This is a genomic window from Microbacterium paludicola (assembly GCF_039529675.1).
In the GTDB taxonomy this organism is placed as follows: Bacteria; Actinomycetota; Actinomycetes; order Actinomycetales; family Microbacteriaceae; genus Microbacterium; species Microbacterium paludicola.
Genome location: NZ_BAAANG010000022.1, coordinates 1 through 56,079 on the forward strand (window position 1 = coordinate 1; position 56,079 = coordinate 56,079).

The window sequence follows — 56,079 nt, forward strand, 5'->3', positions numbered from 1 at the left end:
CTCACCCCGGTTATCGAGCGAGCTTGCGAGTCGAGATGACCGGCTCCACGGCTGCGCGGCTTAGGGCCGGTCGCTTCGGCTCGCTGGCGCTCGCTCAGCAACCGCCGATTCAGGCGGGGTAGCCGAGCGGGCGGTGCGAGACGGGCTCGATGCCCGTGAGCGTCACGTAGCCCTCCGCGAGGAGCGCGGCATCCGTCCCGGGCTCCGGCACGTTCGGCAGGTCCTCCACCGCAAGGCGGATGTACTTCTCGCCGCGTTCGCTCAGCGTCGTCTGGACGATGCCGAAGGGCGCCAGCGGCGCCTCGCGCACGCCGCGATGCTCGCGCGCATTGGGCACGTTGAGGTTGACGACGGATCCGCGCTCCAGCGACATCAGGAAGGGCAGCGTCTCGACGGCGACGGCGGATGCCGCGTCCCACTCGAACGCCTCGGGCCGCATCCCGACGTCCAGCGACACGGCGAGCCCCCACGCGCCGTTGAGGCCGCCGGTCAGCGCCGCCCCAACCGTGCCGGAGTGGAGGATCGCGCGCCCCACGTTCGCGCCGTGGTTCACGCCCGACAGGACGAGGTCGAACGGATCGCCGAATGCACCGTGCGCGGCGATCAGCGCGATGAGACCCGGGCCGCCGCGCACCGCGTACGCCCGCAGATCCTCGAGGCCCTCGATCGTGCGGGACTCCATCGCGATCCGGCCCTCCTCCTCGCCGGCGATGATCGACGCGCTCGCGCCGCTCGATTGGCGTTCCGGAGCCGCGATCGTCACCTCGAGGCCCTTCGCCGCGGCCGCCCGCGCGAGGGAGTGCAGTCCCGGCGCCTCGATCCCGTCGTCGTTCGTCACCAGCACGCGCGTCATGCGTCCCCCTCCCGCTCGTCCGTCCGGTGATCGCCCGTGTCCGCGAGCGCGGCGAGGCCGTCGGGGCTGATCCTGCCGTGGCTGTCGTCCGGGTCGGCGCCGTGCTCGCGCACCTTGACGCTCCTGCGCAGCCGCTCGATGGTCTCCATGTCGCCGGTGCCGAGGCCGTGCCGGGTGACGTTCAAGGCGCCGGCGGCAGCCCCGGTGACGACCGCCTCGCGCAGCGACTGGCCGGTGGCGAGCCCTGCGCAGACGCCCGCGGTCAGCGAGTCTCCCGCGCCACGGTGGTCCGCGATCTCGAGCTGCGGGGGAGTGACGTCGAGGATCGTGTCGCCCGCGCGCACCACGAAGGCGCCTCCGCCGCGCGTCACGATCACGTCGCGCGCCCCGCGTCGTCGCAGCTCCTCGATGGCGCCGACGACGGCGGCGGTGTCGGCGTCCTCGGCGAGCAGGCCGTCGGCGACGAGCTCCTCATCGCTGACCTTGAGCACGTCGATTCCTCCCTCGAGCGCGGCGATCATCCGGTCGCCGGCGAGATCGGCCACCACGCGCACATCATTCGTGCGCAGGTCGGCCGCCAGGCGCCGGTACGTGTCGGCGGGCAGCACACCGTCGCCGTCCGGCCCGCTCAGGATGGCGAGGCCCGCGTCGATCCCCTCGCGCAGCATCGCGCCGTACAGCTCGTCGAGGTCGTGGCGCCCGAGGGGCTGGCCCTGCGTCTCGGCGACCGCGGTGCGCTCGCCGTCCCGGCGGTCGTGCACGTACGCGGCGCCGCGGCCCTCGCGCTCGACCCCGACGACGCGGAAGCCCTCGTCCTCGAGCAGGCGGCGGACGACCCGGCCGAGCTCGCCCGTGAGCGCGCAGCACAGGGTGGCCGAGACGCCGAGCCGGCGCAGCATGCGCGCCTGCCAGACTCCCTGGCCACCCGCGTGGACGTGGATCTCCGGGTCGCCGCCGTCGCCGTCCAACCCGTGATCCTCGATGGTCACGGTGAGGGTCGGCGACGGGGCGAAGATGGCGATGTCCGGCATGGTCCCCACGGTAGGCCGGGTGCCGCCCGACTTCAGCCCCCTTGCCTGGCGCCCGGGGCCGCGCTACCCGTGGCCAACCGCGCCCGCCGGCTGCCGGAGCGCGACAGCCAGCACCGCACCGGCGACACCCGCGATGACCGCAGAGCCCGCGATCGCGTACTGCAGCGCGGGGAGCAGCCCTTCGGCGAGTCTGCTCGCCACAAGCGCGGCCATCACGGGGGTGCCGAGCGCGATGCCGACCTGCTGGCTCAGCGTCACGAGACCGGTGGCGAGCCCCTGCCTGTCGGCGGGAAGCGAACCGGTCGCCGTCACGACGTACCCGACGATCGCGACGAGGTTCGCGATGCCGCCCACGAAGGTGAGCGAGAGCAGCGCGGGAAGCGAGCCTGCCGCCATACCGAGGAGAGCAAGCGGGGCGGTGACCGCGGCCTGGACAAGCAGGCCGAGCACGATCGCGCCCCGCGACCCGATCCGCGCGATGACGCGCGGGGCGATGAGCCCGCCGATCACGGTGCCGACGCCGAGGACGCCGAGGGTGAGCCCCGCATCGAGCGCGGAGTGCCCGAGGATCTCCTGCAGGTACAGCGTCAGCAGGAAGACCAGCGACGTCTCGGTGGCGAAGGCGATGAGGCCGGCGATGTTGCCCCAGGCGACGTTCCGGCGGCGCAGCAGCTCAAGCGGAACGAGCGGCTCGCGTGCGCGGGACTCCACGACGCCGAAGACGACCACCAGGATGGCCGCGCCGGCGAGCGGCAGCCACGTCGAGGGATCCGCCCAGCCCGACTCGCCGGCGTTGCTGATGCCGAACACCAGCGCGACGAGGGCGAGGGTCACCAGGATCGCGCCGGCGACATCGAGCCGAGGACGCTCGTCCGACCTCCTCTCGCGCACCGCGGTCGGGGCGATCACGAGGACCAGGATCGCGACGATGACGTTGACGAAGAACGCCCATCGCCAGCTGACGGTTCCCGCGAGCACCCCGCCGAGAACCGCCCCGGCGGTGAAGCCCGCGGCCATGAGCGCGCCGTTCAATCCGAGCACGCGGCTGCGCTGCGGCCCCTCCGCGAAGGTCGTTGTCAGCAGCGACAGGGCCGCCGGAGTGACCATCGCGGTTGCGATGCCCTGGGCGATCCGGGCGGCGATCAGCAGCGCCGGCTCCTGCGCGAGGCCGCCGGCGAGCGACGACGTGCCGAGCAGCGCGATGCCCGCGAGGAACAGCCGCTTCCGGCCGAACAGGTCGGCGACGCGCCCGAAGAACAGCGTGAACCCCGCAGCGCACAGGGCGAACGACGTGACGATCCACTGCAGGTGCTCGGTGGCGAAGCCCACCTCCGCTCCGATGCGCGGCAGGACGACGTTCAGGATCGAGAAGTCGACGGCGAGGGTGAAGTTCGCGGTGAGCAGCACCGCCGTCGCGAGGCGCTGGCGGAAGTCGGGCGGTGCGGGACGGGAGAGGGACGTCGTGGAGGTCATGGTGCGACCCTCCGGCAGCGGATGGCCCGCAGCCAGATCCGTGGAGAGCCTGGCACCCACAGGGACAGGCACACCGGGGCGAGAGGGGAGGAGACTTGGCGCATGACCGTCCCCGCCGTGAACCAGGACCTCGCCACCGACGAGGGGCTCCGCGCTCGCCGCGGCGGAGCGTCGCGCCCGAGCGACGTGCGGCTGCAGTCGCGCTCGAGCGAGCTCGGTGACTTCCTGCGCTCGCGCCGGGATCGGCTGACGCCGGAAGCGGCCGGCGTCATCTCCTACGGTCGCCGCCGCGTCCCCGGGCTGCGCCGCGAGGAGCTGGCTCAGCTGGCCGGGGTGTCGATCACCTACCTGACGCGGCTCGAGCAGGGGCAGTCGCGCAACGCCTCCGACGCCGTGTTGGCGGGCCTCGCGCGGGCCCTGCGCCTCGACGACGACGAGCGCGCGCATCTCCATGCGCTCGCTCACGCCGAGCCCACGCTGCGCTCCCGTCCCGTCCGGCCCGAGACGCCCCGGCCCGGGGCTGTGCAGCTGGTGCGCGCCATCGCCGAGGTGCCGACGCTGCTGCTCGGCCGCTTCAATGACGTCCTCGCCTGGAACCCTCTCGCGCATGGCCTCGTCGCGGGTCATCTCGACCCCGATGCGCCCGCCGACCGCGGCGCGCGACCGAACCTGATCCGCATGCTGTTCCTCGACCCGCACACGCGCGCGCTGTACCGGGACTGGGAGTCCGAGGCGGCGCTCGCCGTCGCGTCACTGCGCTACGTCGCGGCCGAGTTCCCCGACGACGTGCGCATCGCCCACCTCGTGGGCGAGATCAGCATGGACAGCCCCGATTTCGCGCGCATGTGGGCGCGTCACTCCGTGCGCCTCTGCACGAGCGGCACCAAGCTGCTCCACCACCCCTCGGTGGGGACCTCGACCTCGACTACGAGGTGCTTCACCTGCCCGAGGGCGACGGGCAGCGTCTGCTGACCTTCACCGCGCCGCGGGGAAGCGCCTCGGAGGCCGGGCTGCGCCTCCTTCACGCCGCTTGACCGCGCCGCGTCCGAACGGGCCCCGCCTCAGGATCGGGCAGCGAGAAGGTCGGCGTGCCAGCGCTCGGCCACATCGGGGTGGGCGCGCAGGCGCGATTTGAGCGCGTTCTCGCCGTACAGCGAGTGGATCGGGTTCGACGGATCCTGCTCCACGCCGCGGGCACGCGCCGCCAGCTCGGCGGGAAGCTCGAGGATCGGCAGTCGCGCGTCGAGCGCGGGGCTGAAGAAGAACGGGATGGAGATGCGGTCCTGCGGGGCACGCGGCGAGAACACGCGGTGGTTCGTCGCGCGCAGGTAGCCCTGCGTCGCGTACTCGAGCATTTCGCCGATGTTGACGATGAAGGATCCGGGCACCGGGGGCGCATCCACCCACTGTCCGTCCCGCTCGACCTGCGGGCCGCCGCGCTCGGGCTGCACCCAGAGCAGGGTCAGCACGCCGGAGTCCTTGTGGATGCCGACGCCCTGCTGCGGCTCGTCCGTGTCGACCCCCGGATAGCGGACGATCTTGATCAGCGTCGCGGGGTCACCGAAGTGCTTGTCGAAGTAGTCCTCCTCGGCGTGGAGCGCGAGCGCCCAGGCGCGCAGCAGCTTCCTCGCGACCTGGGTCAGGCGGTCGTGCCACTCGGTGATGACCTCGCGCAGCTCGGGGAGTGCCTCCGGCCAGAGGTTCGGACCCTGCAGGCGGAAGAAGTCGGCGGCCTCGGGGTCGGTCACGGGCTCGCGCTCCGGACCGATGTCGATCTGCTCGCGCCAGTCGACCTTTCCCTGGGTGCGCTCGCCGCCGATCCGGGTGTACCCGCGGAAGTGCGGGCTGGTGACGTTCTCGATCGCGAGCTTGTCGGCCTCGGGGAGGTCGAAGAACGCGCGGGAAACGCGGTGAACGCGCTCCTCGAGCTCGGCGGAGACGCCGGTGCCGACGAGGTAGAAGAAGCCGACGTCCCGCGTCGCGGCCGCGAGGTCGTCGCGGAAACGGGCGGCGGCCTCGTCGCCCTCGTCGAGCTGAGAGAGGTCGAGGATCGGCAGGTTCAGAGCGGTCATGGATCGACGGTACGAATCGGGCCGCGATCTCGCGACAGTGTGACGCCGGAGCGGGCGAATATGACGAGAGGGCGCGATCAGCCCCGCGGAGGGAAGCGATCCGTAACCTGCGACCCCGCGGTCGGCCGCGTCGATCGCGGTGTCGTCGTGCGTGACGCAGGCGACCGCCGCGCCGCGGGCTGCCTCCTCGGCGAGGATCTGGCGCGCGCGCTCGCGGCTGTCCGCGTCCAGGCCCGAGGCCGGCTCGTCCAGCAGCAGGATGGCCGGTCGCAGCGCGATCGCCTGGGCGATGAGCGCCCGCTGCCGCTGCCCGCCCGAGAGCTCGGCGAAGGGGCGCCGCTCGAGTCCGGTGAGGCCCACGCGCGCGATGGCCTCGGCGATCGCCGGGCGCGGGTCCGTGCGGTGCCCGCTGCGCCCTCTTCTCCGCCACGTGCCCATGGCGACGGTGTCGCGCAGGGTGAGCGGCAGGCTGCCGCGAGGCCCGCGACCGTGGGACGCCCCTTGCGGCGACGGCCGGCACGTGGTCGTCACCACCTCGCAGGGCTTCGAGGTGCTCGACACCGCCGCTCCGGCGATGACCGACGTCGTGTTCGAGGCGAGCGCCGCCGGGCACGTGGTCGTGCACCACGGCAAGACGGTCCTGTTCGACGACGGCACGGGCACGACGACGATCCTCGAGACGGATGCGCTGGCGGATGGCGCCGGCGCGCAGCCCGAGACGGAGACGTACGAGGCGGACGCCGCGCACCACGGCGTGTCCATCGTGCTCGAGGACGGCACGCTGCTCACCACGGTCGGCGATGAGACCTCGCGCTCCGGCGCCGTGGCGCTTCACCCGCACGAGGACCACTGGGACGAGGCGGCGTCGAGCGACGAGTGCCCCGGCATCCACGGAGAGGGCACGGCCGCGGACGAGGCGGTCGTCTTCGGATGCGAGGACGGCGCGCTGCTGTTCAAGGACGGGGAGTTCACGAAGCTGACCGCCCCCGACGAGTACGGCCGCATGGGCAACGCGTACGTCTCGGAGACGAGCCCCATCGTCGTCGGCGACTACAAGAACGACCCCGACGCGGAGGGCTACCTGCTCAACGCGCTCACGCTGATCGACACGGCCGCCGAGACCTACGAGGTCGTCGACCTTCCGGATGAGGTGCAGTTCACGTTCCGTGACGTCGCGCGCGGCACCGGCGACCTCGCGTACATCCTGGCGACGGACGGTGCGATCCACGTGCTCGACCCCGAGACGGGCGACATCGTCGACAGCCACGCGGTCATCGAGCCGTGGGAGGGGCCGGCCGAGTGGCAGGATGCCCACCCGTCGATCAAGGTGAACGGCGACGTCGCGTACGTGACCGAGCCCGCCTCGAACGAGGTGCATGCCGTGGATCTCACCACGGGCGAGGTCACCGCGACGGTCGAGCTCACGAACGCGCCGAACGAGATCGCGGTCGCGATCGGCTGAGCGAGCGACGGTGCGAGGGGCTCGGGGCGATGCGTCCCGGGCCCCTTCGCGTCATCCCCGCGACGGCGGGCGATCCGTCGCGGCAGGGCGACGCGATCCGGTCGGATCCGCCCGGCCCGCGTGCGGCAGGAGGGCGGCGTCGGCGAAGAGCCAGCGCGAGCGCGGCTCGACGAGCGGGCGGAACAGCCAGCGCACCGGCTTGGAGGCGAGCAGCACCGTGATGACGACGGAGAGCAGGCACACCAGGGGCAGCCAGATCCAGGTCGGCTCGAGGTCGCGCAGCGCGCCCGACTCGCGGAACGGGTAGAGCACGAACGAGTGAAGCAGGTAGATGTACATCGTGTACGTGCCGAGCCTCGTGAAGGGGAACTCCCCGCGCGGCACGAGCAGGAAGAACGCCGCACACAGCACGACCGCCACGGTCATCAGCACCAGCCGCACGCCGCCGGCCCACCACGGTGTCTCGCCGAGGAAGTGCGAGTAGTCCTGGTCGTAGAAGAGCCAGTTGCGCATGTCCATCGCGTGCCAGGTCTCGAGACCCGCCCAGGCGACCCAGCCGGCCAGCAGGAACACCGCCACGGCGCTCGCCCGCGCCCACCAGGCCTTACGCTCCAGCAGTCGCAGCCGGCCGACCACGTCGTGCGCGCGCAGCCACCAGCCGAGGGCGAAGAACGGCAGGAATCCCAGCGTGCGTGCGAGCGAGAACGTGCTGTCGACGTTCGGCAGGTAGCCGACGCCGATCGAGATCACGACTGTCCACAGCAGCGGCCACCGCAGCAGTGCCAGGTACGGCAGGATCAGCCGGAATATGCCGAGCGCGAGCAGGAACCACAGCGTCCAGGACGGCTGGGTCAGGTTTGGGTCGGGATCACCCTCGAACAGTCCCTTGGTCAGCCACCAGAGGGCCTCGAAGATCACGTAGGGCACAAGGATGTCCGTGATCACGCGCGCCATCTGGCGCCGTGAGGGCGGGTCGGCCTTCGAGAAGTACCCGGAGATGATCGCGAACGCCGGCATGTGGAACGCGTAGATCATCAGGTACATCGCGTAGGCGATGTCCGAATCGTAGGTGAGGCGCTGGATCGCGTGGCCGAGCACCACGAGCACGATGCACGCGAAGCGCGCGTTGTCCCAGTAGGGGACCCGTCGACGGTGACGGGCGACCGATCCGGTCGCCGGGGAAGGCGCGCTCATCCCCCCAACGCTACCGTCGCCGCGTGCGCGACCATGGGAATAGATCTGGCACGATCACGTTGGACCAGGTATATTCACACGCATATAAATGCGCGAGACCACCAACACCCCCGCCGGGACGACGGGACGGATCGGAGAAGCAGGGATGAGCGAGACCACCACGCCGCAGCGGGGAACCTCGAGGATGCAGTTCGGCATCTTCTCGGTGAGCGACATCACGACCGACCCCACGACGGGACGCACGCCCAGCGAGGCGGAGCGCATCCGCGACATCGTCACCATCGCGAAGCACGCCGAGGAGGTCGGGCTCGACGTCTTCGCGCTCGGCGAGCACCACAACCCGCCGTTCTTCTCGTCGTCGCCGACGACAACGCTCGCGTACATCGGCGCGCAGACCGAGAACCTCATCCTCTCGACCGCCACGACGCTCATCACGACGAACGACCCCGCGAAGATCGCCGAGGACTACTCGATGCTGCAGCACCTGACGGGCGGCCGCGTCGACCTGGTGATGGGCCGCGGCAACACTGGCCCCGTGTACCCCTGGTTCGGCCAGGACATCCGCCAGGGGCTGCCGCTCGCGATCGAGAACTACGCGCTGCTGCGTCAGCTGTGGGATCAGGATGTCGTCGACTGGGAGGGCAAGTTCCGCTCGCCCCTGCAGGGCTTCACCGCCACGCCGCGTCCGCTCGACGGCGTCGCGCCCTTCGTCTGGCACGGCTCCATCCGCACGCCCGAGATCGCCGAGCAGGCCGCGTACTACGGTGACGGCTTCTTCGCGAACAACATCTTCTGGCCCAAGGAGCACTACCAGCGCCTCATCGCGCTGTACCGCCAGCGCTACGCCCACTACGGCCACGGCACGCCCGAGCAGGCGATCGTGGGGCTCGGCGGCCAGGCGTTCATGGCGAAGAACTCGCAGGATGCGGTCAACGCGTTCCGCCCGTACTTCGACAACGCCCCCGTCTACGGCCACGGCCCGGCGATGGAGGACTTCACCGAGATGACGCCGCTGACGGTCGGCTCGCCGCAGCAGGTCATCGACCGCTACGCCGCCATGCGCGACTACTACGGCGACTACCAGCGCCAGCTGTTCCTGATGGATCACGCCGGCCTGCCGCTGAAGACCGTGCTCGAGCAGCTCGACCTGCTCGGCGGCGAGGTCGTGCCGGTGCTGCGCCGGGAGCTCGCGCAGAACCGTCCGGCGAACGTGCCGGACGCGCCCACGCACGCCGCGCGGGTCAAGGCAGCGTACGGCGACGCCGAGCCGCGCCAGGCGCGTCCCACCGCCGCCGGCGGCAACAACCTGACCGTGGGTGGCCCATACCAGGACACGCCCGCGGCCGCTCCGAAGGCCGGCTCGGCCTTCGGGTCCGCCGCCACTCGCTGACGCACAACTGAACAAGGAGAGGGAACATGACCGACACACGCCGCATCGCCGTGGTCTCCGCGGGACTTTCCACGCCGTCGTCCACGCGCATGCTCGCCGACCGGCTCGCCGCCGCCGCGGTGGCGCAGCTCGATGCGCGGGGCATCGACGCGACCGTCGAGGCGTTCGAGCTGCGCGACTACGCGCACGACATCACGAACAACCTGCTGGCGGGCTTCGCGCCGCCGGCGCTCGAGAAGATGCTGACCCAGGTCACGACGGCCGACGCGCTGATCGTCGTCACGCCGATCTTCTCGACGAGCTACTCGGGGCTGTTCAAGTCGTTCATCGACATCCTCGACCGCGAATCGCTCACCGGCACTCCCGTCCTGATCGGTGCGAACGCCGGGACGGCCCGCCACTCGCTGGCGATCGACTACGCGATCCGGCCGCTGTTCGCCTACCTCCACGCCGAGCCGGTGTCGACGGGCGTGTTCGCCGCGTCGAGCGACTGGGGCGGCAAGGAGGACGGGGTCGCCCCGCTCAGCGCCCGCATCGAGCGCGGGGCGCGCGAGCTCGCCGAGGCGATCGCCGCCAAGCCGCACGTCGAGGACGCCGACCCGTTCGACCCCGACACGTACCTCGGTGCGGGTCGTGGGTTCGGTCACCTCCTGGGTGGTCTCGCGGGGGAGTGATCCCGTCACACCGCGCTGGGTGCCGCGTCCTCGTGATGCGGCACCCAGCGCGCGTATGACAGCACGAGCCCGATCAGGAGCAGGCCCGCGGTCAGCCAGAACGGCCAGGTGCGGTCCATCCCCGACAGCCATCCGGAGATCCAGCCGAACGGGGCCGCGGCGAGCATGATCACCGTGCGCTGCACGGCCATCACGCGCGACCGCTCGGCCTCGTCGACGTGCAGCGCGACGAGCGACTCCGAGAGCATGAACACCGCTCCCGCGCCGAAGCTGTCGAGCAGGAGGCAGACGCCGAGCAGCGTGTAGGTCTCGAACGTCGCCTGACCTTCCGGGGCGGGGATCGCGACGAGCACAACCTGACCCGCGAGGTAGACGCCGAAGCCCCACATCGCCGCGGCCTTCAGGTCGACGCCCGAGCTCAGACGCGGGATCACCGTGAACAGGAAGACGATGGACAGCAGCGAGCGCACCATCGGGAAGAACGGAAGCAGCGCGTCGGGCACGTTCAGGTGCTGGCTGGCGACGACCTGCCAGAAGGTGCCGTTCACGAGGGTGACGGCCGCGACGAGGGCGGCGATGATGAGCGCGAGGATGGATCCGCGAGACCGCAGCAGCAGGCCCACCGCGCCGCGGTAGCCCGCGAGCAGACGCCACACGCTCACGTCGCGGGTCTCGGCCATCCGGATCTCGCCGCGCCGGGTCTCGTGCGACCAGCGGTAGAGCCAGATCACCTTCGCGAGCATGACGACCGCCGCGTTGACGAACAGCACCCGCACCGCGATGTCCAGGCCGAGCTGCGAGACCAGCACCGCCGCGATGGGCGCGAACAGGGCCGAGCAGTCGGCGGCGACGCGGACGAGGGAGTAGATGCGGGTGAGCTGGCTGCGCTCGGCGTCCTCGACCATGAGGCAGTCCCACGAGTTCGAGGTCACCTGCAGTGCGCCGTTGACGATGGCCGCGGCGAGGAAGAACCAGAAGTTCTGCGCGAAGGCCCAGACCACGCACGGGATCACCCACGCGATCACGTCGAACCACGCCGTCGTGGCCCGCCGGCCGAGGCGGTCGGTGATGATGCCGCCGGCGAGGCCGAACGCCACCTGCGACACCATGCCGACGCTGGCGATGAGGCCGATCTGCGCATCGTGAACGCCCTGGGTAAGCATGAACACCGACAGGTACGGGAGCACCAGCGCCATCGACAGACCCCAGAGCGGCTCGGTCCAGACACAGGCGCGCGGGTTGCCGCGCAGCGTGATCAGGGTCTGCCAGAGGTCGTTGGAGGTGCGTGCCACCGTGGAAGTCAACCAGCACGACGCGCCGCGCGGCGCACGCGGCGCGCACCCGTGTCGCGCGACCGCGAGGTCAGTCGAGGTGGCGGAGGAATCTTCCCGGCGCGTCGAGGAACAGCCGCCACGTGCGCACCAGGTCGAGATCGTCGTACGAGGAGCGCCGGATTCCCCACTCGCCGAGCTCCCGCAGATCCGCCCCGGGGAACGCCGCCAGCACCGGGGAGTGCGTGGACAGGATGACCTGCGAGCCCTGCGCGACGAGTTCGCGCAGCAGCCCCAGGAGAGCCAGGCACCCAGACAGTGACAGGGCCGACTCCGGTTCGTCCAGGATCCAGAGACCGCGGATGTGCGTGCGCTCGCTGACGAGGTCGAGGAACGATTCGCCGTGGCTGCGCTCGTGGAGGGGTGCGCCGATGCCGACGTCCTCGAGGTACGTGTAGAAGCCGTGCATCGTCTCGGCGCGCAGGAAGAAGCCGCGCTTCGGCGCACCCGCGCCGCGCACCAGCTGCAGGTGCTCGCCGAGCGGCGACTCCGACGCCCGGGTCGCGTGCATGGCGCCGGTCGATCCGCCCTCGGCGTTCATCCCGTAGGCGACGGCGATCGCCTCCCCGAGGGTCGACTTGCCCACGCCGTTCTCACCCGTGAGCACGGTCACCGGGCCGAGGTCGAGTCCCTCGGAGAGCAGCTGTCGCACGGGCGGCAGGGTCGCGGGCCACGCGTCCCTGTCCGCCGGCGCGAGCGGATGCTCCTCGATCCGCCGCAAAGGAAGCGCCCTCCGCCCGATCGCGCTCGTATCCACACCGCGACTCTAAGCGCGGCGGGCTCGAGCGCGGCTCACTCGATCGGGCGCACGCGGGCGAGGACGAAGTCGACCGTCCACCCGACGGCGAGCGCGATCACGATCGAGACGATCACCGCGACGACCGTGCCGCCCGGGATGATCGACGCGATCGCGGCGCCGATGAGCGCCTGGAACGCCGCCCACGCCATCGCCGCGACGGCCGCGATCGGCAGATACCGGAGCGCGGGGACCATCGCGGCGCCCGCGGAGAGGTTCACGGCGAGACGTCCGAACGGGATGAACCGGGCGGTGAACACGGCGGTCGCGGCATGAGTGCGCAGCCGCCGGGCCGCCCAGTCGAGCGCGCGCTGCAGGCTCGCCCGCTGCATCACGCGCCAGGAGCGCGGATGAAGCAGGCGCCCGATCAGATAGCAGCAGACGTCGCCCGCGAAGGCCGCGGCCCCGCCGATCAGGATGACCGCCCACAGCGGAGGCAGCCCGTGCGCCACCGCCACCGAGCCGAGCGCCGTGACCGCGACCTCACCGGGAACGACGACGAGGAACGCGTCGGCGAACACGACACCGGCGAGCACCACCAGCGCCCAGGGGTTCGCCGCGAGTCCGGCGATCAGCTCATCCACGACACATGTGTACGCGCCGACGGTGAACGGCCGACGAACGACGGCCGTTCAGCGGCTGCGAAGGGCCTCGCCCATGGCGGCGACGATCCGCTCGAGGACGGGCCGCGGCGTCGCGAAGTTCAGGCGTGCCGCGGTCGTCCCCACGTCGCCGCACATCCCGCCGTCGGTGAGCGTGACTCCCGCGCGCTCGCCGAAGAAGTCGGCCGGGGATGCCGGGAGGTCGAGCGCGGCGAACTCCAGCCATGCCAGATACGTGCCCTCGGGTGCGGCGTAGCGCACGCCGGGGAGGTGCTCCGCCACGAGCTCGGCAAGGCGCCGCCGGTTGCCGTCGAGGTACTGCAGCACGTCGTCGAGCCAGTCGACGCCGGCGGCGTACGCCGCGGTGTTCGCGACGACGCCGAGGTTCGACGCGCCGTGACCCCACATCCGCCCGTCGGTTGCCCACCGCTCGCGGTCGGCCGCGTTCGACACGATCACCTGCGCGGCCTTGAGACCCGGCAGGTTCCACGCCTTCGACGCCGACGTCGCGGTCAGCGTGTGCCCGGCCGTGGTCTCGTTCACCGATGCGTAGGGAACGTGGCGGCGCTCGCCGTACACGAGGGGAGCGTGGATCTCGTCCGAGAACACGCGCGCCCCATGCCGCTCGACGACCTCGCCGATCGCCGCCATCTCGTCGCGCGTCAGCACCTTGCCGATGGGGTTGTGCGGGTTGCACAGCACGAGCAGGCCGCCGCCGTCCGCGAACGCGCGCTCGAGCGCATCCAGGTCGTAGACCCAGTCCTCGCCGTCTCGCGCGAGCGGCACCTGGATGACGCGACGGCCCTGCGTGGCGGGCCAGGTGAGGAACGGCATGTACGCCGGCGTCGGGACGATGATCGCCGATCCGGGGGCGCTGAAGTGCTCGATCGCGACGTCCAGCGCCGTGATGACATCGGGGAACGCGTGGACGTCCGCGGGGTCGACCTCCCAGCCGTACCGGTCGGCGGAGAAGGCCGCGTAGGCCTCGGACATCGCGCGCGCGTCGGCCTCGGGCAGGTACCCGAACGCCCCGCGGTCGACCGCGGCGTGCAGCGCCTCGGCGATCGGCGGAGCGACGCCGAAGTCCATCTCGGCCACCCACGCCGCGAGGCGGTCCGGGAACGCCGTCCACTTCAGGCTGCCGACCTCCTTCAGCGACTCGACCGTGATTTCGTCGAACGGGTGGTGGCTCTGGAACACGCGGCGGCTCGCTTTCCTCGGGGGTGACTCATCCATCCTGCCCCGCTCCGGGCGGCAGGGGCTCGATCGGGGCGTCACGGCCGTCCCGCGTGACGCCCCGTGACGCGCCGGGGTGTGCAGGGTGAAAGGTTCGGTCCTCCCGGGTGAACGGTCGGCGAAGCGGCCCGTGCGGTGCGGCTCCGTGTCATCCGGGCGCGTCACCCTGGAGGCATGAGGGTCGCACTGGTCGCAGAGTCCTTCCTCCCGCACATGAACGGCGTGACGCACTCCGTGCTGCAGATGGTGCGGCACCTCGAGCGCCGAGGCCACGAGACGCTGGTGGTCGCGCCCGACGCTGGAGGCAAGGGAGAGCACGCCCCCACGGGCCTCACCCAGCTGCTGCCGTCGATGCCGATGCCGTCGTATCCGGATGTGCGCGTCGCGTATCCGACGACGGCCCGCATCGCCCGCGTGCTGCGCGAGTTCCACCCCGACGTCGTGCACCTCGCCTCCCCGTTCGCGCTGGGCTGGAAGGGTCAGGTGGCCGCCGACGCGCTCCGGCTGCCGAGCGTCGCCGTCTACCAGACCGACATCATCGCCTACACCGAGCGCTACGGCGTTCCCGGCGCCGTTCCCCTCGCCTCCGCGCACGTCGCCCGCCTGCACAAGCGCGCCACGCTCACGCTCGCGCCGTCCTCCGCGTCCGAGGCGCAGCTCGCCGGCCTCGGGGTCGATCGACTGCGCCGCTGGGGGCGCGGGGTCGACGCCGAGCGGTTCCGCCCCGACCGTCGCAGCGACGGATGGCGCGCGAAGATCGCGCGCGGCGAGCTGCTCGTCGGCTACGTCGGCCGGCTCGCTGCCGAGAAGCAGGTCGAGGATCTGCGGGTGCTGTGCGGTATCCCGGGCGTGCGGCTCGTGATCATCGGCGACGGCCCCGAGCGCGAGCGCCTGGAGAAGAAGCTCCCCGGCGCAGTGTTCACGGGGTTCCTCGGCGGTGACCAGCTCGCCAAGGCGCTCGCGAGCCTCGACGTGTTCGTGCACCCCGGCGAGAGCGAGACGTTCTGCCAGACCGTGCAGGAGGCCCTCGCGAGCGGCGTTCCCGTGGTCGCCACCGGACGCGGCGGCCCCGTCGACCTCGTCCGCTCGAGCGTCGACGGCTGGCTCTACGCACCCGGCGACCTCGACGACCTGCGCGAGCGGGTGCTCGACCTCACGGGCGATGACGCCAAGCGCCGCTCCTTCGGGGCCGCCGCGCGCGAGAGCGTGACGTCCCGCACGTGGGAGTCGCTCGGCGACCAGCTCATCGAGTACTACCGCGAGGCCCAGCGGCTGCGTCCCCTCGACGACGCGACCCGGGGGAGGGGCACCGTCAGGGCCGACACCGTCGCGCCGCCGCAGCGCAAGCAGTGGACCCGGTACGTCGCCCTCGGCGACTCGCTCACCGAGGGGCTGTGCGACACCTCCCGCATGGCGAACGGCGAGTACCGAGGCTGGGCCGACCGCCTCGCCACGCTGCTGGCGCAGGGGCGCGGACGCTTCCAGTACGCGAACCTCGCGGTCCGCAGCCGCAGGGTCCGCGATCTCGTGAACGAGCAGGCGCCGCGCGCCCTCGAGATGGAACCCGATCTCGTGTCGATCTTCATGGGGGCCAACGACCTCGTGAGCCACGGGGCCGACCCGGTGCGCCTCGCCGCGCACGTCGAGAAGGCGGTGCGTGACCTGCGCGCGATCGGGGCCGACGTGCTCCTCGTCACGCCGTTCCTTCCCGACCGGTCGGCAGCCCGGATCTTCGCCCGCCGCTTCGCGCTGTACGCGGCCGAGCTGCGCCGCGTCGCCGCCGCCACCGACTCGTACCTGCTCGACGCCGCGGCGCTGCCGTCACTGGGCGATCGCACCATGTACGCGGACGACATCGTGCACCTGAGCTCGCGCGGCCACCGCTACCTCGCCTATCGCGCGGCCGAGGCGCTGGGCATCCCCGACGCCGAGGCGGTCGGTCAGCTCGACGACGCGCTGCACGGGTTCGACCCGAGCGAGGACGCCCCGCCGCAGGGCGACTGGCTGCGCACGCATGCGCTGCCGTGGGTGTGGCGCCGGATGCGCGGCCGCACTGCCGGCGACGGGATGGTGTCCAAGCACGCCGACTACATCGTGATCCCGGGACGCAACGCTCCGAAGCGCTCGAAGCTCAGCTGACGCGCCGGCTCTGCGGCCGACGCGCACGGGAGGGGCGGATCGAGAAGGTCCGCCCCTCCGTCGCGTCAGTCGTCCAGGCCGCCGAGCCCGCGCGCCTCGTCGCGGGTCTCGTCCTCGATGGGATCCGGCGCGTCCTCGACCCGCTCATCCGGATCCAGCGTCGGCGGAGGAAGCTCGAGCTCGGTCTCGTCGTCGAGATCGACCGGGCGCTCTTCGTCGGGGGTGCTCTGCTCGGGGAAGTCGGTCATACCGCCACGGTAGAAGCGCGCCGCGCCTCGCGACAGCCCCTGACCGGATCGGGATGTCGCTGATAGGCTGAGCGAGGCCCTCGTTCTGCGGAGGCCACCTCCCGGGCCCGCTTCGGCGGATCCCGGGTCGAAAATTCCATATGCACACGGAGCAGGCTGGCAGGAAGCTGGTCCCCTGAAGTGGTCTCCCAGGCGCACGATCCGATGGATCCGGTCTGGTGGATTTCTCCTGGTGGCCAGCGCAGGCGAGCGTGATCGATGCGCCATGCGTCTATATCTGCCTGTTCCCCTGCTCCTGACGTGAGCCCCCGCTACGCGGGGCATACAGAAGGAGACAGACCTCTTGGAAGGTCCTGAAATCACCGCCGCCGAGGCCGTTCTCGACAACGGCCGCTACGGCACCCGCACGGTCCGGTTCGAGACCGGTCGCCTCGCGCAGCAGGCGCAGGGCGCCGTCGCCGCGTACCTCGACGAGGAGACGATGCTCCTCTCGGCGACCAGCGCCAGCAAGCACCCCCGCGAGGGCTTCGACTTCTTCCCCCTGACGGTGGACGTCGAGGAGCGCTCGTACGCCGCGGGCAAGATCCCCGGCTCGTTCTTCCGCCGCGAGGGCCGCCCGTCCACCGAGGCGATCCTCGTCTGCCGTCTGATCGACCGTCCGCTGCGCCCGTCGTTCGTCGACGGCCTGCGCAACGAGATCCAGATCGTCGTGACGGTCCTCTCGATCGCTCCGGGCGAGTTCTACGACGCGCTCGCGATCAACGCCGCGTCGGCGTCGACCCAGATCTCGGGCCTGCCGTTCTCGGGCCCCATCGCCGGTGTGCGCCTCGCGCTCATCCCCGGCCAGGGCGAGGGAGCCGACCAGTGGGTCGCGTTCCCGAACGCCGAGCTGCTCGAGTCGGCCGTGTTCGACCTGATCGTCGCCGGACGCGTCGTCACCGACGCCGAGGGCAACGAGGACGTCGCGATCATGATGGTCGAGGCCGAGGCCACCGAGCACAGCTGGAACCTCATCAAGGCCGGCGCCACCAAGCCGAGCGAGGAGATCGTGGCCCAGGGCCTCGAGGCCTCGAAGCCCTTCATCAAGCAGCTCGTCGCGGCGCAGGCCGAGATGGCGGCGACGTCGAAGAAGGCTCCGCTGGAGTTCCCGGTCTTCCCGGCCTACAGCGACGAGACCTTCGCGTTCGTGAACGAGAAGGCCTACGACGAGCTGGTGAAGGTGTACCAGATCGCCGACAAGCAGGAGCGCCAGGCCGCCGACGACGCGATCAAGGACCGCGTCAAGGCCGAGCTGATCGAGAAGGTCGAGGCAGGCGAGCTGCCCGCCGCGGCCCCGCTCGAGTTCTCCGCCGCCTACAAGTCGGTCACGAAGAAGATCGTGCGCGGTCGCATCCTGACCGAGGGCGTCCGCATCGACGGCCGCGGCCTCGCCGACATCCGTCCGCTCGACGCCGAGGTGCAGGTCATCCCGCGCGTCCACGGCTCGGCGATCTTCCAGCGCGGTGAGACCCAGATCATGGGCGTCACCACGCTGAACATGCTGAAGATGGAGCAGCAGATCGACTCGCTCTCGCCCACGACGAGCAAGCGGTACATGCACCACTACAACTTCCCGCCCTACTCGACCGGTGAGACCGGCCGCGTGGGAAGCCCGAAGCGTCGCGAGATCGGCCACGGCTTCCTCGCCGAGCGCGCGCTCGTCCCCGTCCTGCCGACCCGCGAGGAGTTCCCCTACGCGATCCGTCAGGTCTCGGAGGCGCTGGGCTCGAACGGCTCCACGTCGATGGGCTCCGTCTGCGCCTCCACGCTGTCGCTGCTGAACGCGGGTGTGCCGCTGCGCGCCCCCGTCGCCGGCATCGCCATGGGCCTGGTGTCCGACGAGGTCGACGGCCAGACGCGCTACGCCGCGCTGACCGACATCCTCGGCGCCGAGGACGCCCTCGGCGACATGGACTTCAAGGTCGCGGGCACGAGCGAGTTCGTCACGGCGATCCAGCTCGACACCAAGCTCGACGGCATCCCCACCGAGGTGCTGACCGGCGCGCTGACCCAGGCGAAGGACGCGCGCCTGCGCATCCTCGAGGTCCTGAACGCCGCGATCGACGCTCCCGACGAGATGGCGCCGACCGCGCCCCGCGTCATCAGCGTGCAGATCCCGGTCGACAAGATCGGCGAGCTGATCGGCCCCAAGGGCAAGACGATCAACGCGATCCAGGATGAGACCGGCGCGCAGATCTCCATCGAGGAGGACGGCACCGTCTACATCGGCGCGACCGACGGCCCCTCGGCCGAGGCGGCCCGCGCGCAGGTGAACGCGATCGCCAACCCGACCAACCCGGAGATCGGCGAGCAGTTCCTCGGCACGGTCGTGAAGATCATCCCCTCGGGCGCGTTCATCTCGCTGCTTCCGGGCAAGGATGGTCGCATGCACGTGACGCAGATCCGCAAGCTGAACGGCGGCAAGCGCGTCGAGAACATCGAGGACGTCGTCTCGGTGGGCCAGAAGATCCTGGTCCGCATCGCCGAGATCGACGACCGCGGCAAGATGGCGCTCGAGCCGGTCATCGACGAGAGCCAGGCGGGCGACGCGCCCGCCGAGGAGACCGTCGAGGCCTGAGCCTCCCGGGCGGCGCCCCGCGTCGTCCATCGCGAACGGCCCGCTCATCCTCCGGGATGGGCGGGCCGTTCCGCGTCCGGGGGTCGGAATCCCCGGACGGCGGCTCGGGGTCGGCGTGACGAAAGTGTTACGGCGCGGTGCGTCTCGCTCCGCGGGCCCTGGAATACCCTCGAAGCACACGCCGTCAACGGCGTGACGTGGATGCTGCCGGGCCTCGGCTGCCGCGTGAAGGGGGCAGGCCATGGATGAGGCGCAGGTCGGCACGGTCGATCCGATCGGACGTGCCCCGGGCTCGTCCGCCTCCGCCGAGCACCCCTCGGCACCGATCCCGGTCGTGGGCCCCGCGGTCGGCACGCTCGTGCGCGAGAAGCTGGGCGAGACGGGTCTCGAGGTCTTCCCGCTGATGCTCGGCGGCGCGGAGTTCGGCTGGACCGTGGATCAGGATCGCGCCAACGCGCTGCTCGACCACTTCGCGGCGTTCGGCGGCAACGCCGTACACACCGCCGACAGCTTCTCGGCGGGGCGCAGCGAGCACATCATCGGCCGGTGGATGCACACCCGCCGACTGCGGGACGACATCGTGCTGGCAGTGCGGGTCGGCGACCACCCCGACAACCCGGGCCTCGGCTCGACCAACCTCGTCCGCGCGGTCGAGGCCTCCTTGACGCGCCTCGGCACCGACCGGATCGACGTGCTGTACCTGGATGCGACGGCCGAGCGGGGCGGATCGATCGAGGACGCGCTGGCGACCGCCGAGTGGCTGGTCGAGACGGGCAAGGTCCGTCACATCGGCTCCTACGGGTTCACCGCCGAGCAGCTGATCGAGGCGCGCATCCTCGCCTCCGCCGGCTACCCGCGCCTGGAGACCCTGGACGTTCCGTACAACCTCATGCGCCGCCAGGAGTTCGAGGGCGACCTGCGGCTGGTCGCCGGTGCGCAGGGGCTCGCCGTCACGCCGTCGCAGGCGCTCGAGCACGGCTTCCTGTCCGGCCGGCACCGCTCGCGTCAGGGCGTCGCGGCGTCCACGCGGGGAAGCCAGCTCGCCGGGAGCCTGAACCGCCGCGGTGTGCGGGTGCTGAAGGCGCTGGATGCGATCGCCGCCGAGCTGGCGGTACCGCACGCGGCCATCGCCATCGCGTGGCTTCTCGCGCAGCGCTCCGTGGCGGCGCCGATCGTGAACACGTTCTCGCCGTCGCAGCTCGACGAGCTCGTCCAGGGCGTCGGGGTGCGGCTGACCCGCGCGCACCTGTCCGAGCTCACGAAGGCGACCGAGTGATCCGGATCGCCTCGATCGCGGCTCGCTGAGGGATCCGCCGGGACGGTGTCGGTCCCGTCACGTAGTGTGGGGGAGGACCGCGGGCGCTTCGATGCCGCACGCAGAGTCCGTGACGAGTGAACGCGACGCGGTGAACGACGGGGGTGGGTCAGTGGCGCACTACATCTATCTCGTCCGTCACGGCGAGCAGATGGACGCCGAGCACGGCATGGAGGACGGCCCGCTGTCCCCTCGGGGTCGGCGCCAGGCCGAGCTCATCGCCGACCGCCTCTCGGGCATCCCGCTCGCGAACATGTGGCACTCGCCGCTCGTGCGCGCCGACGACACGGCGCGCATCATCGCCGAGCGGCTGCCGGCCGTCACGCCCGAGCCGCACGCCCTGCTGTTCGACTGCGTCCCGACCGGGATGACCGACGAGACGCCTGCCGCGTTCGAGCCGTTCTTCGGCGGCGTCACCGAGGCGCAGATCGAGGCGGGCAAGGCGCAGATGGCCGACGCGGTGGGAGAGTTCCTCGTCCGCAAGGCCGGCGACGTGCACGAACTGCTCATCACCCATAACTTCGTGATCTCGTGGTTCGTGCGCGAGGTGCTCGGCGCCCCGGAGTGGCGCTGGATGACGCTCAACCAGGCGAACTGCGGCCTCACCGTCATCGCGCAGCGTCAGGGCCGCCCCTGGACGCTCCTCACCCACAACGACCTCGCGCACCTGCCGATGGAGCTGCGCACGGGCCTGCCCGACCAGATCCCGGTCTGATCCCGGTCGGTTCTCGGGAGGCTGATATGGCGCGGCGCGAGGAGTCGGACGTGGCCGGAGCGCTCGTGATCGTCGCCGGTGGATTCGCCGCGCTGCTGTTCAGCGTGCCGACGGTCGGGCTGCTGCGCGAGCAGCTGCGCATCAACTGCAACACCTATCCGCCTGGCAGCGAGGGCGAAGGCGCGTGGACCTGCGCCGACGGCATCTCCTACATCATCCCCGGGGTGATCCTGCTGGCGATGACAGGCCTGAGCCTGATCGTGGGACTGGTCGTCGCGTTGATCGCGCGTCGTGAGCTGGTCGCGCGTGGGGGGTTCACGGTGCTCGCCGTCCTGCCCGTCGTCTGGACGCTCGCGTGGACGAGGTACGGCTCGGACGAGCTCGTCTCCTTCCCGTCGGGCGTCCCCCGCATCGACTTCTGGATGATCTGGGTCGGCCCGGCGGCGCTCACGGCGACGATCGCGCTCGCCATCGCCGTCGTCGCCCTGGCATTCCGTCGCCGGGTGGCTTTCTGGCTCACCGCATCCGCGGCCGCCGGTGTCGGGATCGCGACGGTCGTCCAGCCGGGGCTCGGGCTCGCGACCCTGCCGTCCGCCGCCCTGCTGTGTGCGGCGCTGCTGCGGCTCAAGCGGCCCGCGCGCGCCGGATTCACCGGAGATCCCGGCTTCTCCGGAGCGGATGGGCCCCGGCGGTCCGGAGAACGCGGCATCTCCTGAGAACCCGGCGGCCCGGATCCCGGGCGGCGGATCAGGCGAGCGGCTTCCCGTACCAGCGGCTCGCGTTCGGGTTGTCGTCGTTCAGCGTACGGACGGTTCGACTGACGCCCTCGCGGTGATCCCGATGATGAAGACCAGGCCGCCGATCGCAGCAATGCAGAAGGCGATGACCATGCCGGTGGCGTCGGCAGGGAGCATCGCGCAGCCGACAGATGTGTCTTCGTATGAGCAGGTCCGCCACGGTTGGAAGAAATAGACGACAGCAGCGACGCTTCCGAGGATCGCGAGCAATCCGCCGTACGCGATCAAGCTGCCTCGCGTCTTCGGCTTCATGCCCTCACCCTAAGGGCCCTTCGAGGGCATGTGCAGGATCCAGCGGCGAACCGTCAGGCGAGGGGCTTCCCATACCAGCGGCTCGCGTTCGGGTTGTCGTTGTAGGGCTCGATCTGCGCGAACCCGGTGCGGGCGTAGAGGGCCGCCGCGGCCTCGAGCGTGTGGTGGGTGTCGAGCACGAGTTCGCGGCCGCCCCACTCGCGGGCATGGCGCTCGAGCTCCTGCATGAGCAGGCGTCCGGCGCCGAGGCCGCGGGCCGCGGGGCGGGTGTAGACGTGCTTGACCTCGAAGCGCGCCCCGAGCGGGCCGTCGGCGATGCGCCGGATGGCGCCGCAGCCGATGAGGCCGCGCTCGTCGTGCTCGATGAGCAGCAGGATGCCGTCGGGCGCGCGGAACGCGTCGGGGCCCGGAAGGGTGGGCTTGTAGTCGCCGGGGAAGCCTGCGGCGCGCTCGGCGAAGTACTCGACGATCAGCTCGTGGGCGTCGGGGTCGGCGGGGGATGCGGCGCGGAACGTGATCACCGTTCGAGCCTATGACGGCGCCACGGCCGCGGTGCCCGCGCCAGTTCTCCGGAGAAACCGGCTTCTCCGGGTCGAGATCGCGGATCCTCTCCGGAGAACACGACATCTCCGAAGAACCCGGCACCTTGCGCCCGCCGGAGAACCCGGCACCTCGCGCGCGCACTTCGGGGAAGCGGCGCGCGAAGTCAAGCCGCCCGGGGAACCGGGGTGCCGAACCTAGGATGGGACCATGACGACACGGATCGCCCTCGTCGGCGGCACCGGCAAGCTAGGCGGCATCATCCACGAGGTGATCGACGGCCTGGACGGCTTCGAGGTCTCGGCCGTGCTCGGCTCGCGCAGCGATCTCGCCGAGCTCGAGGGGGCCGACCTCGTGGTGGACGCCTCCGTTCCCGCCGTGAGCATCGACGTCGTGCGCGCCGCGATCGAGCGCGGGCTCAACGTCCTCGTCGGCACGAGCGGATGGTCGGCCGAGCGCATCGCGCTTGTGCGCCCGCTCGTGGACGCCGCCGGCACCGGCGCGGTGTTCGTCCCGAACTTCTCCCTGGGGTCGGTGATCGGCAGCGCGATCGCCGCGGCCTCCGCGCGGTTCTTCCCCTCGGCCGAGATCGTCGAGGCCCACCGCGACACGAAGGTCGATTCGCCCAGCGGTACCGCGGTGCGGACGGCCGAGCTCATCGCCGCAGCCCGCCGCACGCCGGTGGATGCGCCGCACGTGGATCAGCGTGCTCGCGGGCAGCAGGTGGCGAGCGTTCCCGTCCACTCGCTGCGGCGCCCCGGCGTGATCGCGCGGCAGGAGACCATCCTGTCCGGCCCGGGCGAGGCCCTCACGATCGTCCACGACACGATCGATCCTGCCGCGGCGTACGCCCCCGGCATCCGTATCGCGCTCGAGCACGCGATCGGCGTGCGCGGCGTCGTCATCGGCCTGGAGAACTTCATCGACATCGGGATCGGCGCACCCAAGGCGGCGGAGCCCCGCACGGTCGCGGACGAGTCGGTCCCGGGGCAGGTCGCGCGGGCGACGAGCGCGTGAGCGCCCGCATCGGCGCGGCCGTGATGGCCGCGCTCCTCGCGCTGTACATCGGCGTGGTCGGGTGGCGGGCGGTGCAGCTCGTGCAGACCGGCGAGCCCGTCGGCATCGCCATGGGGATCGCGCTGATCGTGCTGCCCCTCATCGCCGCCTGGGCGCTGGGGCGCGAGCTGTGGTTCGGCATCCGGGCAGAGCAGGTCGCCCGCCGGCTCGAGGACGAGGGAGGCCTCCCCGACGACGTCGTGGCGACGACGCCGAGCGGCCGCCCCACGCGCGCCGACGCCGAGGCCCTCTTCCCCCGCTACCGGGCGGAGGTCGAGGAGCGACCGGACGACTGGCGGGCCTGGTTCCGCCTCAGCCTCGTCTACGACGCCGCCGGCGACCGCGCACGCGCGCGTCAGGCCGCTCGGGAGGCGATCCGGCGCGAGCGAGCGAGCCGCTGAGGCGCGCGGCGGGCCGCTCGACTCAGCGGGGGATCGCGGCGGCGATCGCGTCCTCGGCCGTCCGGTGGCGGAACGCGAAGCCGGATGACGCGAGCGCCTCGGGCACCACGTGCGCGTCGGTGAGGAGCATGTCGTTCGCGAACGTCTCACCGAGCACGAGCCGCAGGGCACGCGCCGGCGCGCGCAGCACGTAAGGCCGGTTCAGACGCCGCGCAAGCGCGAACCCGATGTCGTTCGCGGTCGCGCGGGTCGGTCCGGTGAGGTTGACAGGACCCGTCAGCCCGCGGTCGAGCACGTGCAGGATCGCGGCGACCTCGTCCTCGAGCGAGATCCACGGCCAGGCCTGCGTGCCGGATCCGAGCGGCCCCGCGATGCCCGCGCGGGTGAGGGCGATCAACGGCTTCAGCACCGCGTCCGGATGCAGGATGGGCGCCGTGCGCAGCAGAGCCACGCGCTCGCCCGCGATGCGGGCCGCGTGCTCCCACTCGACGCACAGCGAGGCGAGGAATGAGCTGCCGGGGCGCGAATCCTCGGTGAGGGTCTGGCCGCGTCCCGAGCCGTAGAAGCCCACCGCACTGGCCGACGCGAACAGGGGTCGCTCGGCTGCCGGCAGGGTCTCGATCGCCCGCGCGAGCGTGCGCGTCGGGGTGATCCGCGACCACAGCAGGCGGCTGCGGTAGCCGCGTGTCCACGGCAGGCGCCCGATGCTGGCGCCGTTCAATCCGACGACGGCGTCCGCGCCGGCGACGACGTCCGGATCCAGGGGAGTGCCGTTCAGCCAGCGCACCTCATCGGGCGCCGAGGGCGCGTGGCGCACGAGGCGGGTCACGCGGTCGCCTCGATCGCGCAGGGCGGTGACGAGGGCGCGTCCGATCAGACCGGACGCGCCCCCGATGACGATGTGCACAGGGTCGCCTCCCTCAACCGCGTCGCGAGGGGCGGTGCATCACGCCAGCGAGGCCTCGAGCGTGATCTCGATGCCCGCGAGCGCCTGGGAGACCGGGCAGCCGGCCTTCGCACCCTCGGCGATCTCCTGGAACTTCTGCGCGTCGAGGCCCGGGACCGTGGCGCTCACATTCAGGTGGCTGCCCGTGATGCCGGTGCCCGGCTTGAAGGTGACCGAGGCGGTCGTGTCGAGCTTCTCGGGCGGGGTGCCGTTCTCGCTCAGCGCGTGCGACAGCGCCATGCTGAAGCACGAGGCGTGCGCGGCGGCGATGAGCTCCTCGGGCGTCGTGGTCGAGTCGGAGCCCTCCGAGCGGGCCTTCCAGTTCACCGGGAACGATCCGATCCCGGACGCGAAGGAGACGGCTCCGGATCCCTCGGCGAGGCTTCCGGTCCAGGCGGTGGTGGCTTCGCTGGTGACGGTCATGAGGTCCTCCGAATCGGGGGGTGAGCGGTGTGGTCGCCAGCCTAACCCGGTGGCTCGGCGGCGTCACGATGTGCCCCGATTCTGCGTCGCCGCGGTGCCGCGCGGCCCGGTCACCGGCGCTTCAGGGGGCGCCCCTGACCCGGCGACAGACGAAGCGGCCCCGGCGCGTCCAGCGCGCCGGGGCCGCGTCCGCGTGTCAGGCGGTGCGCGAGCGCCCCAGGATGCCTGCCCGCTGCAGCAGCAGGTACAGCTGGCAGCCGAGGCACAGGCCGAATGTCGCATTCAGGAACGCCGCGATCAGTGCGGCCGCGGCGGCGACGACGAGCGCCCAGGGCACCCCGGCCGCGTGCAGGATCAGGCCCACCACCGTCACGAACAGCCCGACACCCTGCGCGAAGCGCGGCGGGCGCGGATCCTCGAGCTCGGTCGGCGGCGCGAGGCGGGGGCGCACGAGCCGGCGGAACACGACGCCCCACGGCGCGGTGCGGGGCGACAGCACGCCCCACAGGAACAGTGCGGCCGCGATCGCCACCGCCACGAAGCCGGCATCCGCGATCCGCTGCGCGAACGGCGAGGCGCCGGGGACGAAGACCGCGTCGGCGAGCGGCTGATACGCGAACCAGCCGAAGCTCGCGGTCTCCTGCCCCAGGCGGGGCGAGACGCCCGTGAGCGCCAGGTAGGTCGCGACCACGAGCAGCACGGTGGTGATGCCGGCGGCGAAGCGCGGGCCGCGCGGGTCGATTCCGGCGGGGGAGTCAGGCATGTGCGTCCTCCAGGAGGCGATCGAGCTCTCGGGCCACGTCGTGCGGGCGGGGCGCGCCGCCGATGCGGGCGCGCACGGCGCCGCTCGCATCGACGATCAGCGTGGTGGGGGTCTGCAGCACGCCGAAGCGGCGCGTCAGGTCGGGCCGGCGGGTCAGGTCGACGTCGACGTGGGCGACGCCGTCCCGCTCCCGTGCGATGCCGCCCAGCACGCGGCGGGTGGCGGGGCAGCGCGTGCAGTACTCGGTGCTGAACTGCACGAGCGTCGCGTGCGCGCCGAACGCGCTCTCGGGAAGGTCGAGCGAGGCCGGTGTCGCGGCCTCGGCGGCCGGCGTCGCGCGCACGCGCCCGTCCCGCCGGCGCAGCACGATGCCGATCGCCACCGCGACGAGCACGATGGCGCCCAGCACGACGAAGGCGGTGACGGGATCCACGCCTGCACGATAGCCCGCCCGGAAGGCGACACGGGCCGCCGGCGACACCGCCCGTAACACGCGGATCGGCCCGTCCCCGGGTGGGGACGGGCCGATCCTGTCGCCGGCTACTGGGCGGCGATGGGCTCGGCGGCCGTGGCGGCGCCGATGTCGGGGTTGTCGCTGAAGAACCCGTCGATGCCGGTCTCGAGGAAGGCCCGGATCTCGCCGGCGAGGTCGCCGGGTGCGTTCGGGTCGGTGCTCGAGCGGAAGTCGGCCGCGAGGAACTGGTTCTCGACACGGAACGTCCAGGCGTGGACGATCAGGCCCGCGCGATGCGCGTCGTCCACCACGTCACTCGGCTCGGCGAGCGTGCCGTCGGCGTTGCGCGGGATGATCACGCTCTTCTCGGCCCCCAGGCCGTCGGCGTAACCGGCGATCTCGGCGAGGCCCTCCGCCGTGACGAGGTCGGCGTACGTGCGGTCATCGCCCGCCGCGACCAGGTCGTACGGCGCGCCCGAGCTGTTGACGAGCTGCCCGAGCGGCACGTCCGTCATCTCGTTCAGGTCGCGCAGGTTGCCGGTCTCGAAGCTCTGCAGGATCACCGGAGCGTCGCGGCGGTCGAGGCCGTTGCGGCCCAGCTCGGCGACCAGCGGCTCCTCGAGCGAGAGGCCGATCCCGTCGAAGTACGTGGGGTGCTTCGTCTCGGGATACACGCCGACCGGGCGGCCGTCGCACGTCTGCGAGTGGCGAGCGAGATCCATGACCTCGTCGAGGGTCGGGATGCCATACAGGCCGTCGAACGCGGCGCTCTGCGGGCGCACCTGGGGCAGGCGCTCCTCGGCGCGGAGAGTGCGCAGCTCGGCGAGGGTGAAGTCCTCGGTGAACCAGCCGGTCACCTGCACGCCGTCGATCATCTTGGTCGTGCGGCGGTCGGCGAACTCGGGGTGCGCGGCGACGTCGGTCGTGCCGCCGATCTCGTTCTCGTGGCGAGCGACGAGAACGCCGTCCTTCGTCGAGACGACATCCGGCTCGATGTACTCGGCGCACTGCGTGATCGCGGTCTCGTACGCCGCGAGCGTGTGCTCGGGGCGGTAGCCGCTCGCGCCGCGGTGGGCCACGACGGTGAGCGCATCCGCCGTCGTCTTCGTGCGCTGCAGGTCGACGATCGCGAACTCCGTGTCATCCGGCGTTCCCGTGTTGCGCGCGTCGTTGCCGGGGAAGTTGTTGTCGTTGCCGATCAGCAGGCGCCCATCGCGCAGCTGCAGCACCGTCTCGAACGACTGCACCGGCAGCGAGTAGGTCTCGCCGAGGCCGTATCCCTCGCCCGCGTCGATGCCGTGCGGGTTGTCGATGCGCAGCGCATCGAGCACGAGGCTCTTCTCGAGGAATCCCTCCGCGTCGGTGCGCTTGCCGAGGCTGACCTCGTAGACGCGCTTGATGACCGACTGGTCTCCCTCGAAGTCGTCGCGCTCGATCAGCAGCAGGTCGCCGTCGCGGGTCGTGAAGGCGTCGCCGATCACGTTCGCGGCGAGGTCGGTCTGGTACGACCAGGTCCGCCCCGTGTACGCGCCCTTGCGGGTGTCGAACTCGTTGATGACCCGGCGGCGCTGGTCGGTGTCGGCAAGGTAGGCGCCCTCGAGCACGGGGTACAGGAAGCGCCCGTCGCGCGATCCGGCCATCGCCTCGAAGCCGCGGCTGGCGGCCACGGTCGGCTGCGCGCCGCCGAGGTACGGGTTCTGGGGCGACTGGGCGCCGGTGAGCGGATACGGCTTCTCGAGCAGCGTGCCGTCCTCGTCGAAGTGGAGCAGGAACGGGCCGAACTCCTCGCCCACCCAGAACGTGCCGTCCTTGGCGCGGACGACCGACTCGATGTCGAAGTCGGCGCCCGTGAGCAGGCGCTCGTCGGTGTCCTCGTTGACGATCGGGAAGTCGAGCACGTCGTTGCGGTCGTTGTACGAGATGTGGGAGAGCACCTCGATCTCGCCGGAGCCGCCCTCCGCGGTCTGCCAGTCGGGCTGGACCAGGTAGTTGCGCAGGAGGAAGTCGGCCGAGTTGCCCTTGCTGCCGAAGCCGTTGTCAGGCTGGGCCCAGAACGTGCCGTCGCCGTTGTCGAGCATCGCCGAGAAGCCGGGGATGACCTGGCCGTCGAAGGGACCCGTGCGGCCGTTGGCGGGCGTCATCTGCGCGCCGGAGGCCGGGCCCTCCGCCAGGAAGTCCGCCGACAGGGTCGCGCGGGCATCGAGCGTGGGCACGAGCGTGTGCACGGGCTTCGATCCGCCGGAGTGGCCGGACGCGGTGACCGCCGCGGAGGCGGCGGAGGGGACGAGAGCCGCGACGAGCGATGTCGCGGCGGACAGGGCGATGAGCGCGGCGGGCGAGGGGTGCCGGCGGCGCTGCGAGGGGAAGGTCGTCACGCGCCCGACGCTGGCGGGTGCGACCCACGCACGCGCGACCATCTGGTGAACGGGGGCAGAACTCCCCACGGGCTGGCCGGCAGCGGTCGCGACGGATCCGGATGTCGCGCGCCGACGATCCGGATGTCCGTGACCGGGCTTACCCTGGGGGCGTGACCCAGGCGATCCCGACCCCCTACGAAGACCTGCTGCGCGATGTGCTCGCCCACGGCACGCACAAGGATGACCGGACGGGGACCGGCACAACGAGCGTCTTCGGCCGGCAGCTGCGCTACGACCTGTCGCAGGGCTTCCCGCTCATCACCACGAAGCGCGTGCACTTCAAGTCGGTGGCGCTCGAGCTGCTGTGGTTCCTGCGCGGCGACTCCAACGTCCGCTGGCTGCAGGAGCGCGGTGTCACCATCTGGGACGAGTGGGCCGATGAGGACGGCGACCTCGGGCCCGTCTACGGCGTGCAGTGGCGCTCGTGGCCGACGCCGAGCGGCGAGCAGATCGACCAGATCCAGCAGGCGGTCGACCTGCTGAAGACGAACCCCGACTCGCGACGGATCATCGTCTCGGCGTGGAATCCCGCCGAGATCCCGAACATGGCGCTGCCGCCGTGCCACGCGTTCTTCCAGTTCTACGTGGCCGACGGCAAGCTGTCGTGCCAGCTCTACCAGCGCAGCGCCGACATGTTCCTCGGCGTGCCGTTCAACATCGCCTCGTATGCGCTCCTCACGCTGATGATGGCGCAGCAGGCGGGCCTCGAGCCGGGCGAGTTCGTCTGGACCGGCGGTGACGTGCACATCTACGACAACCACCGCGAGCAGGTCGCCGAGCAGCTCTCGCGCGACCCCTTCCCGTACCCCACGCTCGAGATCACGCGGAAGCCCGCCTCGATCTTCGACTACGAGTTCGAGGACTTCGCGGTTCACGACTACCAGCACCACCCGCCGATCCGCGCGGCCGTCGCGGTCTGATGCCGCTCCGCGCGATCTGGGCGCAGGCGGCCTCGGGTGCGATCGGCGCAGAGGGGGGAATGCCCTGGGACCTGCCCGAGGACATGGCGTTCTTCAAGCGCGCGACGACCGGTTCGCCCGTGGTGATGGGGCGCCGCACCTGGCAGTCGTTCCCCGAGCGGTTCCGCCCGCTGCCCGACCGCCCGAACATCGTCGTCACACGCGACGCGTCGTTCGAGGCGCCCGGTGCCGAGGTGGCGCACACGCTCGATGCCGCGCTGAACCGTGCGGCGGAGCTCGACGACGAGGTGTGGGTGATCGGCGGCGCCGAGATCTACCGCCAGGCGATGCCTCGCCTCGACGAGCTGTGGGTCACCCGCATCGACCTCGACGTCGCGGGCGACGCGTTCGCCCCAGAGATCGACGGCTCGTGGCGCCTCGTGCGCGCCGACCCCGCGCCGGGGGAGTGGCACACAAGCCGCACCGGCACCCGCTACCGCTTCGAGGTCCTCCGCCGCGCCTGAGCCCCCGCGCGTCGCGCGGTTGCGCTCAGTCGTCGGTGCGCCCGCCCAGTCGTCGGTGCGCCGCCGCGCAGGCCGCGGAGTTCTGTCCGGTGCTCAGGGGATGTGCGACAGGCGGCGACCGATGATGTCGCCACGTGTCGATCTGCCCCGCAACCCCTGAGTCCGGCACATCCCGCGTCGGAGGCGCGGCGCGAAGTGACGCGGGGCGGTCCCGCGCTCAGGGGAGGTGGTGCGCAACGCGGCTCGCGTGCCGGGCGCGTGCACACGCGTCCCGCATCCCCTGAATGCGGGACTCCCACGACCCCGGCCTCTCGTCCACAGCCGAGGTCTCACGGAACCTTGCTCCACTTTCCGCTCTACGTCGGCCGGCGGCAGCCGACGGGCCGAACGCTGGCGGCATGAAGGTGATCGAGGCAGGTGTCTGGCGGACAGCGGATCTGTACGCCGCCGGGATGACGAAACGCGACATCGTGGCGGCGTGCTCCGCGAACGGCCTGATCCGGATCAGGCGTGGTCTGTACCGGAAGAGGTCGGCCGACAGCGAGGTGGTACGGGCGGCTGAGCACGGCGGCGCCCTCGCGTGTGCGTCCGCTCTCAGGCACCACGGCGTCTGGGTGCTCGACGACGAGCAGAAGACCCACGTCTGGTTGGGGGAACACGGCAGCCGCCATGCGCACACGGCGTGCGATTGCGTCTCCCACTGGGACGATTCCGGTGCCGCGTTCGGAGTCGTCTCCCTTGTCGATGCGCTCGTCCAGGCTGCGGACTGTCTTGGTCAGGAGGCATTTCTCGCCGCGTACGAGTCGGCGTGGCAGCAGGGCAAGCTGACCGCGGCCGACAGGCGGCGCGTGAGGCAGCGACTCTCAGCACGTCACCGCTGGCTCGTGGACTTCGCACGCCCGGATGCCGAGAGCGGACTCGAGTCCATCGTCCGCCTCCGTCTCGCGCGTCGCGGGATCCGCGTCGAATGCCAGGTGAGGATCGATGGCGTCGGCCGGGTCGACTTCGTCCTCGACGGCTGGCTCATCGTGGAGATCGATGGCAAGGAGAACCACGATGGCCCGAGCGAGCGCCACAAGGACCTCCGCCGTGACGCGCTCGCCGCTGCGCGCGGATTCGGCAGGCTCCGCTTCGACTACGCGCTCGTCCGCTACGAGTGGCCGATCGTAGAGGCCGCCATCCTGGCGGAGCTCTCCCCGGCCCGCGCCCAGGGGCGCCGGGGCTGAAGGGGCCCGATGCGGTCGACACGCACACATCCGCACCACATCCCCTGAGCGCGGCACCTCCGACGAATGGCGGCACCGCACCGCCACCCGCAGCCGGGCGGTGACGCACAGTCGCAGGGCGATAGCCTGGGAGCATGACGCACTCGGGCAACCCCTTCGGACAGGTGCTCGTCGCGCTCGTCACTCCGATGACGGCCGACGGCGAGGTCGACTGGCCCGCCGTCGAGAAGCACATCGACGACGTCATCACCTCCGGCGCCGACGGCATCGTCGTCACCGGCACCACCGGCGAGACGTCGACCCTGACCGATCCCGAGAAGCTGCGCCTCGTCGAGGCCGGCAAGGACGTGGCCGCGGGCCGCGCCAAGATCATCACCGGCGGCGGATCCAACGAGACCGCCCACGCGATCGAGCTCTACCGCAAGAGCGAGAAGGCCGGCGCCGACGGCATCATGATCGTCACGCCGTACTACAACAAGCCGACCCAGGCGGGCATCCTCACGCACTTCCGCCTTGTCGCCGACTCGACCGACCTGCCGGTCATCCTGTACGACATCCCCGGCCGCACCGGCGTGCCGATCAAGTACGAGACCATCCTGCGTCTCGCCAAGCACCCGAACATCCTGGCCATCAAGGACGCCAAGGGCGACTTCAGCGAGGTCAGCCGGGTGCTGAACCAGACCGACCTGCTCTACTTCTCGGGCGACGACGCGAACGTGCTTCCGCACCTGGCGATCGGCGCCTCGGGCCTCATCGGCGTGACGGCGAACATCGCCGCGACGCCGTACCGCACGATCGTCGACGCGGTGAACCGCGGCGACCTCGCGACGGCCACCGAGCAGCACAAGAAGCTCGAGCCGCTCGTCCGCGCCGTCATGACGCACGTTCCCGGCACCGTGTCGGCGAAGTACATCCTGCACGGCCTCGGCCGCATCTCCAGCCCCCGCGTGCGTCTGCCGCTGGTGGGCCCGGAGGAGTGGGAGGCCGCGATCATCGAGGACGAGCTGGCCCTCGTGAAGGATGTCGCGGGCGTCGACTTCTCCAACTTCCGTCCCGACCGCAACGCGGCCGCCGGCGGAGCGCTGCCCAAGATCGCCGGCACGACCCGCTGACCCCGGCGCCACGCGCCGCACACAGATCTCCCCGCGGCCGAGAACGCCGCACACACAACACAACACACGAGACCGGATGCCGCGCGCGGCATCCGGTGCGAACCCCGGATGCCGCTCGGCGGCGTCCGCGAAAGGCGGACCATGTCCACTCCGGTCTACGATGCTCCCGCGCTCGAGAAGGGCGCCCTGCGCGTCACGCCGCTCGGCGGCCTCGGCGAGGTCGGTCGCAACATGACGACGTACGAGTTCGACGGCAAGATCCTGATCGTCGACTGCGGCGTGCTCTTCCCCGAGGAGCACCAGCCGGGCGTCGACCTGATCCTGCCCGACTTCGAGCCGATCAAGCACCGCCTCGACGACATCGTCGGCGTCGTGCTCACGCACGGCCACGAGGACCACATCGGCGCCGTGCCGTACCTCCTGAAGCTGCGCCAGGACATCCCCCTGATCGGATCGGCGCTGACCCTAGCGCTCGTCGAGGCGAAGCTCAAGGAGCACCGGATCAAGCCCGTGCTCACGGTCGTGAAGGAAGAGGAGGAGTGGGACATCGAGCCGTTCGTGCTCGAGTTCGTCGCGGTCAACCACTCGATCCCGGATGCGCTCGCCATCGCGATCCGCACCCCCGCGGGCCTCGTGCTGCACACCGGTGACTTCAAGATGGACCAGCTGCCGCTCGACGGCCGCATCACCGACCTGCGCGCCTTCGCCCGCCTCGGCGAGGAGGGCGTGGACCTGTTCCTTCCCGACTCGACGAACGCCGACGTCCCCGGCTTCACGCCGACCGAGCGTGCGATCGGCCCGGTCATCGACCAGGTCATCTCCAAGACGCCGGGACGCGTGATCGTGGCGAGCTTCTCGAGCCACGTCCACCGCGTGCAGCAGGTGCTCGACGCCGCCGCGGCCAACGGCCGCCGCGTGGCGCTGCTCGGGCGCAGCATGGTGCGCAACATGACGATCGCGGCCGACCTCGGCTACCTCAAGGTCCCGGACAACGTCCTCGTCGACTACAAGAAGGCCAAGGACATCCCGGACGACCAGATCGTCTACATGTCGACGGGCTCGCAGGGTGAGCCGATGGCCGTGCTCAGCCGGATGGCGAACCTCGACCACGCGATCGAGCCTGGCGCGGGCGACACGGTGATCCTCGCGTCGAGCCAGATCCCGGGCAACGAGAACGCCATCTACCGAGTGATCGACGGGCTCACGAAGCTCGGCGCCAACGTCGTGCACAAGTCGAACGCGAAGGTGCACGTCTCGGGTCACGCCGCGGCGGGCGAGCTGCTCTACTGCTACAACATCCTGAAGCCGAAGAACGTGCTGCCGGTGCACGGCGAGTACCGCCACCTGATGGCCAACGCCAAGCTCGCGCAGGACACGGGTGTCGCCGAGGAGCGCACCATCCTCGGCGAGAACGGCTCGGTCATCGACCTGAAGGACGGGATCGCGCGCGTCGTCGGGCAGCTCGACCTCGGCTTCGTCTACGTCGACGGATCGACCGTCGGCGAGATCACCGACGCCGACCTCAAGGATCGCCGCACGCTGGGCGAGGAGGGCTTCGTGTCGGTCATCGTCGTGGTCGACGCGGCGACGGGCCGCATCATCACCGGGCCCGAGATCCACGCGCGAGGGATCGCCGAGGACGACTCGGTGTTCGAGGCCGTCAAGCCCAAGATCGCCAAGGCGCTCGAGGAGGCAGCGGCGTCAGGTGTGCGCGACACGCACGCCCTGTCGCAGACGGTGCGCCGCACGATCGGCCGCTGGGTCAACCAGTCGCTGCGTCGCCGGCCGATGATCGTGCCCCTCGTCATCGAGGCCTGACTTTCGCTGCGGCGCAGTTCTTCTGAGGCCGTCGCTCCGCGACGGCGGCTCGCTCCGCTCGCGGGGCGCCGGCACTCGCGCTCGATTGGCTGATGCTCCTATGTCCTGTCAAGCGGCGTTGAGCCATTGCCGGTAGGCGTTGGCGAAGTCGTCGTCGCGGCGGGCGCCGCGTTCGATTGTGGAGATCTTGTCGGGCCAGACGCCGAAGTGCGCGGCGGCGGCTGCGACGGTGAGGCCTCGTGCCTGGCGTAGGGGGCGGAGGTCGTCGATGGTGGGGACTTCGGCGGGGTTGGTGAGGTGAGTGAACACCTCGCGGGCGATGGCGCGTTTGAGGCAACGCATGGCTTCCTTCTTGCCCTTGCCGCGTGCGATCAGGCCGGCGATGTAGTCGCGGGTCCTGCGGTCGTGGCTCATCCGAGTCAGAGCGATGCGGTGCAGGGCGGTGTTGGCTTGCCGGTCGCCGCCGCGGTTGAGGCGGTGGCGGGTGGTCTTGCCGCTGGAGGCGGGGATGGGGCTGGTGCCGCAGAGTGCGGCGAAGCTGGCTTCGCTGTGTAGCCGGTCGGGGTTGTCTCCGGCGGTGACCAGCAGCTGGGCGGCGGTGACGGTGTGGATGCCGAACGCGGCGACCAGTGCCGGATTCTCGGCTTTCACCAGGGGCGCCATCAGCGCCTCGAGGTCGGTGATCTCCTCGCCCAGGTGCTGATGGCGGCGGGCGAGGGAGCGTAGCGCGTGCCCGGCAGCGGACGCGATGGCCTCGGAGCTGGAGGGCCGGGACCGTGCGAGGGTGTCGATGAGCTTGTCGTCGCTCAGGCCGCGGAACTACGCCCGGGTCTGCTCGGGAGCGGTGACCAGCAGTGCCTTGATCTGAGCTATCGCCGCGGTGCGGGCTTTGACGGCGCTGCGGCGGGCGACCAGCAGCTGCCGGATCGCTTCGACCGTGCCGTCGGCGGTCTTCGGGGTTGGCAGGTCCATTTCCGCCAGCGCGGTTTGGGCGGCGGCGTAGGCGTCGATCGGGTCGGTCTTGCCCTGCAGGCGGCGGAGCTGCCGGTTCGGGCGGATCACCTCCGCGACGAGCATGCCCAGGCTGCGCAGGTGACGAGACAAGCCGGCACCGTAGGAGCCGGTGCCTTCGACGCCGACGCGCACCACGATCCCGAACGAGATCAGGAACGCTGCCAGCGCGGCATAGCCCGCTGTGGTCGTGGGGAACTGGGCATCGCCGAGGCGGCGGCCGACGGCGTCGATGACGGCGGCGTGGTGCGTGTCGGCGTGCGTGTCGACACCCGCGACGACTTCACGGGCAGGAGTTGTCATGATGGTTCTGCTTCCTTGATCGGGTAGCGAACCGGTCAGGCGGGCAGACAAGACGTTGGCGGGGCCTCTAGACCAGGCTCCTATGAGGTCATGTCCGCCTGGCCGGCCACATGGAGGACACCCCGCCCGGGCCGACGGATCAGCCGGTAGACATCGCGTCAGTCGCTGGCAGGGTCAGACCCGAGCGGGGCGTTATCAGTATCAACGTCGCTGACGCTCCATCCGGGCACGCCGGTTGGCCGCTCCGCGACACGCTCGCTTTGCTCGCAGGTGGGCAGTGCCGGCCCCGGCCTGACGGATGTGGCGCGCCGGCCTTCAGGGCCCCGATCCGCGGCAGTTCCGGCGTCGCTCCCGCGGGATGTCGGTGGTCCGACGTACCGTGGAGGCATGCCACGCACGCCCGCCGCGTCCAAGAACCAGGCCGCGAGCAAGAGTCGGGCGGCCTCGAAGCCCGAGGCCGCCAGCGGCTCGCGCGCGCGCAAGAAGCCGGAGCCGGCCGCCAAGCCGTACTTCGAGGCGACTGACCGGCCGCCGCTCGCCGTGCGCGCGTGGAACGGTCTCGGCCACGCGGTCGGCGGCATCTTCCGGGCCTTCGGTCCCGAGGCGCTCGAGAAGGACGACCGGCGCGACGGCTTCCCGCTGCTGCTGGTGATGCTCGCGATCGCCGGCGCGGTCACCGAGTGGTTCTTCATCGGCAACGAGGTCGCCACCAACATCAGCGCCTACACGTTCGGCTTCCTCATCGGCCGGACGGCGTTCGTCTTCCCGGTGGCGCTCCTGCTGCTCGCCGGCTGGCTGTTCCGCCATCCCTCGTCGGTGCACGACAACGGCCGCATCGGCATCGGGTTCGGCCTCCTGGCGATCACGGTCGCCGGCTTCTGCCATATCGCGGGCGGGCGCCCCCAGCCGTCCGTCGGCCCGCAGGCCCTCAGCGAGGCGGGCGGTCTGTTCGGCTGGATGGTGGGCGAGCCCACCGCGATGCTGCTGAGCGAGATCGGCGCGTACGTGCTGCTCTCGCTCGTCGCGGCGCTCAGCGTCCTGATCATCACCAAGACGCCGCCGAACCGCATCGGGCGTCGCCTCGGCGAGCTGTACGCCTGGATGTTCGGGGCCGAGCGTCCCGACGAGGCGGCGAAGAACGAGACCGCGCCGACCGAGGTGCTCGACCCGTCCGCCGACGACGAGCACGTGCCGTGGTGGCGGCGCAACAAGTCGGGCCGCGAAGAGGACCCGGATGTCGTCGACTCGCCCCAGGACCTGACCGAGCTGCTGTCGGAGCAGTCGGACGGCGGCTACGACAAGGCGATCGTCGTCGCAGAGCCGGATGAGGATCCGCGCGACTCGGCAACACAGGTGCTGAGCTCCATCAGCGGCGTCACGGGCGCGCTCGCCGAGCGCGGCTCCACGGGCCTCGTCGGCGACGGCGACGACTCGGACACCGGCGAGCTCCCCGGCATGCTGGGCTTCGGTACCGACGGTCCCGGTGCCCGGGGTCCGCAGCCTCCGGTGGCCCCGTACGTGCTTCCCTCGCCTGCCTCGCTCTCCGCGGGCCCTCCCTCGGTGGCGCGCAGCGAGGCGAACGACCGCGTGGTCGCGCAGCTCACGCGCGTGCTCGAGGAGTTCAAGGTCGACGCGAAGGTCACCGGCTTCTCGCGCGGTCCGACGGTCACGCAGTACGAGATCGAGCTCGCCCCGGGCGTGCGCGTCGAGCGCATCACGCAGCTGCAGAGCAACATCTCCTACGCCGTGGCGTCCAACGACGTCCGGATCCTCGCGCCCATCCCGGGCAAGAGCGCGATCGGCATCGAGATCCCGAACACCGATCGCGAGACGGTTGCGCTCGGCGACGTGCTGCGTTCGACGGCGGCACAGAAGTCGGCGCATCCGCTGACGGTCGGCGTCGGCAAGGACGTCGGCGGCGGCTTCGTCGTGGCGAACCTCGCGAAGATGCCCCACCTTCTGGTCGCGGGCTCCACCGGATCGGGTAAGTCGAGCTTCATCAACTCGATGATCACGAGCATCCTGATGCGCGCGAAGCCGAGCGAGGTCCGGATGGTGCTCGTCGACCCGAAGCGCGTGGAGCTCACGAACTACGCGGGCGTCCCGCACCTGATCACGCCCATCATCACGAACCCCAAGAAGGCGGCCGAGGCGCTGCAGTGGGTCGTGAAGGAGATGGACATGCGGTACGACGACCTCGCGTCGTTCGGCTTCCGTCACGTCGACGACTTCAACGCCGCCCTGGCGAAGGGCGAGGTCGAGCTTCCCGCCGGCAGCGAGCGCGTGCTCAAGCCGTACCCGTACCTGCTCGTTGTGGTCGACGAGCTCGCCGACCTCATGATGGTGGCGCCGCGCGACGTCGAGGACTCGATCGTCCGGATCACCCAGCTCGCGCGAGCGGCGGGCATCCATCTCGTGCTCGCGACGCAGCGCCCGTCGGTCAACGTCGTCACCGGCCTGATCAAGGCGAACGTCCCGTCGCGTCTCGCCTTCGCGGTGACGAGTGTCACCGACAGCCGCGTCATCCTCGACGAGGGCGGCGCCGACAAGCTGATCGGCCAGGGCGACGCGCTCTTCTCGCCCATGGGCTCGTCCAAGGCGCTGCGCGTCCAGGGCGCGTGGGTCACCGAGGAGGAGATCGACCGGGTCGTCAAGCACGTCACCGGCCAGGCTCGGCCCGAGTACCGCTCGGATGTCGCCGAGGCGATCGAGGCCAAGAAGAAGGAGATCGACGAGGACATCGGCGACGACCTCGAGGTGCTCCTCGCGGCCGCCGAGCTCGTCGTGACCAGTCAGTTCGGCTCCACGTCTATGCTGCAGCGCAAGCTGCGCGTCGGCTTCGCCAAGGCCGGCCGGCTCATGGACCTCCTCGAATCGCGCGAGATCGTCGGCCCCTCCGAGGGATCCAAGGCGCGCGACGTGCTCGTCACGCCCGAGCAGCTGCCCGAGGTCCTCGCCCGCATCAAGGGGGAGGAGCCGCCGGCACGCGCGACCGCAGCCCCGGCCGAGGCCGCTGGCGGGGATGACGATCGCTACGGCGACGACCCGATCGAGGCGCAGTTCCGTGGGCGCCCGGTCGAGGACGACGAGGGCGACGAAGACGCCTGGCAGCTGACCGGGCGGGACTGACACCATGGCGATTCCCCGGCAGCTGCCGAACGCGATCACGATCGCCCGCATCCCGCTCGCGATCGTGTTCTTCATCCTGCTGCTGCTCGGCGGCATGCTCGGGTCGGCGGATCTCGCCCTGCGCTGGGCCGCCGCGATCATCTTCGTCGTGGGCATCTCCACCGACTGGGTGGACGGCTACCTCGCGCGCCGCTACGACATCGTCAGCGACTTCGGCAAGCTGTGGGACCCGATCGCCGACAAGCTGCTCACGGGAGCGGGGTTCGTCGGTCTCGCGATCCTCGGCGAGGCGCAGTGGTGGATGGTCGTGATCATCCTGATCCGCGAGTGGGGGATCACGATCCACCGCCTGATGATCGCGAACGAGCACGTCGTCGCCGCGGCCTGGATGGGCAAGGTCAAGACCGTCGTGCAGGGCGTCACCCTGTCGTGGGCGCTTCTGCCGTTCTGGCTGCTGATCGGCGAGCAGGCGTTCACGCTCGTGACGCTCGTGCTGATGTGGGCAGTCGTGCTGCTGACTGTCGCCAGCGGCATCGACTACGTCGCGGCACAGCTGCGCGGCGCTCGTCGGGCGCGGTGACCGAGCCGTCGACCGCCGCCGGGCTTCTGGCGCGGCTGCGTCTGCGCGGGTGGTCCGTGGCGGTGGCCGAGTCGCTCACCGGCGGTCTCGTGGTGTCGTCGCTCGTGGGCGTCCCGGGGGCATCCGCGAGCCTGCGCGGGGGAGTTGTCGCCTACGACACCGCGATCAAACAGTCGGTGCTCGGCGTGGACGCCGCGCTGCTCGGACAGCACGGCCCGGTGCATCCCGAGGTGGCGCGGCAGATGGCCGAGGGGGTGCGCCGCGCGCTGTCGGTGGCCGGCCGATCCGCCGACGTGGGCATCGCGACAACCGGCATCGCCGGGCCCGAGTCTCCGGACGGCCAGCCCGTCGGAACCGTGCACGTCGGCATCGCGACCCCGGACCGGTCGAGCGTGGCGTCGTTCCTGTTCGATGGCGACCGCGCCCGGATCCGGGAAGCAGCGTGCGAGGCCGCGCTCAGGGCCGCGCTGGACGCGATTTCTGAGTGATCCGGGAGTGATCCGGGACGAGAAGTGTTTCGATGCGAGGAAACATGGCCGATTCTCACCCTGCGCATATCCGAGCGGGATTAAATTGACTCCATCGGTGTTGTACTCTGGTGCACCCGTTGGGAACGCAGTGAGGAGGGGGCCGCAATGATCCTGGTTCGTCAAGAGATCGGCGATGTTCTGCGCGACATGCGTCAGCAGAAGGGCCAGACCCTCCGTCAAGTCGCCAGCAGGGCGAGCGTCGCGCTCGGTTACCTCAGCGAGGTGGAGCGCGGCCAGAAGGAGGCGTCGAGCGAGATCCTGGCATCGGTGGCGGAAGCCCTCGATGTGCCGATCTCGTCGATCATGCGAGAGGTGGGCGACCGCATCGCCGTCCTGGAGGGCGTCCAGCCCTTCCCCGACGTCGTGCCCGACGACCTCGTCGCCGAGGTCGGCCCCGAGCTGTCGCTGCGTTGAGACGGAGCGAGTTCCTTCGCGCGGTCGACGACGAGTTCGGCGCGCGCGCGGTGACGCTGATGAGCGATCTCGTGCTGCCCGGCATCGGGCTGACTCCGCAGGATGCGCTCGACACCGGTGTGCCGCCGCGCGAGATCTGGCTCGAGCTGTGCGCCGAGACCGACGTGCCCCCTGGCCGGCGCTACGGCGTCGGACGCCTCGAGCCACGTCGCTGACTCGCTTCGAATCCCGCTCGCGTCGCACCGGCGTGTCATCGAAGATGCGTTCGATCTCGGCGTAGTGTCGTCCACAGGTGGCGAATGCCGCTCATCTGCTCCCGTCAGGGGAGTCGCCGCATCCGATGTCGGTGGCCCTCCCTAGCGTGACAGGTGGCACATCAGCCACGCGCCTTGTCGCAGACCCCGGCACTTCCGCCATGGCCGCGACAGCCTACAGGCGACGGATACACGAGTGAGAAGGAGCAGGTCATGGCATCAGCAGCCGATCGCGAGAAGGCCCTCGACGCGGCCCTCGCCCAGATCGACAAGCAGTTCGGCAAGGGCTCGGTCATGCGACTGGGCAGCGACGAGCGCGCGCCCGTCGAGGTCATCCCCACCGGTTCGATCGCGCTGGACGTCGCCCTCGGCGTCGGCGGCCTGCCCCGCGGGCGCATCATCGAGATCTACGGCCCTGAGTCGTCGGGTAAGACGACTCTGACGCTCCACGCGATCGCCAACGTGCAGCGTGCCGGCGGCATCGCGGCATTCGTCGATGCCGAGCACGCCCTCGACCCCGAGTACGCGAAGAAGCTCGGCGTCGACATCGACCAGCTTCTCGTGTCGCAGCCCGACACCGGTGAGCAGGCCCTCGAGATCGCCGACATGCTGATCCGCTCGGGCGCGATCGACCTCGTCGTCATCGACTCCGTGGCGGCGCTCGTTCCCCGCGCCGAGATCGAGGGCGAGATGGGTGACTCGCACGTCGGTCTCCAGGCCCGCCTCATGTCGCAGGCGCTGCGAAAGATCACCGGTGGTCTGAACCAGACCAAGACCAGCGCGATCTTCATCAACCAGCTGCGCGAGAAGATCGGTGTGTTCTTTGGCTCTCCTGAGACCACCGCCGGTGGCAAGGCGCTGAAGTTCTACGCGTCGGTCCGCCTCGACATCCGTCGCATCGAGACGCTGAAGGACGGCGCCGAGGCGGTCGGCAACCGCACCCGCGTCAAGGTCGTCAAGAACAAGATGGCCCCGCCCTTCAAGCAGGCCGAGTTCGACATCCTGTACGGCACGGGCATCTCGCGCGAGGGCAGCCTGATCGACTTCGGTGTCGACCACGGCATCGTGAAGAAGTCCGGCTCCTGGTACACGTACGACGGCGACCAGCTCGGTCAGGGCAAGGAGAACGCCCGCAACTTCCTCATCACCAACGCCGACATCGCTCTCGACATCGAGAACAAGATCAAGGAGAAGCTCGGCATCGGCCAGCGTCCGACGCCCGCGGCGGAGGCCCCGGCCGAGGCCGTCACGGCGCGCCGCACCGCGTGATGGCGCGCCAGAGCTCGATGACCGGGGTGAGCGATGTCGACTGACGGGGGCGAGGACGAGCGCCTCGCCCCCGTCATCCCGCTCTTCGGCGGCGCGGCGACGCAGGGCGCCTCAGAGCGCTCCGACGCCGCGCCGGCCGAGGACGACGCCGAGGTGCAGGACTGGCACACCACCTGGCGCGATCTCGGATCGCGACCGGATGATCGTCGCCCCACCGCGGTGAAGCCTCTGCAGGTGACGCCGTCGCCGGGCGGTCCGCGCTTCGTCGAGCTTCCCGAGGACGACGGCGACGAGACCGATGCCGACGAACTGCGGGAGCAGGCCGAGGCCCGTCTGGTCAAGGCGCTGCGCCGACGCTCGCTGTCCGTTTCCGAGGCGCGCGCCCAGCTCCGGGAGAGCGAGCTCGACGCTGCGGTGATCGACGAGATCGTCGATCGCCTCGTGCGCCTCGGCGCCCTCGACGACGACGCGCTCGCGGATCAGCTCGTCTACGCGGGCGTGGAGCGCAAGAACCAGGGCCGTCGTGCGATCGCCCAGGCGCTGTCGGCGCGCGGCATCGATCGGGATGCGATCGAGCGCGCCCTCGCCGAGCTCCCGGACGACGACTTCGAGCGCGCGCTCGAGTACGCGCGCGGCAAGGCGACGTCCCTGCTGCGCTACGACGACCAGACGGCCCTGCGCCGCCTCAGCGGCCAACTCGCCCGGCGCGGCTACGGCGGCGGGCTCGCCATGTCGGCCGCCCGTGCGGCTCTCGACGAGGCCCGGCGGCCGCGCTCGGGCGTCCGCTTCGACTGATTCGGCGGCGATCCGCCGCTCAGGGACCCCCACGGGAACCGAAACGTAGAATGAGCACGCCATGACTACGCCTTCCAGCGCCCCCACCCTCATCGAGCCGTCGCCCGCCGCGTTCACCGCCGACGGCCGCCCGCGCTCGTACGAGGTGCGCACCTTCGGCTGCCAGATGAACGTCCACGACTCCGAGCGTCTCTCGGGCTCGCTCGAGAGCGCGGGCTACGTCCGCGCCGAGGCAGGCACCGACGCCGACGTCGTCATCATCAACACGTGCGCGGTGCGCGACAACGCCGCCGGCAAGCTCTACGGCACGCTCGGTCACCTCAAGTCCCGCAAGGACAAGCACGAGGGCATGCAGATCGCCGTCGGCGGCTGCCTCGCCCAGATGGACAAGGAGGCCGTGCAGACGAAGGCCCCGTGGGTCGACGTCGTCTTCGGCACGCACAACATGGGTTCGCTCCCGAGCCTCCTCGAGCGCGCCCGCCACAACGGCGAGGCCGAGCTCGAGATCCTCGAATCGCTCGAGACCTTCCCCTCGACGCTTCCGACAAAGCGCGACTCCGTCTACAGCGGCTGGGTGTCGATCTCCGTCGGCTGCAACAACACCTGCACGTTCTGCATCGTCCCGAGCCTGCGCGGCAAGGAGAAGGACCGCCGGCCCGGCGACATCCTGAACGAGCTGCGCCTTCTCGTCGACGACGGCGCGATCGAGGTCACACTGCTCGGACAGAACGTAAACTCGTACGGCGTCGAGTTCGGCGACCGTCAGGCGTTCGGCAAGCTGCTGCGCGCCGCAGGCGAGATCGACGGCCTCGAGCGCATCCGCTTCACCAGCCCGCACCCCGCCGCCTTCACCGACGACGTCATCGACGCGATGGCCGAGACGCCCGCCGTCATGCCTCAGCTGCACATGCCGCTGCAGTCGGGCAGCGACCGGATCCTGCGCGAGATGCGCCGCTCGTACCGCAGCGCGAAGTTCCTCGGCATCCTCGATCGGGTGCGCGAGCGCATCCCGCACGCCGCGATCTCCACCGACATCATCGTCGGCTTCCCCGGCGAGACCGACGAGGACTTCGAGGACACGCTGCGCGTGGTGGAGCAGGCCCGCTTCGCGAGCGCCTTCACGTTCCAGTACTCGATCCGCGAGGGAACGCCCGCCGCGACGATGCCGAACCAGGTGCCGAAGGAGGTCGTCCAGGAGCGCTACGAGCGGCTGGTCGCCCTGCAGCAGCGCATCACCCTCGAGGAGAACCAGAAGCAGCTCGGTCGCTCGCTCGAGGTCCTGGTGTCCACCGGCGAGGGCAAGAAGGACGCCGCGACCCACCGCCTGACCGGTCGCGCCGAGGACAACCGTCTCGTCCACTTCGAGGTGCCCGAAGGATCGCCGATCCCGCGCCCCGGCGACGTGGTCACCGTCACGGTCACTCACGCCGCGCCGTCGCACCTGCTCGCCGACTCGGCCGATGGCGCGCCCCTGCGCATCCGCCGCACCCGGGCCGGCGACGCGTGGGATCGCTCCCAGGCCGAGTCCTGCGCCGTGCCCACCCCCGGTGCCGCGGCCGGTGGTGCGGTGAAGCTCGGCCTGCCGACGCTCCGCGTGGGCGTGTGATGTGTCGCCCTCGGCGACCACGGTGAGCGAACGAGACGAGCCGACGCCCGCGCTGTTCGCGATCGTCGGCGCCACCGGCACGGGCAAGAGCGACCTGTCGCTCGATCTCGCCGACGCGCTCGCCTCCCGCGGAACCGCCGCCGAGGTCGTGAACGCCGACGCCATGCAGCTGTACTGCGGCATGGACATCGGCACGGCGAAAGTCCCCGTCGGTGAGCGGCGAGGCATCCCTCACCACCTCTTCGACGTGCTCGATGTGACCGAGGACGCGGCCGTCGCCCGCTATCAGCAGGACGCACGGGCGGCGATCGAGGACATCCACGCCCGCGGACGGCACGCGATCCTCGTCGGCGGATCCGGGCTGTACGTGTCGAGCGTGCTGTTCGACTTCCGCTTCCCGCCCCGCGACGAAGCGCTGCGCGCCGAGCTGGAAGCCGAGCTCGCGGACCACGGCGCCGGCGCGCTGTACGCCCGGCTCGAGCGGGAGGACCCGGCCACCGCGGCCCGCGTCGATCCGCAGAACGGCCGGCGGATCGTCCGTGCCCTCGAGATCCTCGCCCTGGGCCAGGCGACCCACGGCGCCGCGCTGCCCGACGAGCCGGTGTGGTGGCGCCCCGCGACCGTGATCGGCCTGCGGATGGAGCGTCCCGCGCTCATCGAGCGCCTTGACCGCCGCGTCGAGCGCATGTGGCACGAGGGGATGCTCGACGAGACGGCCCGCCTTCGCGAACAGGGGCTGGAGCGGGGAAAGACGGCCTCCCGGGCCATCGGGTACGCGCAGGCACTGGCGCAGCTGAAGGGCGAGCTGGCCCAAGCCGAGGCGATCGCCGAGACGCAGGCCCTCACCCGCCGCTACGCACGGCGCCAGGTGTCCTGGTTCAAGCGCTACGCGGACGTCTCCTGGTTCGAAGCCGGCACGGCGGATCCCGCGGCTCTCGCGGCGCGCGCCTGAGCAGGCCGGGATGTCGGCGGTAGCCGAAGCGGCTGGCAGACTCGATCAGTGACCGTCTCCATCCGAAGGTACGAGCCCGCCGACGAGACGCAGGTCATCGCACTGTGGCAGGACGCGGGCCTGACCCGACCGTGAAACGACCCGCACAAAGACATCGCGCGGGCGCGCGCCGTCTGGCCCGACCTCCTGCTCGTCGCCGAGGAGCACCAAGAGGTCGTCGGCTCCGTCATGGCCGGCTACGACGGCCACCGCGGCTGGCTCTACTACCTCGCGACCGCCGGACACCGGCGCGGCGAGGGGATCGGACGCGCGCTCGTGGCGGAGGCGGAGGCCCTCCTCGAGGCTCTGGGCTGTCCGAAGGTGATGCTCATGGTGCGCGCCGACAACGACGCGGTGCTCGAGTACTACGACGCCCTCGGATACCAGCGGGAGACGACGCGGGTGACCGGGCGCCGGTTGATCCCCGACTGACGGGCGTCTTCCCCGAATAGACTGGCGGGATGACCGAGATCGCCTTCACCAAGGGACAGGGCACGGGGAACGACTTCGTGATCGTCGCCGATCCCGAGGGCGAGCTCGACCTCACCGACGAGCAGATCGCGGCACTGTGCGACCGCCGGTTCGGAATCGGCGCCGACGGGCTCCTGCGGGTCGTGCGATCCGCGCGCCTGCCGGAGGGCGCGGCATCCCTCGGTGAGGAGCCCGACGCCGAGTGGTTCATGGACTACCGCAACGCCGACGGCTCCAAGGCCGAGATGTGCGGCAACGGCATCCGCGTCTTCGTCCACTACCTGCTCGAGTCGGGCCTCGCAGAGCTCCCGGCAGGGTCCACCCTGCCGATCGGCACGCGCGCGGGCGTCCGCGACGTCATGCGCAGCGAGACCGGCTACCAGGTCGACCTCGGCCGCTGGCGCGCCGAGCCCGGCGACCCGCTCGTGACGGCCCGCGGCCTCAGCGTCCCCCGGCCCGGTCTCGGCATCGACGTCGGCAATCCGCACGTCGTCGTCGCCCTCGCCTCCGAGGACGAGCTGGACGGCCTCGAGTTGTCCGCGAAGCCCCACGTCGATCCCGTTCCGCCGCACGGGGCGAACGTCGAGTTCGTGGTGCCGCACGAGCCGCTCGTGAAGGACGGGGTGGGGCGCGTGCGCATGCGCGTGTTCGAGCGCGGCGTGGGAGAGACCCTGAGCTGCGGAACCGGGGTGGCCGCGACGGCGCTCGCGGTGCGCGACTGGGCGGGGCGGGGCGCCCCGGACCACTGGCGCGTCGAGGTGCCCGGCGGTGTCCTGGGGGTGCGGATGTTCCCCGCCGAGGATGGCGAGCACGTCGCGCTGTCCGGACCGGCCGTGCTCGTGTACTCCGGCACCGTCTCGCTGGCCTGAGTCGTGAGCGGCCCGCTGCGCGCCATCGTGCTCGCGGGAGGGCGCTCGTCGCGCATGGCGGGACGGCACAAGCCCGCCATCCCGGTCGGCGGCGTGCCCATCGTGGCGCGGGGGATCGCTGCGCTCCGGCTCATCGGCGCGGAGCCGCTCGTCGTGGGCGAGGCCGACGGCGTGCCGGCGGGGACCCCTGTGATCCGCGAGGATCCGCCCTTCTCGGGCCCGCTCGCGGCCGTCGCCGCGGGACTGCGGGCGCTGGAGGCGCGCGCGGGCGGCGTCATCCTGCTCCTCGGCGGGGACATGCCCTTCGCCTCGCCAGCGACCCTGCGCAGGCTCGCTGAGAGCGCGAGCGCTGCGCGTCCGGCGCTTGCGGTCGACCCCGACGGACGCGCCCAGCCCCTCTGCGCGGCATGGGATGAAGCCGCGCTCCGCGAGCGCCTCGCGACGATCGGCGACCCCGTGAACCGCCCGCTGCGTCTCCTGCTGGGCGAGTCGCTCGCGCCGGTGCACATGCCCGTACTCGCGCCCGAACTGCTCGACGTCGACACTCCGGATGATCTGCGCGAGGCCGAGGACCTCTGACTACAGCGTCGGTCCGCGGCGACGCAAGCGCCTTGCAATCCGCGGGCGGACCGACTGAAGCGAAGCGATGAGCAACGCCACCGCCATCCAGCCGGTCGACGATCACTCGAGCCTGCGGCGCGCCATCGGCACGCCCCTGCTGTTCGCGTTCATCGTGGGGGACACCCTCGGGGCCGGCATCTACACGCTCGTCGGCACGATGGTGACGGACGTCGGCGGCGTCATCTGGCTGCCGTTGCTCATCGCCCTGGTCGTGGCGCTGCTGACCGCGGGCACCTACGCCGAGCTCATCACGAAGTACCCGCACGCGGGTGGCGCCGCGCGATACGCGGACAAGGCGTTCGGCAAGCCGTTCCTGTCGTTCATCGTCGGCTTCCTCATGATGGCGTCCGGGGTCACGACCGCGGCGGCGCTCGCGAACGCGTTCGCCGGCGACTACTTCTCGGCGCTGTTCGATGTGCCCGCCGTGCCCGTCGCGATCGGCTTCATCCTCATCCTGACGCTCATCAACCTGCGCGGCGTGAAGGAGTCGATGACCACCAACTTCGTCGCCTCGATGATCGAGGTCAGCGGCCTCGCGATCGTCATCGTCATCGCGGCCATGGTGTTCGGCAGCGGCGGCGGGGAACCCGCGCGCATCTTCGAGTTCGCTCCCGACGTGCCCCCGTTGCAGGGCGCGTTCTCGGCATCCATCGTCGCGTTCTTCTCGTTCCTCGGCTTCGAGGCGGCCGCGAACATGGCCGAGGAGGTCAAGGACCCCTCGAAGTCGTACCCCCGCGCGCTGTTCGGTGCCATCAGCACGGCCGCCGTCGTCTACCTGCTGATCGCCATCGGAGCTGTCATCGTGGTCGAGCCGACGATCCTGGCCGAGTCGACGGGCCCGCTGCTCGAGGTCGTCACAGCCAGCGGCTTCGCCCTGCCGTCGTGGCTGTTCAGCCTGATCGCCCTTGCCGCGATCCCCAACGGAGCGCTGCTGTTCATGGTGATGGCGAGCCGCGCCGCCTACGGCCTTGCCGAGGCAGGTCTGCTGCCGCACGCATTCGGCCGCGTCCTGCCGAAGCGCCGCACCCCGTGGGTGTCGATCGTGGTCGTGTCCGGCGCGACCATGCTGCTCAGCATCGTCGGCGACATCGGCATGCTCGCGGAGACGACCGTGCTCCTGCTGCTTCTCGTGTTCCTCACGGCGAATGTCAGTGTGCTGGTGCTCAAGAAGGACGTCGTCGAGCACAAGCACTTCTCGGTGTCGCGGGTGGTCCCGATCCTGGCGATCATCGCGTCGATCGTGCTCCTCACGCAGCAGACCGGCGCGGTGTGGCTCGGCACGGCCGGCTACATCGTCGTCGGCACGATCCTGTTCTTCATGGCGCGCGCGGGACGCAAGCGCGGCGACCAGAAGATCGCGGAGCAGTCGGGCACGACCGACACGATGTGACGGCCGGGCCGCGGAGGCTCAGAACCCCGGGATCGCGAGCGGTTCCGTGGGCGGCGAGCCGTGGCGGCGGACCTTCAGCACGCGGTAGCCCTTGCCCGTCGCTGTGCGGTAGACGCTGAAGCCATCGGCGAACGTCGTGCCCAGCCAGCGCTGGAGCGAGTCGGATCCGAGGTCGCGCTTGACGACGAGGTACGCGTCGCTGCGCTCGGCGAGGCGCGGGATCCACGTCTCCATGAGCTCGTGGAGCACCGACTTGCCGACGCGGATCGGCGGGTTCGATCGGATCGTGCGGAACGTCAGGCTCTCGGGAACATCGTCGGGCAGCACCGCGTTGACATTGGAGAGGCCGAGGGACTCCGCGTTGCGGCGCACGAGGTCCAGGGCGCGCTCGTTCACGTCGACGGCCCAGACACGGGCGTGCGGAGACATCATGGCCATGCTCAGCGCGATCGGACCCCAGCCGCAGCCGAGGTCGAGGAAATCGCCGCCGGAGGGCGGTTCGGGTGTGTTCGCGAGCAGGACCGATGTGCCGACGTCGAGGCGCTCGGGGCTGAACACCCCGGCGGCCGTCGTGAGCTCCACGGTGCGTCCGACCAGGGGCACTCGGATGCGGCGGTGGTTCTCGGGACTGGTGGGACTCGCGGAGAAGTAGTGATCCACCATAGGGGCCAGCGTACCGGAGCGGGCCGCCCGACGGCGAGGGGCGGAGGCCCCTCATCCGGCTCCGATCGGGCCCCGTAGCCGCAGAACCCCCGGAAGAATAAGCTGAAGAGCTCGATGCACGCGGATCACCGCGCAGCGCATCGGAACGAAAGGCATGGATGACTGACACCACCACACCCGATCCCGCCGCGAACAGCGTCGAAGACGACCTGGAGCGCGAGGCGGGAGCATCCGATCTGGTGGACCGCGTGCTGTCGCGCGCAGAGTCCCGCACCGGAGCACGGGTGTTCGGGGCCGCTCAGGCGCTGCAGGACAGGACGACCACGGGCGACGGATCCGCGGACGGCGACCAGTGGGACCGCGAGGAGCGCGCGGCGCTCCGGCGCGTCGCGGGCCTGTCGACCGAGCTCGAGGACGTCACCGAGGTCGAGTACCGGCAGCTGCGGCTCGAGAACGTCGTGCTCGTCGGCGTGTACTCGCAGGGCTCGCAGACCGACGCGGAGAACTCGCTGCGCGAGCTCGCCGCGCTCGCCGAGACCGCCGGCGCCGTCGTGCTCGACGGCGTGCTGCAGCGTCGTCCGCACCCCGACCCCGCGACGTACATCGGCCGCGGCAAGGCGGCCGAGCTGAAGGACATCGTCGCCGCCGTCGGCGCCGACACCGTGATCGCCGACACCGAGCTCGCGCCCAGCCAGCGGCGCGCGCTCGAGGACGTCGTCAAGGTGAAGGTCATCGACCGGACGACCGTGATCCTCGACATCTTCAGCCAGCACGCGAAGAGCCGCGAGGGCAAGGCGCAGGTCGAGCTTGCGCAGCTCGAGTACCTGCTGCCGCGCCTACGCGGTTGGGGTGAGTCGATGAGCCGCCAGGCCGGTGGCCAGGTCGGCGCGGGCGGCGCGGGAATGGGCTCGCGCGGTCCCGGTGAGACGAAGATCGAGCTCGACCGTCGCCGCATCCGCACGAAGATGGCCCAGCTGCGTCGTCAGATCCGCGACTTCGCGCCGGCGCGGGAGGCCAAGCGCGGTGAGCGCAAGCGCAACACGATCCCCTCGGTCGCGATCGCCGGCTACACGAACGCGGGCAAGTCGAGCCTGCTGAACCGCCTCACGAGCGCCGGCGTGCTTGTGGAGAACGCCCTGTTCGCGACCCTGGACGCCACGGTGCGCCGCTCAGAGACGTCTGATGGGCGCGTGTACACGCTCGCCGACACGGTCGGGTTCGTGCGCAACCTGCCCCACCAGCTCGTCGAGGCGTTCCGCTCGACGCTGGAGGAGGTCGCCGACGCGGATGTCATCCTGCACGTCGTCGACGCGCATCATCCGGATCCTGCCGGTCAGATCCAGACGGTCCGCGACGTGATGGGCGATGTCGGCGCACGCGACATCCACGAGATCGTCGTGTTCAACAAGGCCGACCTGGTCGACGAGGACACGAAGATGGTGCTGCGCGGCCTCGAGCCGAAGGCGGTGTTCGTGTCCTCTCGCACCGGCGAGGGGATCGACGAGCTGCGCACGGTGATCGAGGCGGCCCTGCCGCTGCCCGACATCGAGCTGCGCGCCCTCGTGCCGTACGAGCGCGGCGATCTGATCTCGGCGATCCACGAGCAGGGGCACCTGCTCGAGCGCTCGCACGAGGAGGGCGGCACGCTGGTGCACGCGCATGTCTCGGAGCGCCTGGCCGCGGCGCTCGAGCCGTACCGCGTGGCCGGACGATGAGGATCAGGCAGTATCAGCCGGCCGATCGAGACGCGGTCGCCGAGATCTGCCTGCGCACCGCCGACAACGGATCGGATGCCACCGGGGTCTTCGAGGACGACACGCTGTGGGCCGAGGTGTTCGCGCTTCCGTACGTGACGCGGCATCCCGACCTCGCGTTCGTCGTCGAGGCCGAGGACGGCAGGGTCGTGGGCTACGTGATCGGCACGGACGACACGGACCGGTTCGAGGAGTGGTTCCGCGACGAGTGGTGGCCGCGCGTCGCTGCGCGTCACCCGCAGCCCGAGGTCGAGCGCACGCGTCAGGACGGCACGCTCATCTACGCGTACGGTCGTCGCCCGGGCGCCGAGCCGTACGCCGGCCTCGGCTACCCGGCGCACCTGCACATCGACCTGCTGCCCGAGGCGCAGGGTCGGGGTCTCGGGCGCCGCCTGATCGAGACGCTCTTGGACGAGCTGCGCCGTCGCGGTGTGCCGGGGCTTCACCTCGTCGCCTCCGACAAGAACACCGGGGCGCTGGCGTTCTACGACCGCCTTGGTCTCACGCGCCTGGAGTCCCACCCGGGAGTGCAGGCCTTCGGCGTCCAGCTCGGCTGAGCGGATGATCGTCGGCGGCTGACCGCCGCGCTGGCCGCATCCAGGCTCAGCGAGCCTGCGGCAGGCCCACCCGCACCGGCAGGCGACTCCCGCCCCATCCGGCCTGTATCCGGGCGCTCCGGTCGCCAGAGCGCGCGCTGGTCAGAGCCGGGCTCGCGTGTTTCAGTCGAGCTCGATCGGCGGGACGCCGGGCGTCTCGAAGCCGAGGAGGCGGCCGAGGAAGGCGAGCTCGGTCTCGAAGGCGCGCTCAAGGGTGGCGGCCTGGCGGAAGCCGTGCGACTCGCCCTCGAACAGCACGTACTTGTGCGGCACGCCGTTGGCCGCGAGCGCGTCGCGCAGCGCCTCCGACTGCGACGGGGGCACGACCGGGTCGTCGGCGCCCTGCAGGATGAGCAGCGGCGTCCGGAGCGTCTCCGGGCGCGACAGCGGCGAGCGGCTGACGTAGAGCGGCTCGGCCTGGGGGAGCGGCCCCACCAGCCCGTCGAGGTAACGCGCCTCGAAGTCGTGGGTGTCCTCCGCGAGGCGGCGGAGGTCGGCGACGCCGTAGCGGCTGATGCCCGCGGCGAACACGTCCGTGTCGGCGACCGCGCACAGCACCGTCCATCCGCCCGCCGAGCCGCCCTTGATGGCGATCCGCGCCGGATCCGCGAGTCCGGCTCCGGCGAGGCCGCGCGCGGCGGCAGCCGTGTCCGCCACGTCGGCGATGCCCCAGCGTCCCCGCAGCCGCTCGCGGTACGCGCGACCGTACCCGGTGGAACCGCCGTAGTTGACGTCGAGCACGCCGATGCCGCGGCTCGTGAAGTACGCCACGGCGAGCGACAGCTCACCGGATGAGTGCGCGGTGGGGCCGCCGTGGACGAGCACCAGGTACGGCGGCAGCTCACCCGACGGAGCCTCGACGTCCGGATTCGTCGGCGAGTACGCGAAGGCGTGCACGTCGCCGTCGGGGCCCTCGAACGTGAGCGCCCGCGACGGAGGCAGCCAGCCCGGATCGAGCGCCGCGACGCCCCCGCGGATCGCCCCGAGCGTGCGTGCATCCACGTCGAGCAGCCACAGACCGCCCGGCACCTGGGTTCCCGCACCTGTCAGAAGCACCTTCTCGCCGCGGGCGTCGCGCATCAGGATGCCGCTCGATAATGGGGTCTCGAGCGTTTCCACGCCGCCGCGGGTCGGATCGAGCAGGATGAGCCCGTCGGTGCCGTGCGTGTGCACCGCGACTACCCGGCCATCGTCGAGCGGCGCATACCAGCGTGCGCCGAGGTTCCACAGCGGGCCGCCCGTGTCGGCGTCGACGGGGTAGAGCGGCTCGGGGCCGGTCGCCACCAGCCCGTCGAAGCGCACCCAGCGCAGGTTCCAGCGCCCACCGCCCGGCCCGTCGCCTGCCGGATCCGCGCTGAACATCAGCTCGTGATCGCCGGTCCACTCCGGCTGCAGCGCGGCGACCGGACCCTCGGGCGTGCGGCCGCCCGCCACCACGACGTGCTCGACGACGATGCCGTCGGAGCCGAGGCGCCCGACGCGGAGCTCCGCCGCGTCCCAGGGCATGTCGGGGTGATCCCACGCGATCCAGGCGAGTCGGTCGCCGCGCGGAGCGGGGTAGGCGAGGAAGTCGGATCCGGCGACGACGCTCAGGATCGCGGACGCATCGTCGGACGCCGAGCCGTCGAGCGGGATCACCACGATGTCGCGCGAGGGCACAGGGTCTTCGCCCCGCGTCTCACGCACGGCCCAGAGTCGGCCGTCGACGTACGTCAGGTCGCCGAACGCCATGCCCAGGTCGCCGGGAGTCAGCGGTACCGGGTCGCCGCCGACGGCCATCCGGTGCACGCGCTGGTCGGAGCCCTCGACGAACAGCAGGTCGCCCTCGTCCGTGGTCGTCCAGGCGCCGCCGCCGTACTCGTGGACACGCGACCGCGCGCTCCACGGTGCCGGCAGCAGGACATCGGGATCGTCGTCGCCCTGCCGTACAACGGCGGTGCGGCCCTTCTCAGCCGGGATCGTCTCGCTCCACCAGATCTCCCCATCGGGCCCGACGAAACGCGCGCCGTCGAGGCGCGGCGACCCGCCGGCGATGTCGGACGCCGAGATCGGCGACGGCCAGGATCCATAGGGGAGCGTGGGCATAACCCCACGCTATCGGGAGGCTCCGACGTGCTGCCGGGCCCCCCCAGTGCAGGATCAGACCGCGCGCATCACCGCGACGATCTTGCCGAGCACGACGGCCTCGTCGCCGAGGATCGGCTCGAACGCCGAGTTTCGCGGCAGCAGCCAGGTGTGGCCGTCGCGCTGGCGGAACACCTTGACGGTCGCCTCGCCGTCGAGCATCGCCGCCACGATGTCGCCGTTCTCGGCCGTGTTCTGGACGCGCACGACGACCCAGTCGCCGTCGCAGATGGCGGCGTCGATCATCGACTCGCCGCTGACCTTGAGCATGAACAGCTCGCCCTTGCCGACGAGCTGGCGGGGCAGCGGGAAGATCTCCTCGACCTGCTGGTCGGCGGTGATCGGCACGCCCGCGGCGATGCGGCCCACGAGCGGGACCATCGCGGCGTCGCCGACCGAGGGCACGCCGGCGTCGAGGTTCTCGCCCGACTGGCCCGGCAGGTCGATCAGCACCTCCATCGCGCGCGTCTTACCGGGGTCACGTCGGAGGTAGCCGCTGAGCTCGAGCTGACCGAGCTGGTGGGTCACGCTCGACAGCGACTTCAGGCCGACGGCGTCGCCGATCTCGCGCATCGTGGGCGGGTAGCCCTTCGACTGGATGGAGCGCTGGATGACCTCGAGGATGGCCAGCTGCTTCTCGCTGAGGCTCTTGCGCCGGCGCGTGCGGCGCTTCTCGTCGCTCTCGGCGATCGACTCCGTGGCGGGCATCGTGACGGCGCTCATCTGACCGGCTCCTTCTCCTCCGACGTGAATGTCGGTGGCCCGTGGTGGGGTGTGTCTCGTCATCGAAACCGTATCCGAACGGCGCCGTGATTCGGAAGATCTGTTCGAGCGTGTCGCGGATCGGATCGGATCGGTTTTCGAAGAACAGATTGACACATTCGAAGATTCGAAGATAGATTCGGAACAGAGCTTCGCATCCGGCCCTCCCGGCCGAGGTGCCGGATGCGAAGCTCTCCGAACACGAAGGAGCACCGATGAGCACGGTCAGCATCACCGCATTCGAGGTCCCGGCCCGCACGCGAGTGAGCGGCACCGCCCGCACCGCGGCGCCGGCCACGCGCCTGCGCCTGACGCGTCGTGGACGCCGTGTGCTCGCCGCGATGGCGGCGACGCCGATCGCGATCGCCCTGGGGCTCGCAATCGTCTCCGGCGGCAGTGCGCTCGCCTCGCGCGAGGACGGCGCTCCCGCCGGCACGTTCGACACGGTGACCGTGCTGCCCGGCGAGTCGCTCTGGGCGATCGCCGAGGAGGTCGCGCCGAACTCCGATCCGCGCGACGTCGTCGACGCCATCATCAGCCTGAACCAGCTCTCGTCGTCCGCCGTCATGGCCGGCGAGCGCCTGTCGATCCCCGCCGAGTACTCCAGCGCGGGCTGACCGCGTGCGGGAGCGGGTGTCGCACTCGCCTCTAGCATGGAGAGCGTGACGGTCTCTCTCGACGACTTGCCGATCCGCGCCGATCTGCGCGGCCAGAAGCCCTACGGGGCGCCCCAGGCGCCGCTTCCCGTGGCCCTGAACGTCAACGAGAACACGCATCCCGTGCCGGAGGACGTCGCGAACGACATCTCCGACGCCATCGCCCAGGCCCTGCGGGATGTGAACCGCTACCCCGACCGCGAGTTCACCGAGCTGCGCGAGTCCTTCGCCCAGTACCTCGGGCACGGGGTCGACTCGTCGCAGATCTGGGCGGGCAACGGCTCGAACGAGGTGCTGCAGCACGTGCTGCAGGCGTTCGCCGGTCCCGGTCGCACCGCGTTCGGCTTCGAGCCGACGTACTCGATGTACCGGCTGCTGTCGCGGGGCGTCGGGGCCGAGTGGCTCGCCGGCACGCGGGGTCACGACTACCGGATCGACCCGGAGGACGCCGCCCGCCAGGTGGCCGACGCCCACCCCGACGTCGTCTTCCTGTGCGCGCCGAACAACCCCACGGG

The 56,079-nt window shown here is 71.1% G+C and carries 53 protein-coding genes and 4 pseudogenes (1 of these 57 only partly in view); 34 read left to right on the forward strand and 23 right to left on the reverse strand.

Features of this window, described 5'->3' with window-relative positions:
* Nucleotides 1-109: 109 nt before the first annotated feature.
* The 3 genes from surE to ABD161_RS11090 all read right to left on the reverse strand — a co-directional run bounded on the left by surE (nt 110) and on the right by ABD161_RS11090 (nt 3,357).
* Entirely contained in the window at nt 110-853 is a 744-nt protein-coding gene (surE, locus tag ABD161_RS11080) for a 5'/3'-nucleotidase SurE (protein ID WP_344002682.1), read from the reverse strand.
* Complete coding sequence (locus tag ABD161_RS11085) at nt 850-1,884, reverse strand: PfkB family carbohydrate kinase (RefSeq protein ID WP_344002685.1); 1,035 nt, start codon at nt 1,882-1,884, stop codon at nt 850-852. Before ABD161_RS11085 ends, surE begins: the two co-directional genes overlap by 4 nt.
* Before the next feature lie 63 nt (nt 1,885-1,947).
* Nucleotides 1,948-3,357, reverse strand: a complete 1,410-nt coding sequence (locus tag ABD161_RS11090) for an MFS transporter (protein WP_344002688.1) — start codon at nt 3,355-3,357, stop codon at nt 1,948-1,950.
* 102 nt (nt 3,358-3,459) lie between these two features.
* Between ABD161_RS11090 and ABD161_RS15985 the strand changes: the two are divergent.
* Nucleotides 3,460-4,020: pseudogene (locus tag ABD161_RS15985) on the forward strand (helix-turn-helix domain-containing protein); the annotation flags it as partial.
* A gap of 56 nt (nt 4,021-4,076) precedes the next feature.
* Nucleotides 4,077-4,391: an MmyB family transcriptional regulator gene (locus tag ABD161_RS15990; RefSeq protein ID WP_425560880.1), complete on the forward strand. Its 315-nt coding sequence runs from the start codon at nt 4,077-4,079 to the stop codon at nt 4,389-4,391.
* A gap of 27 nt (nt 4,392-4,418) precedes the next feature.
* Here the strand turns inward: ABD161_RS15990 and ABD161_RS11100 are convergent, their stop codons facing one another.
* Nucleotides 4,419-5,429, reverse strand: a complete 1,011-nt coding sequence (locus tag ABD161_RS11100) for an isopenicillin N synthase family dioxygenase (RefSeq protein WP_344002871.1) — start codon at nt 5,427-5,429, stop codon at nt 4,419-4,421.
* 189 nt (nt 5,430-5,618) lie between these two features.
* A pseudogene (locus tag ABD161_RS16040) lies at nt 5,619-5,867 on the reverse strand (ATP-binding cassette domain-containing protein); the annotation flags it as partial.
* Here ABD161_RS16040 and aztD point away from each other — a divergent pair.
* Nucleotides 5,866-6,891: a zinc metallochaperone AztD gene (aztD, locus tag ABD161_RS11110; protein ID WP_344002874.1), complete on the forward strand. Its 1,026-nt coding sequence runs from the start codon at nt 5,866-5,868 to the stop codon at nt 6,889-6,891. The pseudogene ABD161_RS16040 and the gene aztD sit on opposite strands and share 2 nt — an antisense overlap.
* A gap of 51 nt (nt 6,892-6,942) precedes the next feature.
* On the opposite strand, the gene ABD161_RS11115 is transcribed toward aztD, so the two are convergent.
* Nucleotides 6,943-8,085: an acyltransferase family protein gene (locus ABD161_RS11115; protein ID WP_344002694.1), complete on the reverse strand. Its 1,143-nt coding sequence runs from the start codon at nt 8,083-8,085 to the stop codon at nt 6,943-6,945.
* Nucleotides 8,086-8,269: 184 nt separating this feature from the next.
* Between ABD161_RS11115 and ABD161_RS11120 the strand changes: the two genes are divergently transcribed.
* Nucleotides 8,270-9,475 (forward strand): LLM class flavin-dependent oxidoreductase, encoded by a 1,206-nt coding sequence (locus ABD161_RS11120; RefSeq protein ID WP_344002877.1) that lies wholly within the window; start codon nt 8,270-8,272, stop codon nt 9,473-9,475.
* Between the two features lie 26 nt (nt 9,476-9,501).
* Nucleotides 9,502-10,149: a CE1759 family FMN reductase gene (locus tag ABD161_RS11125; protein WP_344002697.1), complete on the forward strand. Its 648-nt coding sequence runs from the start codon at nt 9,502-9,504 to the stop codon at nt 10,147-10,149.
* 5 nt (nt 10,150-10,154) lie between these two features.
* Here the strand turns inward: ABD161_RS11125 and ABD161_RS11130 are convergent, their stop codons facing one another.
* The 4 genes from ABD161_RS11130 to ABD161_RS11145 all read right to left on the reverse strand — a co-directional run bounded on the left by ABD161_RS11130 (nt 10,155) and on the right by ABD161_RS11145 (nt 14,114).
* The gene (locus ABD161_RS11130) at nt 10,155-11,441 is read right to left on the reverse strand and encodes an MFS transporter (RefSeq protein ID WP_344002700.1); all 1,287 of its coding nucleotides are present in this window, start codon (nt 11,439-11,441) and stop codon (nt 10,155-10,157) included.
* Nucleotides 11,442-11,511: 70 nt separating this feature from the next.
* A complete protein-coding gene (locus tag ABD161_RS11135; protein WP_425560881.1) occupies nt 11,512-12,222 on the reverse strand; it encodes an AAA family ATPase in 711 nt (236 codons plus the stop codon).
* A gap of 50 nt (nt 12,223-12,272) precedes the next feature.
* On the reverse strand, nt 12,273-12,860 hold the full coding sequence (locus tag ABD161_RS11140) for a DedA family protein (RefSeq protein WP_344002706.1): 588 nt from the start codon (nt 12,858-12,860) through the stop codon (nt 12,273-12,275).
* Nucleotides 12,861-12,908: 48 nt separating this feature from the next.
* On the reverse strand, nt 12,909-14,114 hold the full coding sequence (locus ABD161_RS11145) for a MalY/PatB family protein (RefSeq protein WP_344002709.1): 1,206 nt from the start codon (nt 14,112-14,114) through the stop codon (nt 12,909-12,911).
* A gap of 174 nt (nt 14,115-14,288) precedes the next feature.
* On the opposite strand from ABD161_RS11145, the gene ABD161_RS11150 reads away from it, so the two are divergent.
* A complete protein-coding gene (locus ABD161_RS11150; protein ID WP_344002713.1) occupies nt 14,289-16,253 on the forward strand; it encodes a GDSL-type esterase/lipase family protein in 1,965 nt (654 codons plus the stop codon).
* Nucleotides 16,254-16,318: 65 nt separating this feature from the next.
* Here the strand turns inward: ABD161_RS11150 and ABD161_RS11155 are convergent, their stop codons facing one another.
* Nucleotides 16,319-16,501, reverse strand: coding sequence for a hypothetical protein (locus ABD161_RS11155; protein ID WP_135113792.1), 183 nt, complete (start codon nt 16,499-16,501; stop codon nt 16,319-16,321).
* A 343-nt stretch (nt 16,502-16,844) separates the two neighbouring features.
* On the opposite strand from ABD161_RS11155, the gene ABD161_RS11160 reads away from it, so the two are divergent.
* From ABD161_RS11160 to ABD161_RS11175, 4 genes are all read left to right on the forward strand, one after another.
* Nucleotides 16,845-19,118: a polyribonucleotide nucleotidyltransferase gene (locus ABD161_RS11160; protein ID WP_344002716.1), complete on the forward strand. Its 2,274-nt coding sequence runs from the start codon at nt 16,845-16,847 to the stop codon at nt 19,116-19,118.
* A 241-nt stretch (nt 19,119-19,359) separates the two neighbouring features.
* Nucleotides 19,360-20,394: an aldo/keto reductase gene (locus ABD161_RS11165; protein WP_344002719.1), complete on the forward strand. Its 1,035-nt coding sequence runs from the start codon at nt 19,360-19,362 to the stop codon at nt 20,392-20,394.
* 151 nt (nt 20,395-20,545) lie between these two features.
* Entirely contained in the window at nt 20,546-21,148 is a 603-nt protein-coding gene (locus ABD161_RS11170) for a histidine phosphatase family protein (RefSeq protein WP_344002880.1), read from the forward strand.
* A gap of 50 nt (nt 21,149-21,198) precedes the next feature.
* Nucleotides 21,199-21,864 carry a hypothetical protein gene (locus ABD161_RS11175; protein ID WP_344002722.1) on the forward strand — a complete coding sequence of 222 codons (666 nt, stop codon included), beginning with the start codon at nt 21,199-21,201 and terminating at the stop codon, nt 21,862-21,864.
* Nucleotides 21,865-21,945: 81 nt separating this feature from the next.
* Here the strand turns inward: ABD161_RS11175 and ABD161_RS11180 are convergent, their stop codons facing one another.
* Both ABD161_RS11180 and ABD161_RS11185 read right to left on the reverse strand, forming a co-directional pair.
* Nucleotides 21,946-22,197, reverse strand: coding sequence for a hypothetical protein (locus ABD161_RS11180; RefSeq protein WP_344002725.1), 252 nt, complete (start codon nt 22,195-22,197; stop codon nt 21,946-21,948).
* A 53-nt stretch (nt 22,198-22,250) separates the two neighbouring features.
* A complete protein-coding gene (locus ABD161_RS11185; RefSeq protein ID WP_344002728.1) occupies nt 22,251-22,718 on the reverse strand; it encodes a GNAT family N-acetyltransferase in 468 nt (155 codons plus the stop codon).
* A gap of 229 nt (nt 22,719-22,947) precedes the next feature.
* Between ABD161_RS11185 and dapB the strand changes: the two genes are divergently transcribed.
* Complete coding sequence (gene dapB, locus ABD161_RS11190; protein WP_344002731.1) at nt 22,948-23,754, forward strand: 4-hydroxy-tetrahydrodipicolinate reductase; 807 nt, start codon at nt 22,948-22,950, stop codon at nt 23,752-23,754.
* Entirely contained in the window at nt 23,751-24,194 is a 444-nt protein-coding gene (locus tag ABD161_RS11195) for a hypothetical protein (protein WP_135113785.1), read from the forward strand. The genes dapB and ABD161_RS11195 overlap by 4 nt, the downstream gene beginning before the upstream one ends.
* Nucleotides 24,195-24,216: 22 nt before the next feature.
* Here the strand turns inward: ABD161_RS11195 and ABD161_RS11200 are convergent, their stop codons facing one another.
* From ABD161_RS11200 to ABD161_RS11220, 5 genes are all read right to left on the reverse strand, one after another.
* The gene (locus ABD161_RS11200; RefSeq protein WP_344002736.1) at nt 24,217-25,101 is read right to left on the reverse strand and encodes a TIGR01777 family oxidoreductase; all 885 of its coding nucleotides are present in this window, start codon (nt 25,099-25,101) and stop codon (nt 24,217-24,219) included.
* Between the two features lie 39 nt (nt 25,102-25,140).
* On the reverse strand, nt 25,141-25,563 hold the full coding sequence (locus ABD161_RS11205; RefSeq protein WP_344002739.1) for an OsmC family peroxiredoxin: 423 nt from the start codon (nt 25,561-25,563) through the stop codon (nt 25,141-25,143).
* 196 nt (nt 25,564-25,759) lie between these two features.
* Nucleotides 25,760-26,326: a DUF4395 domain-containing protein gene (locus tag ABD161_RS11210; RefSeq protein ID WP_135113782.1), complete on the reverse strand. Its 567-nt coding sequence runs from the start codon at nt 26,324-26,326 to the stop codon at nt 25,760-25,762.
* Entirely contained in the window at nt 26,319-26,759 is a 441-nt protein-coding gene (locus ABD161_RS11215) for a TlpA family protein disulfide reductase (RefSeq protein WP_344002744.1), read from the reverse strand. The genes ABD161_RS11210 and ABD161_RS11215 overlap by 8 nt, the downstream gene beginning before the upstream one ends.
* 107 nt (nt 26,760-26,866) lie before the next feature.
* Nucleotides 26,867-29,155 (reverse strand): esterase-like activity of phytase family protein, encoded by a 2,289-nt coding sequence (locus ABD161_RS11220; RefSeq protein ID WP_344002747.1) that lies wholly within the window; start codon nt 29,153-29,155, stop codon nt 26,867-26,869.
* A gap of 101 nt (nt 29,156-29,256) precedes the next feature.
* Between ABD161_RS11220 and ABD161_RS11225 the strand changes: the two genes are divergently transcribed.
* From ABD161_RS11225 to ABD161_RS11245, 5 genes are all read left to right on the forward strand, one after another.
* Nucleotides 29,257-30,117, forward strand: coding sequence for a thymidylate synthase (locus ABD161_RS11225; protein WP_344002749.1), 861 nt, complete (start codon nt 29,257-29,259; stop codon nt 30,115-30,117).
* Nucleotides 30,117-30,620 carry a dihydrofolate reductase gene (locus tag ABD161_RS11230; RefSeq protein WP_344002752.1) on the forward strand — a complete coding sequence of 168 codons (504 nt, stop codon included), beginning with the start codon at nt 30,117-30,119 and terminating at the stop codon, nt 30,618-30,620. Before ABD161_RS11225 ends, ABD161_RS11230 begins: the two co-directional genes overlap by 1 nt.
* Nucleotides 30,621-31,018: 398 nt before the next feature.
* Nucleotides 31,019-31,846: an endonuclease domain-containing protein gene (locus ABD161_RS11235; RefSeq protein ID WP_167760711.1), complete on the forward strand. Its 828-nt coding sequence runs from the start codon at nt 31,019-31,021 to the stop codon at nt 31,844-31,846.
* Between the two features lie 134 nt (nt 31,847-31,980).
* A complete protein-coding gene (dapA, locus tag ABD161_RS11240; RefSeq protein ID WP_344002760.1) occupies nt 31,981-32,958 on the forward strand; it encodes a 4-hydroxy-tetrahydrodipicolinate synthase in 978 nt (325 codons plus the stop codon).
* 141 nt (nt 32,959-33,099) lie between these two features.
* On the forward strand, nt 33,100-34,776 hold the full coding sequence (locus ABD161_RS11245; RefSeq protein ID WP_344002763.1) for a ribonuclease J: 1,677 nt from the start codon (nt 33,100-33,102) through the stop codon (nt 34,774-34,776).
* A gap of 108 nt (nt 34,777-34,884) precedes the next feature.
* Here the strand turns inward: ABD161_RS11245 and ABD161_RS11250 are convergent, their stop codons facing one another.
* Both ABD161_RS11250 and ABD161_RS11255 read right to left on the reverse strand, forming a co-directional pair.
* Nucleotides 34,885-35,085 carry a helix-turn-helix domain-containing protein gene (locus ABD161_RS11250; protein WP_344002883.1) on the reverse strand — a complete coding sequence of 67 codons (201 nt, stop codon included), beginning with the start codon at nt 35,083-35,085 and terminating at the stop codon, nt 34,885-34,887.
* Nucleotides 35,068-36,090, reverse strand: a pseudogene (locus ABD161_RS11255) (IS110 family RNA-guided transposase); the annotation flags it as partial. The pseudogene ABD161_RS11255 and the gene ABD161_RS11250, both read right to left, overlap by 18 nt.
* A gap of 387 nt (nt 36,091-36,477) precedes the next feature.
* On the opposite strand from ABD161_RS11255, the gene ABD161_RS11260 reads away from it, so the two are divergent.
* From ABD161_RS11260 to ABD161_RS11320, 13 genes and pseudogenes are all read left to right on the forward strand, one after another.
* Nucleotides 36,478-39,219 (forward strand): FtsK/SpoIIIE family DNA translocase, encoded by a 2,742-nt coding sequence (locus ABD161_RS11260; RefSeq protein WP_135114737.1) that lies wholly within the window; start codon nt 36,478-36,480, stop codon nt 39,217-39,219.
* Between the two features lie 4 nt (nt 39,220-39,223).
* Nucleotides 39,224-39,799, forward strand: coding sequence for a CDP-diacylglycerol--glycerol-3-phosphate 3-phosphatidyltransferase (pgsA, locus tag ABD161_RS11265; RefSeq protein ID WP_135114736.1), 576 nt, complete (start codon nt 39,224-39,226; stop codon nt 39,797-39,799).
* On the forward strand, nt 39,796-40,287 hold the full coding sequence (locus ABD161_RS11270; protein ID WP_194210324.1) for a CinA family protein: 492 nt from the start codon (nt 39,796-39,798) through the stop codon (nt 40,285-40,287). Before pgsA ends, ABD161_RS11270 begins: the two co-directional genes overlap by 4 nt.
* 147 nt (nt 40,288-40,434) lie before the next feature.
* Complete coding sequence (locus ABD161_RS11275) at nt 40,435-40,743, forward strand: helix-turn-helix domain-containing protein (protein WP_135114734.1); 309 nt, start codon at nt 40,435-40,437, stop codon at nt 40,741-40,743.
* Nucleotides 40,740-40,958, forward strand: a complete 219-nt coding sequence (locus ABD161_RS11280; RefSeq protein ID WP_135114733.1) for a DUF3046 domain-containing protein — start codon at nt 40,740-40,742, stop codon at nt 40,956-40,958. The genes ABD161_RS11275 and ABD161_RS11280 overlap by 4 nt, the downstream gene beginning before the upstream one ends.
* 252 nt (nt 40,959-41,210) lie before the next feature.
* On the forward strand, nt 41,211-42,266 hold the full coding sequence (recA, locus tag ABD161_RS11285; RefSeq protein ID WP_135114732.1) for a recombinase RecA: 1,056 nt from the start codon (nt 41,211-41,213) through the stop codon (nt 42,264-42,266).
* 33 nt (nt 42,267-42,299) lie between these two features.
* Nucleotides 42,300-43,061, forward strand: a complete 762-nt coding sequence (locus tag ABD161_RS11290) for a regulatory protein RecX (protein ID WP_344002778.1) — start codon at nt 42,300-42,302, stop codon at nt 43,059-43,061.
* A gap of 61 nt (nt 43,062-43,122) precedes the next feature.
* The gene (gene miaB, locus ABD161_RS11295) at nt 43,123-44,667 is read left to right on the forward strand and encodes a tRNA (N6-isopentenyl adenosine(37)-C2)-methylthiotransferase MiaB (protein WP_344002781.1); all 1,545 of its coding nucleotides are present in this window, start codon (nt 43,123-43,125) and stop codon (nt 44,665-44,667) included.
* A gap of 22 nt (nt 44,668-44,689) precedes the next feature.
* Nucleotides 44,690-45,619, forward strand: a complete 930-nt coding sequence (miaA, locus tag ABD161_RS11300) for a tRNA (adenosine(37)-N6)-dimethylallyltransferase MiaA (protein ID WP_344002784.1) — start codon at nt 44,690-44,692, stop codon at nt 45,617-45,619.
* Nucleotides 45,620-45,766: 147 nt separating this feature from the next.
* Nucleotides 45,767-46,090 (forward strand): annotated as a pseudogene (locus ABD161_RS11305) (GNAT family acetyltransferase); the annotation flags it as partial.
* A 29-nt stretch (nt 46,091-46,119) separates the two neighbouring features.
* On the forward strand, nt 46,120-46,998 hold the full coding sequence (gene dapF / locus ABD161_RS11310) for a diaminopimelate epimerase (RefSeq protein WP_135114727.1): 879 nt from the start codon (nt 46,120-46,122) through the stop codon (nt 46,996-46,998).
* A 3-nt stretch (nt 46,999-47,001) separates the two neighbouring features.
* Complete coding sequence (gene mobA, locus ABD161_RS11315; protein WP_344002788.1) at nt 47,002-47,577, forward strand: molybdenum cofactor guanylyltransferase; 576 nt, start codon at nt 47,002-47,004, stop codon at nt 47,575-47,577.
* A 67-nt stretch (nt 47,578-47,644) separates the two neighbouring features.
* The gene (locus tag ABD161_RS11320; RefSeq protein WP_344002791.1) at nt 47,645-49,009 is read left to right on the forward strand and encodes an APC family permease; all 1,365 of its coding nucleotides are present in this window, start codon (nt 47,645-47,647) and stop codon (nt 49,007-49,009) included.
* 18 nt (nt 49,010-49,027) lie between these two features.
* On the opposite strand, the gene ABD161_RS11325 is transcribed toward ABD161_RS11320, so the two are convergent.
* Nucleotides 49,028-49,672, reverse strand: a complete 645-nt coding sequence (locus ABD161_RS11325) for a class I SAM-dependent methyltransferase (protein WP_135114725.1) — start codon at nt 49,670-49,672, stop codon at nt 49,028-49,030.
* Between the two features lie 158 nt (nt 49,673-49,830).
* Between ABD161_RS11325 and hflX the strand changes: the two genes are divergently transcribed.
* Both hflX and ABD161_RS11335 read left to right on the forward strand, forming a co-directional pair.
* Nucleotides 49,831-51,387 (forward strand): GTPase HflX, encoded by a 1,557-nt coding sequence (hflX, locus tag ABD161_RS11330; RefSeq protein WP_344002795.1) that lies wholly within the window; start codon nt 49,831-49,833, stop codon nt 51,385-51,387.
* Nucleotides 51,384-51,983, forward strand: a complete 600-nt coding sequence (locus ABD161_RS11335; RefSeq protein ID WP_344002798.1) for a GNAT family N-acetyltransferase — start codon at nt 51,384-51,386, stop codon at nt 51,981-51,983. The genes hflX and ABD161_RS11335 overlap by 4 nt, the downstream gene beginning before the upstream one ends.
* Before the next feature lie 162 nt (nt 51,984-52,145).
* Here ABD161_RS11335 and ABD161_RS11340 read toward each other — a convergent pair whose 3' ends face one another.
* Together ABD161_RS11340 and lexA are read right to left on the reverse strand one after the other, a co-directional pair.
* Nucleotides 52,146-54,107, reverse strand: coding sequence for an alpha/beta hydrolase family protein (locus ABD161_RS11340; protein ID WP_344002801.1), 1,962 nt, complete (start codon nt 54,105-54,107; stop codon nt 52,146-52,148).
* Between the two features lie 54 nt (nt 54,108-54,161).
* Nucleotides 54,162-54,854 carry a transcriptional repressor LexA gene (gene lexA / locus ABD161_RS11345; protein WP_344002886.1) on the reverse strand — a complete coding sequence of 231 codons (693 nt, stop codon included), beginning with the start codon at nt 54,852-54,854 and terminating at the stop codon, nt 54,162-54,164.
* Between the two features lie 269 nt (nt 54,855-55,123).
* Here lexA and ABD161_RS11350 point away from each other — a divergent pair, with 269 nt between their 5' ends.
* Both ABD161_RS11350 and ABD161_RS11355 read left to right on the forward strand, forming a co-directional pair.
* Complete coding sequence (locus tag ABD161_RS11350) at nt 55,124-55,525, forward strand: LysM peptidoglycan-binding domain-containing protein (protein WP_135114720.1); 402 nt, start codon at nt 55,124-55,126, stop codon at nt 55,523-55,525.
* Between the two features lie 36 nt (nt 55,526-55,561).
* A protein-coding gene (locus tag ABD161_RS11355) for a histidinol-phosphate transaminase (RefSeq protein ID WP_344002805.1) crosses the window boundary here: on the forward strand, nt 55,562-56,079 show its start. Its footprint extends 574 nt past the window's final position; the window shows 518 of its 1,092 coding nt (coding positions 1-518); its start codon is at nt 55,562-55,564; the stop codon falls past the right edge of the window.

Excerpts from the sequence above, each read along its gene's own strand:
- surE (WP_344002682.1), bottom strand. The coding sequence starts at position 853 with ATGACGCGCGTGCTGGTGACGAACGACGACGGGATCGAGGCGCCGGGA.
- ABD161_RS11085 (WP_344002685.1), bottom strand. The coding sequence starts at position 1,884 with ATGCCGGACATCGCCATCTTCGCCCCGTCGCCGACCCTCACCGTGACC.
- ABD161_RS11090 (WP_344002688.1), bottom strand. The coding sequence starts at position 3,357 with ATGACCTCCACGACGTCCCTCTCCCGTCCCGCACCGCCCGACTTCCGC.
- ABD161_RS11100 (WP_344002871.1), bottom strand. The coding sequence starts at position 5,429 with ATGACCGCTCTGAACCTGCCGATCCTCGACCTCTCTCAGCTCGACGAG.
- aztD (WP_344002874.1), top strand. The coding sequence starts at position 5,866 with ATGGCGACGGTGTCGCGCAGGGTGAGCGGCAGGCTGCCGCGAGGCCCG.
- ABD161_RS11115 (WP_344002694.1), bottom strand. The coding sequence starts at position 8,085 with ATGAGCGCGCCTTCCCCGGCGACCGGATCGGTCGCCCGTCACCGTCGA.
- ABD161_RS11120 (WP_344002877.1), top strand. The coding sequence starts at position 8,270 with ATGCAGTTCGGCATCTTCTCGGTGAGCGACATCACGACCGACCCCACG.
- ABD161_RS11125 (WP_344002697.1), top strand. The coding sequence starts at position 9,502 with ATGACCGACACACGCCGCATCGCCGTGGTCTCCGCGGGACTTTCCACG.
- ABD161_RS11145 (WP_344002709.1), bottom strand. The coding sequence starts at position 14,114 with ATGGATGAGTCACCCCCGAGGAAAGCGAGCCGCCGCGTGTTCCAGAGC.
- ABD161_RS11150 (WP_344002713.1), top strand. The coding sequence starts at position 14,289 with ATGAGGGTCGCACTGGTCGCAGAGTCCTTCCTCCCGCACATGAACGGC.
- ABD161_RS11155 (WP_135113792.1), bottom strand. The coding sequence starts at position 16,501 with ATGACCGACTTCCCCGAGCAGAGCACCCCCGACGAAGAGCGCCCGGTC.
- ABD161_RS11165 (WP_344002719.1), top strand. The coding sequence starts at position 19,360 with ATGGATGAGGCGCAGGTCGGCACGGTCGATCCGATCGGACGTGCCCCG.
- ABD161_RS11180 (WP_344002725.1), bottom strand. The coding sequence starts at position 22,197 with ATGAAGCCGAAGACGCGAGGCAGCTTGATCGCGTACGGCGGATTGCTC.
- dapB (WP_344002731.1), top strand. The coding sequence starts at position 22,948 with ATGACGACACGGATCGCCCTCGTCGGCGGCACCGGCAAGCTAGGCGGC.
- ABD161_RS11205 (WP_344002739.1), bottom strand. The coding sequence starts at position 25,563 with ATGACCGTCACCAGCGAAGCCACCACCGCCTGGACCGGAAGCCTCGCC.
- ABD161_RS11210 (WP_135113782.1), bottom strand. The coding sequence starts at position 26,326 with ATGCCTGACTCCCCCGCCGGAATCGACCCGCGCGGCCCGCGCTTCGCC.
- ABD161_RS11225 (WP_344002749.1), top strand. The coding sequence starts at position 29,257 with ATGTCGCGCGCCGACGATCCGGATGTCCGTGACCGGGCTTACCCTGGG.
- ABD161_RS11230 (WP_344002752.1), top strand. The coding sequence starts at position 30,117 with ATGCCGCTCCGCGCGATCTGGGCGCAGGCGGCCTCGGGTGCGATCGGC.
- ABD161_RS11235 (WP_167760711.1), top strand. The coding sequence starts at position 31,019 with ATGAAGGTGATCGAGGCAGGTGTCTGGCGGACAGCGGATCTGTACGCC.
- dapA (WP_344002760.1), top strand. The coding sequence starts at position 31,981 with ATGACGCACTCGGGCAACCCCTTCGGACAGGTGCTCGTCGCGCTCGTC.
- ABD161_RS11245 (WP_344002763.1), top strand. The coding sequence starts at position 33,100 with ATGTCCACTCCGGTCTACGATGCTCCCGCGCTCGAGAAGGGCGCCCTG.
- ABD161_RS11260 (WP_135114737.1), top strand. The coding sequence starts at position 36,478 with ATGCCACGCACGCCCGCCGCGTCCAAGAACCAGGCCGCGAGCAAGAGT.
- pgsA (WP_135114736.1), top strand. The coding sequence starts at position 39,224 with ATGGCGATTCCCCGGCAGCTGCCGAACGCGATCACGATCGCCCGCATC.
- ABD161_RS11275 (WP_135114734.1), top strand. The coding sequence starts at position 40,435 with ATGATCCTGGTTCGTCAAGAGATCGGCGATGTTCTGCGCGACATGCGT.
- recA (WP_135114732.1), top strand. The coding sequence starts at position 41,211 with ATGGCATCAGCAGCCGATCGCGAGAAGGCCCTCGACGCGGCCCTCGCC.
- ABD161_RS11290 (WP_344002778.1), top strand. The coding sequence starts at position 42,300 with ATGTCGACTGACGGGGGCGAGGACGAGCGCCTCGCCCCCGTCATCCCG.
- miaB (WP_344002781.1), top strand. The coding sequence starts at position 43,123 with ATGACTACGCCTTCCAGCGCCCCCACCCTCATCGAGCCGTCGCCCGCC.
- dapF (WP_135114727.1), top strand. The coding sequence starts at position 46,120 with ATGACCGAGATCGCCTTCACCAAGGGACAGGGCACGGGGAACGACTTC.
- ABD161_RS11320 (WP_344002791.1), top strand. The coding sequence starts at position 47,645 with ATGAGCAACGCCACCGCCATCCAGCCGGTCGACGATCACTCGAGCCTG.
- ABD161_RS11325 (WP_135114725.1), bottom strand. The coding sequence starts at position 49,672 with ATGGTGGATCACTACTTCTCCGCGAGTCCCACCAGTCCCGAGAACCAC.
- hflX (WP_344002795.1), top strand. The coding sequence starts at position 49,831 with ATGACTGACACCACCACACCCGATCCCGCCGCGAACAGCGTCGAAGAC.
- ABD161_RS11335 (WP_344002798.1), top strand. The coding sequence starts at position 51,384 with ATGAGGATCAGGCAGTATCAGCCGGCCGATCGAGACGCGGTCGCCGAG.
- ABD161_RS11340 (WP_344002801.1), bottom strand. The coding sequence starts at position 54,107 with ATGCCCACGCTCCCCTATGGATCCTGGCCGTCGCCGATCTCGGCGTCC.
- lexA (WP_344002886.1), bottom strand. The coding sequence starts at position 54,854 with ATGCCCGCCACGGAGTCGATCGCCGAGAGCGACGAGAAGCGCCGCACG.
- ABD161_RS11350 (WP_135114720.1), top strand. The coding sequence starts at position 55,124 with ATGAGCACGGTCAGCATCACCGCATTCGAGGTCCCGGCCCGCACGCGA.